The sequence below is a fragment of the Acidithiobacillus sp. TH-A67 genome, from assembly GCF_057473545.1.
This window is the reverse complement of the sequence record NZ_JBYCKU010000068.1, coordinates 1-56,279: the sequence shown is the minus strand read 5'-3', so window position 1 is coordinate 56,279 and position 56,279 is coordinate 1. Positions and strand designations below refer to the sequence as shown.

The following is a 56,279-nucleotide window of genomic DNA, read 5'->3' as shown; positions in this document are numbered from 1 at the left end:
GGCCAGTTCCACCCCCATCCGGTTGAGATAGGCGTAGCGCTGGGCGTTGTCCGGCCAGTCCTGGCCAAAGGGATCCTGGTAGATTCCGCCACGCTCGTAGAAACCGGGTTCGCGCAGGAAGAGGGTGTGTGGCTCGGCGGGTAAGCACCAGAGCTCTCCCTGGCGGCCGGTATACGGCGGAGTGAAGCTGCCCAGATAATGGAGATATTGCAATTCCGGTTTGCCATAGTACGGTTGCAAGACCCAGGTCTCGATTCCTTCCGCTCGCAGTTGTCCGGGAAGGGCACCGATGACGTCGCCGAGCCCCCCGGTTTTTGCGTAGGGGGCCATTTCTGAGGCGAGAAAAAGAACGCGCACACTGCACTCCTCAACCGGCAAAATCTGTGATGAAAATACCACTACCCGATATCTGCGCCAATTTTGAAAGTTCTTCCGGCCTGCCGTAGTATGCCGAAGGCTGATACTCGAAAGCGGAGAAGAAGGAAATGGAAGTCTGTGAGCGCTTCAAGGAATTTCGCGACCGAAATCGTTGCGTGGTCTATTTCCCTAACACCCACAACGACGAGGAGCCAGAGGCGTACAGCAGCTTTCTGGCGATGATGCGGGTGCAGATGGGGATCATGATCCTTGCCCCAGATCGCGAAGAGCGCTTCGAACCCGTCTACCGCGATGCCCTCAAGTACCACTTGCAAACCATTCGCCATAGCCGTCTGTTCACCAGCTATGTGCCGATCAAGACGCGCGTCTACTTCGTGGAGACCATCGCCGTGCGTGATGCCTTCTATGCCTGTGCCGATTTTTGTGTGCCGGGCGGTACGCTGAGTGGTGGGCCTGTAGACCTGGAAAGCCCGATCCGCGCCGGCTGCCCCATCCTCTTCGGACCGAAGATGGCGGATACCGCCGAGCGGCGGGGCCTGCTGGAGGCCGGCGGTGCACGCTATGCAGCCAGTAGCGAAGAGATTGCCGAGCAGGCACGGGACTGGCTCAAAGACCCGGCCAGCGCGAAAGAGGCTGCTGACAAGGCAAAGGCCTGGTGGCAGGCGCAGGGACGCAGCCTGTAGCTGTTAGCGAGTCGGGTTACCGTCTATGTGAAACGGGTAGAGTGATTCGTAAAAATTATCCATAGCTGCACCTTGGGTGTCGTAGCCCGTCACCTGAATGCGACCGTCGACAATGGCCATGTAGACATGACAGGCTCGCGCCTGCCGGTTTTCGGGTGCCTTACCCAGCACAAAGGCTGGTGCCTTTGCGCCGCAGGCGGGGGCCACTGCCGCCTGGTTCCACTCGCTAAGAAGGGCCAGAGCCCAGCGCTGCGCACTGCTCCCTACCCAGAGCGCGCGGTGCTTTGCCCATGCCGACTGGAGCTCGCTGCGGATGGCTGGATCGTTTTCCAGATCCATTTGATGCTGATGCAGAAAATCAATGGAATTCAGGGCGATGCTGAGGTTGTTGCGGACGCTGCCTTGCGCCTGGATGACCTGCCAGCTGAGGACTGCCGCAAAGAGCCCATACAGCCCAATGACGGAAAACAGGAGGATGGCAAAACGGCGCCGCGAAGCCGGGCTTGGTGTCATCAGGAAGAGCGCCGGGAATCAGCTTGCTTGGCCGTTTTCTGGGCGGCGCGCCGCTCGGCCAGAGTGCCGATCTCATAATGGATCATCAGGTGATTTTCCTTGGCGAAATGCAGTATTTCCTTGTACGCTTCGGGGCGTAATTGCTCCAACGCCTCATCCATGATGATCGCCGCATTGCCGTTGATGGTAGCCGGTTCGATCATCGGCAGGTAGTGGATCTTGTGGTCGCTACCAAAGTGGGCCAGTCCTACCCCCTCGATGAGCATCTCTGCCCAGGCCGAGGGGCGGAACTTGCCGCCTTTGTCAGTGACACCCTCAATGATGATCATGACGCCCCCTTTCTCTTCAGCGCGCCATAGCATAACCCAAGAGGCGCCAGAGCGGAAAAGGCGGTGAGCGTGACCGGTGCAGCGTGAGTCAATCCGCTGTGCTCATGCTTTGGCATTGTTCCTGCAGATAGCGATTGAAGGCAGAGCCGACCTCGGGATGGCGTAGCGCAAAATTGATGGTGGCCTGCAGATAACCCAATTTATCGCCACAGTCGAAGCGGTGTCCCTGAAAGCGATAAGCTAGAACCTGACGCTCGCGCAGCAGTTTGGCGATGGCATCGGTGAGTTGGATCTCGCCGCCAGCGCCGGTACTGACATTCTCCAGAAAATGGAAGATTCGCGCCGGGAGGATGTAGCGCCCCACTACCCCCAGATTGGATGGCGCTTCCTCGGGCTTGGGCTTTTCCACGATGCGGCTGACTTGGTAGATCTGCTCGTCCCAGGCGCGCGCCTCGACGACACCATAACGGACGCTGTGCTCGTAGGGAATCTCCTCGACGCCCAGAATCCCCGCCTGGTAGCGATGATATTGGTCCACCATTTGCGCCAGTACTGGCTCGTCGGCCAGCATCAGGTCATCGGCCAGAAGGACGGCAAAGGGCTCGTCGCCCACCACCGGGCGCGCCATGGAAACCGCATGACCCAGCCCCAGGGGGTAGGGTTGGCGCAGGTGAATGACGCTGACGTTGCTGGGAACAATGGCGCGAACCTGCTCCAGCAGGGCGTTCTTTCCCTTTTTTTCGAGTTCGGCCTCGAGTTCGTAGGATACGTCAAAGTGGTCGGCGATCGCCCGCTTGCCGCGTCCGGTGATGAAAATCATCTGATCACAACCGGCCGCGATCGCCTCCTCGACAGCGTATTGAATAAGGGGCTTGTCGACTATCGGCAGCATCTCTTTCGGGCTGGCCTTGGTCGCCGGCAAAAATCGGGTACCGAGGCCGGCTACGGGAAAGACTGCTTTGCGCACACGATCCATATTCACTCCATTGGGGCTATAAAATTATCGCTGTTCCGTATGATCCGCTCGCAGCGGTTTATCGCGCACTGCCCGGCCACTACCGAGGCCACCGGCCATGGCAAAGCGCAGCGCTTGCTGCGGGCTGAGATCGGGTAGCGGGATGATCTTGCTACGTGGCACCACACAGGTAAAGCCGCCCACACCGTAGCTCATGGGAATGAATACGGCGACACAGTCCTCGTCGGCGACAGTCGGTAACTCGGTGAGATGATCCCGGGTAATCAGTCCTACGACATAGCCCAGGTCGCCACCTTGGCGTAGCAAAACGGCGCTGCGAAAGCCTTTCTCTTTGCCGCCAAAGAGCAATTCCACGGTTTCCTGGATGGTGCTGTAGATGCTGTGCAAGACCGGGATTCGCTCGAGCACGGCGTTGAGACGCTCGAAAATCCAGGCGGTGAGGACGTGTGATGCCAGAAAGCCCACCGCAAAAATGCAGAGTAGCGTCAGAACAATACCCAGGCCCGGGATATCGGTACCAAAGATGGCATGGATCGGGGCGGCAAAGATACTGTCGACCCAGCTTCCAACCATCAGGACGACATAGATGGTCAGGCCAATTGGCAGGGAGATCAGTAGGCCTTGGATAAACCAGCGGCGTGGATGCCAGCGCCGCTGGATGGTTACCCTGGGGTTTGGCATTGGCAACATGACGTTTCGCAGATCCCGTAAGTCCGTAAGTCGATGTGGGTAAAGTATACGCGCTACTGCAGGGGAAGATCATCAGCGCAGCGTGGGGCAGAACTCCGTTTCCCCATCGTCTTTGAAGTCTTCTGTCCGCAACTGATGTTTGCGCATTAATTTGTACAGGTCCGTGCGATGCCGCCCGGCAATACGGGCGGCGCGCGAGATGTTGCCATCCGTGCTGCGCAGCAGCCGTTGCAGATAGTCGCGCTCGAACTCGGCCTTGGCTTCCTGCAATTGGGCAAATGCGGGGGTACTCGTCCCCCGGCCCGAGTTGGGTATGGCGCTGGCCGGAATCCAGTTCTCGTTGCTCAAGGCGACGGCTTGGGTCACGACGTTTTCCAGTTCACGCACATTGCCCGGCCAGGCCCGTTGCAGAAGTTTATCGACCGCTTCGGAAGCAAAACCCTGAATTTCCCGGTGTAGACGAGAGGCTTCGCGGTCGAGAAAGTGCTGCGCCAGCAGCAGGATATCCTCGGGGCGCTCGGCAAGGCTCGGAACCCGCAGGGGAATCACATGCAGTCGATAATAGAGGTCCTCACGAAAGCGACCAGCACTCAGAAGTGCGTGAATATCCTGGTGCGTGGCACTGATGACGCGGATATCTACCGGGAACTCCTCGCGTCCACCGACGGGCCGCACCCGACCCTCCTGCAATACCCGCAGCAGCTTGACCTGCAAAGGAAGAGGAAGATCGGCCACCTCATCGAGGAAGAGGGTGCCGCCATGCGCGCTGCGAATCAGTCCGGGGTGGTCGGCTGTGGCCCCGGTAAAGGATCCCTTTACATGGCCAAATAGCTCGCTCTCGGCGACATCGGCCGGAATGGCACCGCAGTTGATCGCCAAAAATGGCCCAGTACGCCGCGGGCTGGCGCTATGGATCGCGCGGGCAACCCGTTCCTTGCCGGCGCCGCTTTCGCCCGACAAAAACACGCTCGCCTGGGTGCCGGCGACCCGGGTTACATCGTCCATCAGCTCCTGCATGGCCCGGCTGCGGTACAGCAGGGACTGGTTGGCCTGCTGGCGGATGGCGGCACGCAAACGACGACTTTCCTGTTTGTCTTGCCATTGCTCCAGGGCCGCCTGCATCTGTTCTTGCAATTCTTCGTAGCGAAACGGTTTGGCTAGATAGGCAAAGGCATTGCCGCGCATGGCAGCGACGGCATTGGGAATGCTGCCATGGGCGGTGAGAAGGAGGACGGGCAGATCCGGCTCGCATTCCTGCACCCACTCGAGGAGTTCCATGCCGTCGATTTCCGGCATGCGCAGGTCGCTGATCAATAAATCCGGCAGCCTTTTATCCAGTTGCTTCTGCAGATCCGCTGGATGGTCAAAAGTGACGACCTGATGCCCCTCACTTTCCAGCCACAAACCCAGAACCCGCAGGAAATCGGGATCGTCATCGACTACGTAAATGGTTGCTGGTTCGGGCTCATTCCTCATTTTGCTCTCTTCTCCAGACTCTTCTGGGCCTCTGCCTGTAACAATGAATTGAGTTGCGCGAGTTTGGCCTTTTGCTCGGCGTTTTCGGCGCTCAGTCGCGCAATTTGGACGTTTAGCGCAGAGCTGTTCTCGGCCGCGCATTTGCCCGAGCTTTCCGGGCGCGCGGCAAGCTGCAACCAAGAGGCAGTCAATCTACGCCAACCGTCGACTTGTTGTTCCAACTCCGGATTTTGTGCGGCCATATGCAGCTCCGAATGGGCCGCCGCTACGCTCGTGCGGCTGAGTGGTTGCTGGCGCAGGTAATGCTGCGCCAACGCTAGGTGAATCTGGGCACAAGCGAGGGAATCGGCGGCACCACAATGAGCGAGTGCGCTGAGGAGACCGCGTTCGCTGTTGCTCGTCAGGGGAGGGCTCGGAAAGGTCGGTGGCGGCAGGCGCTGGGCGCAAGCGCTCAACAGGAGAGACAGACCCAGAGACAACAGGAGCAGTCGGGACTTAGGCATGAGCATCTCCATAAGGTAACCAGAATTCCGCGAGGAGTCCGGGGCGTGCGTTGCGTAAGGATATCTTGCCACCCTGCGCTTCCACCAGCTCTCGGGTGATGGCCAGCCCCAGACCCGTCCCTTTGCTCAATACCCCTTTCTCCTGTACCTGAAAAAATTCCTCGAATACCTTCTCCAGCAATGCTTCGGGGATTCCCTTGCCGTAATCGCGCACGCAAAAGTCTACGCCCTGCGCGCCTTCCGCAACCGCAATCTCGATGCGGCTCTCTGCTGGGGCATATTTGTGGGCGTTGGTCACCAGATTGCTCAGAATCTGTAGCAGACGCTGTGGGTCAGCGCGAACCCTTCTGGATGTCTGGACGCTGCATTGTAGCTTTTGCCCCTTTTGTTCGAGCAGGCTACGAAAACGCAGTTCCAGTTCCCGCAGCAACGAGGCCGGTTCGACAGGCTCCAGATGGTAATCGAGACTGCGGGCGCGCAGGGCATGTAAATCCAGCATTTCCTGAATGGCGAGGAAGAGTTCGTGCACCTGCCGGTTGATGATCTCGAGAATTTCCCGTTGCCGCGCATCCAGTGCACCAAAACGTTCGCTCAGGAGCAGCTCTGCTCCCGAGCGAGCCGATGCCAGAGGGGTCTTCAGCTCGTGAGAAATCTGGCTGAGAAAGAGATGGCGCAATTTTTCTTCTTCTGCCAGACGCTCCTGCATCAGGGAAATGCTCTTCGCGACGGCGCGTAACTCAGGTGGGCCAGCCTCGGCAACCAACGCACTTCTGCCCGCCGCCATGTCTTCCAGGGCGGCGAGAATCCCGTGTAATGGACGGGAGAGGCTGACCTGTACCCGCCAGCTCACCAAAATGGCCAGCAATGCACTCAGAAGGACCAAAGCCAAAATGAGCCAGGTGGCATGCTGACGAGCTCTGGCCGCCCGATCCGCTTCCTGCTGAAAAAGTTGTTGCAGGTCGCTACTCAGTTTTTTCAGACGCGCATCGAGCAGTACCTGCGCGGCATGTAGCTGATTGGCATCAGCCTGGCTGAATGCCTGCAATTGCGTTTGCAAGCCATGTAAATCTGCTGCGATTTGCGGGTATGCTGCCAATTTTGGCAACAGCTCTGCCAGCTGATCTTGCTCCTGTTGTAGCAGTTGGGCGCTGGTCTCGCGGTAGCCCTGCTGCGGTAAAACTGCTGCCAAGCGTTCGTAGAATTCCGCCTGTTGCTGCAGGGCGCTGATACGCAACGCGTCACGCTGTAGCGGAATGGCAACCCGAAGCAGGGTGTCGCTGCTATCCTGGAGGGTCTGCACGGCGCGCAGGGCGAGGGCGCTGATGGCAGTCACAGTGATGACGGTAGCCAGGGCAAAGCCCAGTACCCGTCGCAGCAGGGACGCGCGCGGCGGAGCAGACCCTGTGTCGGTGGACGACAAATGAGGTTGAGACGGACCGGCAACCCTGGATGCTCGTAACTTCTGCATGTTTGACAGTCTACCCATTCGCGGGCTTTCCGCCACTGTAGTCTTTTGACTACGGCAGACGCCGTCAGCACATCGCCAATCTGTTGATTTTCCCTCTCCATGATATTGGCATGGGCATTGCATTAGTATAACTGCATATTCTAATTCGTCTCAGGAGATCTTCTATGCGCCTTTTCTGTTTGGAGAAAACCGGTTTTGCCAACCGCTACGCCGTCGTTAGCGAAGAAGACCTATTGCTGCTCGACTTTCAGAGCGACACCCTGGAAGAGGATCTCGACCGGGTCCTGGAATATCTGCCTGAGCCGCGCCGTGTGTGGCTGTTGCAAACGCGGCCGGACGCCGCCCTGAGTGCGGCGCGGGAGCGTCTGCAGTGCCTGCTGCCCGATGCAGAAAGTTTGGGTCCGGGGTATGACCTTACGGCGCTGACGCCGTGGCGCTTCTCCGGTCATCTGCTCAATATTTTGCCCATGGGTAATGAGCATTGGGCCTTTGCGCTGGCTGACTGGCTGTTTTTGGGAGCCGTACGCGATGAGCGCGGACGCTGGTGCGGAGATGATCTGGGACGCAAGATCCTCACGCGACAAGGCGCACTGCGGCGTCGCCTGTGGGCGTTTCCAGCAACGGCAGAGAAGGTGGTTGATCTAGCCGCGCTGCGTGCCTTGCGGGCTGCCTGAGCTGCGTGCGGCATCCTGCAGGAGCTTCTGCGCCGCGGTCTGCAGGCTGGCATCGATCTCGCTACCACCCAACATGCGGGCGATTTCATCGCCTCGCTCGGCGCTTTGCAGTCGGCGCAAACGACTTTCGGTCTGCCCGTCGGCAACGGACTTTTCCACATGGAGGTGCTGGTGCCCGTGCGCCGCTACCTGGGGCAGGTGGGTGACGCAGAGGACCTGATGGCTTGCACCCAATTGGCGCAATAACCTGCCGATGCGCTCGGCGACTGCCCCACCAACGCCCACGTCGACTTCATCAAAGATCAGGGTCTCCACCTCTTCGAGCTTGAGTAGCACCTGCAGAGCAAGACTGATGCGGGCCAGCTCGCCTCCAGAGGCGACCTGGGCGAGCGGTTGAGCCGGGTGGCCAGGGTTTACGGATATCCAGAATTCCACCCGATCCATGCCGGCGTTTGTCCAGGACTTTTCCGCTGTTTGGGCGTCCAGGCGAAGTTCCACCACGGCATGCTGCATACCCAGAGAGCGGACTTGCTCTTGCAAGGCCAAGGCAAGCCGGGGCGCTGCCTCCTGCCGGTTGGCACTGAGGGCTTCCGCCTGCTGCAGGTAGCTTCGGCGACATTTCTCCAGGGTCTCTGCCGCATGGGCAAGCGGATCTCTGCCGCTGTCCTCGGCGGCAAATTCCGCCGCCAATTGTTCCCGCAGGGCAAAAAGACCCGCCATATCGCAGTGATGCTTGCGCTGCAGGTCCTGCAGCTCCTGCAGGCGGCGCGCAATCTCATCCAGTCGCTCGGGTTCCGCCTCCAGGTGATGCAGATAGCCTCGCAGCCCTTCAACGACTTCGTTCGCCTGAATCATCGCCGCGTCGAGCAGCTGTAGCGAGTCTTCCAGGCGTGGATCCTTGTGTGCAGCCTGATTCAGCCCTCGCTGCGCATCTGCCAGACGCAACAGGGCACCACCTTCTTCGTCCAGAGCATGCAGCGCGAGATCGATGCCGGCACGAATCTGCTCGACCGCCGTGAGGCGTTGCTCTTCCTCCTGCAGCTCTTCCCATTCGCTAGGCCGGAGCCGCGCCTGCTGCAGCTCCTGGTACAAGAACTGTCGCCACTCGCGCTGGGCGGCATCCTGCGCCTGATTCTGGGCGAGCCGGTCCCATTCCTGTCGCGCCGCGCGCCACTGCTGCCAGGACACGGCAACCGCGGCACGCAGCGCGTCACTATTGGCAAAACGATCGAGCAAGGCCAGTTGACGCTCGGGTTTGAGCAGCTGGAGATGTGCATGCTGCCCCAGGATATCAAGCAGAAACGACCCGAGATCGCGGGCTTGTTGGCTGCTGATCGCGCGGCCATTGAGAAACAGACGGCTGCGCCCCTGAACGGGCAGGACACGCCGTAGGATGATGGTATCATCTTCCGCCGCAAGTTCTTGCTCCTCCAGCCAGGCCGCGCTGGCGCGATTGGCGGAAAAACTGCCGATGATTTCTGCTTGCTCGGCACCGTGCCGTACCATTTGCGGGCTGCCCTTGTCGCCCAGTAGCAAGGCAATGGCGTCGATCAGGATCGATTTTCCGGCACCCGTCTCGCCGGTCAGCACCGTCAGGCCCCGCTCAAATTCGATGTCGAGACTGCGAATCAGGGCAAAATTGCGGATCTGCAGATCAAGTAGCATCAGTCCTCGCCAGGGGGTTCGGCCCAATGAAGTTTGCGGCGCAGGATAGCAAAAAAGTCCTGCTCCTGTGGATGAATGAACAGGGCCTCGCAGTCGGCGCGACGCACATGGACTTCGTCACCGATGACCATGGGAAAAGAACTGTGGCTGTCGAGGCTGAGGGCGGCCGGGAAGCGCGCTGCCGTCAGTTTGAAGCGCAGGGGCAAATGATCGGGCAAAACGATGGGGCGGGTGCTCAACGTGTGTGGGCAGATCGGCACGAGTAGTAGGGCGCGCAGCTCGGGGGTGAAAATGGGGCCACCAGCCGAAAGGGCGTAGGCAGTGGAGCCGGTGGGGGTGGAGAGAATCAGGCCATCGGCGCGTTCGGTATAGAGCTGCCGGCTGTCCAATTGCACACCAAGCTCGATCATGCTTTCGCCGCAGCCTTTGTGGACAAAGACCTCGTTCAGGGCGAGCCCGGAAGAGATCGGGATCCCTTCGCGCCAGAGCTCGGCGTGCAGGACGCTGCGCCGATCCTCGACATAGTTACCGGCGAGGATCGGCGGTAGAGTCTCGTCGATGTCGGCAAGGGAAATGTCGGCAAGAAAACCCAGGCGCCCGGTATTGATGCCCAAGACAGGAACATTGCGACCGGCCAGCTCGCGGGCGCTGCCGAGGAGGGTGCCATCGCCCCCCAGCGCGACGACCAGATCGCCGGGCTCCGCCTCGTGCAGGGAGGAAAAAGGCAGCAGGCCGGGAAACTGGTCCCGATAGCGGGCATCGATGCGCAGATCGCAGCCCCAGGCCTGTAAAGCCGAAGTGAGCTGGATGAGAGCAGGGAGGGCCCCACTGTCGCGGTATTTACCCAGCACAAAGATCCGCGAGAAGACTGACATAAGCGCTCTATTTCTCTGGTGGCTGACGCAGGGCATGACCGCAGTGGGCACAGAAGAGATCTTCCGGTCCGACGGCATGACCACAATGCGGACAAAAGACAGCAGTGCTGCTTGGCGTTGGCGGCGCCGTCATGATAGCTCTTGGCTGCGGGCTGAGCGAGGAGTTGTTGGGTGCGGCAACCGGAACCTGCATATATGCGTAGCCTTTCTTTTCGTCGAGCAGGGCCCAGATCAAGGAACCCACCCAACCCAGGAGACTCCAGCCAAGGAACAAGTTGAGCAGGAAGATGGCCAGAAAATTCTGGGTGCGCCGCGCGTAGGCGACAATACTCGGGATGAAATAGACGACGATGGCGAGGGCGAACGCGAAAATCATGACTGCGACCATCACCGGACCAAAAGAGGAGTAACCCATCAGCATTGCCGTATTGTCCAAGGCCTCGACCCCCCGTCCTGCAAGAAGCAGACTGGATTATTTCACAAGCAGCGAGATCCAGCGACTTGGCCCATCGCGCGGCTGGCGCTATCCTCTCGACTTGCCTTGAAGAAAAGGAATGCGGTCAATGCGAGTGGAATTTCCCATCATTAATCGTCTGGGCTTGCATGCCCGGGCCTCGGCCAAATTCGTCAGTATCGCGGCGCGCTTTCCTTGTCAGGTTTGGCTCGAGCGCGACGGGCAGCGGGTGAACGGTAAAAGCATCATGGGGCTGATGACCCTGGCCGCCTCGCAGGGCACGGTGCTCACCCTGGAGACCGAAGGCGAGCAGGAGGAAGAGTGCAGCGCCGCGCTGCGCGCCCTGGCCGCAGATTATTTTGGAGAAGGTGAGTGACCTTTGAACTGGCAGGAATTGGCGCGGCCGCCGGTATTGCCATTGGCACGGCCGTCGTCTTGGAACCTGCCAGTATGGAGATTCCGGATTATAGCGTTGCGCGGGACGAGCTCGAAACCGAAGTACAGCGTTTGTGCGCCGCCCTGGCTCTGGCTCGCGATGAGCTCTTGCGCGTGCGTGAGGCCATTCCCAAGGACGCCCCCCAAGATACCCGCCTGTTCATTGATGCCCATTTGCTCATGCTCGACGATCCCGCGCTACGGGATCGCCCCATTGCCCTGATCCGCGAACAGCATCGCAATGCCGCCTGGGCCCTGCACCACGAACGCGAGCGCCTGGTCGAAGTCTTCGAGCGTATGCAGGATCCCTATCTGCGCGCCAAACGGGAGGACATCCTGCAGGTGACCGACCGCGTGCTACGGCACTTGCTCGGTGCCCAAGTGCCCAGCCTGAAGACAGCTGCAGAGCGCATCATCGTCGCCTCGGAACTGAGCCCTGCCGACACCGTCCTGCTCAAAAATGGCTCGGTGCTGGGTTGGGTGACCGACTTTGGCGCGGCAACTTCCCATTCGGCCATCCTGGCGCGTAGCCTGGGGCTGCCGGCGGTAGTGGGTACCCACCACGCCACGCGGCTGCTGCGCAGTGGCGATCAGCTGGTCGTGGATGGCGAACAGGGCACGGTACTGGTCAATCCCGGTCCAGAGCTTCTTGCCGAGTATCGCGAGATGCAGGCGCGGCGCGAGCGGCGGCGCCAACTCTTGGAAGAAGAACGGCATCTGCCCGCGCTTACCATCGATGGTACTGCCATTCGCCTCTTCGCCAACATCGAATTGCCCGAGGATATCGAGTGGGTGCAGCGCAGCAATGCCGAAGGAATCGGTCTGTTTCGCAGCGAGTTTCTCTTCATGAACCGGGCGGACAGCCCCAGCGAGGAAGAGCAGTATGCGGCCTTCGCGCAGGTGCTGCGCGCTCTTCCGGGTGCTGAGATTACGATTCGTTCGGTGGACGTAGGGGCCGATAAGCTCCTTGCCGACAGTGACTTGCAATTGTATCCCAGCGGTCTGAATCCCGCGTTAGGATTGCGTGGCTTGCGCCTCTGTCTGCGGCGGCCGGAATGGTTTCGCCGTCATTTGCGGGCGATCTTACGCGCCTCCGCCCTGGCGCCCATTCGTCTGATGTTACCGATGGTGAGTACGGTCTATGAAGTACAGCAGACCCGGCAATTGATCGAACAACTGCGCAGCGAGCTGCGTGCCGAGGGGCAAAAGGTGGCGGAGCATCTGCCCGTTGGCATCATGGTCGAGGTTCCGGCGGTGGCGATGGCCGCCCACGCTTTCGCTGGCGTGGCCGATTTTTTCTCTATCGGCACCAACGACCTCACTCAGTACGCCCTGGCGGTAGACCGTAGCGATGATGATGTCAACGCACTCTTCGACCCCCTGCATGTGGGTGTGTTGTCGATGATTCAGCACACCATTGCCGCGGGTGAGGCTGCTGGGATTCCCGTGGCCATGTGCGGAGAAATGGCGTCCAATCCGCAGTGGACAGCACTACTGGTTGGCTTGGGTCTGCGCCACTTCAGCATGTTCCCCGGTGCCATTCCCGAGGTAAAGGCGGCAATCCGTGCGACCTCTGTGGAAGATGCAAAGGTTATGGCCCTCGCCGCCTTGGCCGGCAGCTCCGAACTCTTCGCCCACGTCGACGACATTGAAACGTAGATACCTGCGCTGGCTGGCTCTCAGCCTGCTCGGTGTGGCTCTGCTGCTCTATTTGTGCATTCTTGCTGGACTGCCAGCTTGGCTCTTCGCGCGTGTGTTGAGCCTGGAGCTGCAGCAGCCAGTGACCTTGGCAAAAAATCCGCAGATTACCTTCAACACCCAGCATGTTGGCATTGTACTTCAGGGTCTGCAGGTTGGCAGGCACCTGCTCGTGCTACGGCAGATGCGAGCAAGTTGGACCTGGACTGCTCTGCGCGCTGGCCGCTGGCTGGACATGGACTTGCATATGAATGGGCTGAATTTGCACGGGCCCTGGCCAAGTAGTGGCTCCCACAGCAGTCAGGGAATGGCTCTGCCGCGGGTAATCACCGTGCAGGATAGTTGCGTGGACTGGCCGCTGGGCGAACACAGCTTGCGGGTATCAAAACTGCAAGCCAACTACCGCGCCGGTCAAGGAGCCACGATGAGCGGGAAGCTTTCCTATGCTGGACGTTTGCTGGCCGTGCAAGCGAGATATCTAGCCCCGCAGCCCCAGCAAGCTGGGGCAATCTCTCTGCTGGCGCAAGGGCAGGGAAACTTGCTGCGACTGCAGGCGAAGGCTGTTTCTTTGCCGGCCTCCGGTGTATTGGTAATCGACCAGGGCACGCTACGCTTGGTCTGGAAGCAGTTGAATGGCGAGCTCAATTGGCGAGGCCTACGCTATGCTTTGACTGCACATGGCCTAGCGATTCGGACTTGGCGGATCGCGGCACAGCCACAGCTGAGCGGGAAGGGAAATCTGCTGCTACACTGGCAGCGGGCCCTCACCCTGAGCAGCCAGTTCCAACTGCAATCGGAGAATCTGCCGGACTGGCTGCGTCTGCTGGGATTATCAGTGTCCAAGGTTCAGGAGGGGCGGGCGATGCGGCCAGCGGCTTTGTCGGGGGATCTCTCCTGGACGCAGGATGGCCCAATCCGGCTGGATCCACTGCGTGGGATTTTGGGCAAGACCCAGTTCCATGGCTCCCTGCAACGAGACAGCACGCAAGCCCCGTGGCAGATTACTGCTGTCATTCCCCAGCTGGATCTCGATCCTTGGCTACCCACGACACCATCGTCCAGTGCGCTATCCCCAAGTGTTCTCCCGACCTTGCCAAAGTCCTGGCCTCCCGTACGGGGCGAGCTGCAGGTCGGGCAGCTACGCTGGGGACAATGGCAGGCACGGGATCTCCAGATTCGCCTCCGGGCAAAATCAAAATGACGCCGCCGCGCATCGCCAATCGTCTCTTGCCCTGGTATCAGCAGTCTGGTCGCCATGATCTGCCCTGGCGGCAGAGTCGCGATCCCTATCTTTTGTATCTCGCCGAGATCATGCTGCAGCAGACCCGGGTGGAGACGGTGAAGCCCTATTTTCGTCGTTTTCTGGCGCACTTCCCCAGTTGGCAAGCCCTGGCCGACGCATCCCTCGATGAGGTGCTGGCGCTCTGGAGCGGCCTGGGCTACTACGCCCGGGCGCGCAACGCCCACGCCGCAGCGCGGATGGTAGTCGACAGATTTCAGGGAGAGTTCCCGACGGATCTCGCCCAGGCGGTCGAGCTCCCCGGCGTTGGCCGCAGTACTGCTGCCGCCGTGCTTGCCAGCGCTTATGGGCAAAGGCAGGCCATCCTTGATGCCAATGCGCGACGGGTGCTCTTTCGTTACTACGGGTTTACGGGTAGCGCGCGCAGTCCCCAGAACGAGCGTCGGCTCTGGCAGCTTGCGGAGCAGGAAACACCGGCTGCGGCGCACGATTATAACCAAGCAATCCAGGATCTTGGCGCCTTGCTTTGTCTGTCACGCAAAGCCCGATGTGACGACTGCCCTTTGTTTGGTCCCTGTGCGGGCCCGAGTGAACCTACCCAGATACCGCAGCCAGAGAAGCCCGTCCGTTACGCCTGTTTCTTACTGCTGCGCGCGGAGGATGGCTGTGTCCTGCTGGAGAAGCGGCCAAACCGGGGAATCTGGGGAGGGTTGTGGGCGTTGCCCTGGTATGCCCTGGTGGGCGCGAACGAAGCGCCGGAACTCGCGGAAACTCTATGCGATTGGGCACGAGAGGAATATGGCCTGCGGCCGCAACTAGGGGAATGGCATCCGTGGCAACGTCATACGTTTACCCATTTTCATCTAGAGTATCGGGTCATAGAGGCTGGCGTATCGGTCTATGGCGTGGGCGAAGGGCGACGGGCATTGTCCCCATTTGCTCCGGAGCAGCTCGCGCAGCTTGCCTTGCCCAGCCCTTTGCGTCGCTTGTTCTCCTGAGCTCAGGATTCTGGACATCCCCTATGGCTCTCGCTACCCTGCGGGCTGTTCTGACTATGGCTATGGGTTGGCAAATTTTTCGGAGGTGTGAATATGGCGAGAACGGTGCAATGCGTGAAGTTGGGGAAGGAAGCCGAGGGTCTGGATCGTCCGCCCTATCCTGGTCCCCTGGGTGCCCGGATCTACCGAGAGGTCTCCAAGGAGGCATGGCAGGATTGGCTCAAGCATCAGACGATGCTGATCAACGAATATCGTCTGTCGCCGATCGACCCCAAGTCGCGCTCCTTTCTGGAAAAGCAGATGGAGGCCTTTTTCTTCGGCGAAGGGGCGCAGACCCCAGAAGGATTCGTGCCGCAGCAGCACGCATAACCTGTCGTTTCTCCACGACGGTGAGAGGGGGGCAGCTCCTGCCCCCCCCTTCTCCGACTACAGGTTGCCAATTGATTGAATAATCAGCTATAAAAATATGAAAAATTTCATCATTGGGTAATGTCTGCGCGCCTTCCTCTACCTTGTTCCTGATCGTGTTTTGTCTTTCCCCGACACTTTCCTGCTGAGGATTGACCATGCTGATCCTGATCCATATTGTTTTTCCAATGAATAATGTATCGGGCACATAATGTGCATATGTCTGGCTGCTGTAAATACGTCAGCCCGCGCAAGCGGATTTTATTCTAATGGAAGGAGTGAGTTATGAAGAAGATTGTTGCCATTACGGCCGTCGTTGGTGTTCTGATGGCGGGTACCAGCTTTGCGGCGGAAACCCCTGCGGCCGCCGCATCGACTGGAACGACTACCTACGGAAGCCAGCTCATGACGCAGCAGGAGCGTGCAGAGCATCGCAACAAGATGCAGTCTGCCAAAACGGAGCAGGAGCGCCAGCAGATCCGCGCGGAGAACCATGAAACCATGCGCAAGCGGGCCGAGGAGAGAGGAATGAGTATCCCGGATAATGCCCCATCTACTGGCATGCATCAGGGCAGAGGCATGCAGGGTGGCGCCGGCGGCGGTATGATGGGTGGTGCAGGTATGGGGCGTGGTGGCTCCAATCGTTAAGTGACCACATTTGGGGTGATCGATTACCCTAGGGACAATCGTTGTTTTCTTCCGGCCGGGAGCTGATGCTCCTGGCCCTTCTATAGGACGCGGCCGAACCTGAAGACTACTGCCGCCTACTACTGCTTGCTCAGGCCTGCTTCCAGGCCTTGAGGAAAATGCTGGCGAAGCGCACCGCAAATTTGAGCACAAACTGGGTGTCTTTCGCGAAGAAAATTTTCATCAGACCGAAGATGCCGCCGCCCTTATTGGCTTCGTCCTTCATCTCTACCTGCGTCTGCTCCAGCGCCTTGACCGCCTTGTCGACGCCGCTGGCAAATGCTGCATCCGAGGGAAGCAGAGGCAAGGCCTTGTCGAGAACCAGGTTGACCTTGTGCAGCAATCCTGCCTTCTGCAGTTTGCCGACCAAGGCGAGTGCCTCGGGCACCATGTCCATCAGCTTGGCGTCGTGCAGTTCTTTTACCAGACCCTTCACCCGGGTGGTGATATCTGGGGCATCGCCTTTGAGCATGGCACCGCCGATCTGGGCGATTTCCATCCAGGCCAGGGCGCCCTGACTGATGTCGGCGCCGATGTTCTTGATGGTGCCGTCGCGCCACATTTCGCCGAGGAAATCGGTAGCCGTGCACGCTGCGATGCTCAGATCACCGCGCGGCGACAGGATGTCACCCAGGTGGATCCCTTGCCGCTCGAGGTTGCAGGCGAGATTGCGCATCGTTTCGGCAATGGTTTCGGCATGATCCAGCAAGTTATTGATAGAATCCGCCACATCTCCCGACTTGGCGTCACCTATGGCGATCCGCTTGGCGCGCAGGGCGATCTTGCCCCATTTTTCCGCCTCTTCCGCAAGAATGTCGAGCTTTTCCGGGAGATCGAGATCCGTAACGATTCCCTGCACTGCTGCCAGGCCATCCTTACCGGCCTGCAGGAAGAAACCGGCGTTGCCAGCAAAGCCAGCAACCTTCTCGACCTGATCGAGGAGCATTTCTACTCGACTGACCAGATCGCCATTATCGCCCGCAGCAAGATTCTTGACGCGGATGGCCACTTGCAGCCAACGCTTGCCGGCAATTCCGACGGTGCCAATGGTGCTGTTCAGATCGGCGTTATGGAGTAACTCTGGGGCGGTATCCTTGATGGTTCCCAGGGCCACGCTCATCTGGCCGCCAAGGATTTCCGCCATGTCGAGAAGTCCCTCCAGGCGCGCCTGCACGCTCGGCGCATCGCCCTGCACCAGCTTCTGCGCCCGCTTGGCCATCTGCAGCCACTGGTCGGCCATTTCCTGCAGTTCATCGAGACGTTCAGGAAGTTGCAGCTCGCCAACAACGTTGCCGATCACGCCGATGCCTTGTTTGGCGCTGGTCCAGTAGTACTGCAGGTTTTCCATGGCGCTGCGCAGCTTGTTGACCATGTCTTCGGGGTTTTCGCCGATGAGAGGGCATTTCAGTTCGCCGCTCAGCGTCGCCAGGGAGGCAAAAAATCCGGATTTCTGCAGGTTGTTGAGGATGGTCAGCAATTCGCCGATGGTCTTGTCGAGTTGCGCGTCCTTGACTTCGCTCAGAAGCTGCTTCAAACGGTCGACACCGCCGTCGACGGTGAGCATCCCCTGCAGGGATTCTGTGGCCTCGCGCAGGGCATCGAGTTGCGGTTGGTATTTTGCAAGGAGCTTGTCCGTGTCGATGGCATTCGGGAGTTCGTTAAGGACATCGCGGAACATCTGCAGGAGATTCTGCAATTGCAGGGCGGCGTCGCCGACCTTGCCCAGTCCTTCCCACTGTTTGGGGGTGAGAGCTACTACTGTTTCCGCTGCTGCATTTCCGTTGGCCATGACGTATTCATCTCCCGCTGAATGATGCTGATCCAAGCCCCAATTGGCCGAGCCACGCTTATTTAACACAAAGAACTGCGATTTTTCCAGTTACCAGATTGGTAATCCGGAATTTGCAGACTCCTTGCCCCAGTTTTACGGGGACGTATGATGGAAGAATCTGATGCAGTTGGGTAATGAATATGCTTTATGGAAGCAGGAGAGAAACCTATCGTCAGCTGTTCATTGACTACTGGCAGCGCTTTCGCGCCGGTCAACCCCTGGATGCCATGGCGCAGCGGGTGGTGGAGGTGATTCGCGCGCACCCTGAGTATCATGCCCTGTTGGAAAATCCGGAAATGGCTCTGGAGGCAGATTTCCCGCCGGAGCTTGGCCAGAGCAACCCCTTTGCCCATATGTCGCTGCACGTGGCATTGCTGGAGCTCTTGGCGACCGGCCAACCGCCGGGTATCGTGCAGGCGTATGGGCGTCTGCGGACGCGTTATGGGGAGGCAGTCGCCGAGCATCGGGTGGTGGACTGCCTGGGAGAATTGCTCTGGCAGGCGCAGCGTGCCGGCCGGGAGCCGGATCTGGGCGCCTTGTTGCCTTGCCTGCAGGCAGGCGAGGAGCGCGAGAAATTGGAAGGAGAGAAATAGATGGCGGAAGCGAAGACAGGAGCGGAATCGATCCATTGGCGTTTACAGGATCTCTATTCCGGGCGGGAAGATCCGCAGCTGCGGCAAGATATGGGCTGGGCAGCCGCTGCGGCCAGTGAATTCGCGCGCCGCTATCGGGTCGATTTTGCGACCCTGACCGCGGCCGAGCTGGCCCAGGCCATGCAAGACCTGGAGGTGCTGCGCAGCCGCTTGGCGCGGGTTGGCGCATACCGCTATCTCAGTTACGTCACCCATGCCGATGATCCCCTCTACGGTGCGGCGCTGCAGCAGTATCAAGAGCAAGCGACGCAGATCGGCAATCAGCTGGTTTTTTTTGATATCGCCTGGAATGGTCTGGCCGCGGAGCAGGCCGAGGCGCTGCTGCGCGCTCCAGAACTGGCACATTGGGCCCATCTCCTGCGTAATTGGCGCAACTATGCTGCCCATCTGCGCAACGAGGCAGAAGAGCAGATCCTGGCGGAAAAGGCGGTAACCGGCCGCAGCCTGTGGGAGCGGCTCTTTGACGAAACTCTCACCGAAATGCGTTTTTCTCTGCGCGGTAAGGAGCTGAGTGAGCAGGAGGTGCTCAGCAAGCTCTCTCACCCGGATCGCAGTTTGCGCAAGGATGCGGCTGAGGCCTTGAGTCAGGGGCTGGGCACGCGTCTGCATACGCTTACCTTCTGCTTCAACGCCGTCCTGGCGGATAAGGCCCTCGATGATCGCCTGCGCCGTTATCCGCACTGGCTGGCCGACCGCAATCTCGCCAACGAGATCGATGACAGGATGGTCGAGGCTCTGGAACGCGCAGTCGTTGCCCGTTATCCCCTGGTGGGCCGCTACTACCGCTTGAAGGCGCGGCTGCTGGGCATCAGTCCCCTCTACGATTACGACCGTTACGCGCCCTTGCCTGGCTCTTCACGGTCCTATTCCTGGGCGGAATGCCAGTCTATCGTCCTTGGCGCTTTTCAGGACTTTTCCCCGGAGCTCGCCGCCATCGGCCAGCGTTTCTTTGCTGAGGGATGGATCGACGCCGCCCTGGCTGCCGGCAAGCGCGGTGGTGCCTTCGCCCACCCCGTAACCCCCGACGTGCATCCGTATCTCCTGGTCAACTACACCGGGACGGTGCGCGACGTCATGACCGTTGCGCACGAACTGGGGCATGGCATTCACCAATACCTGGCGCGCGAACAGGGCTTTCTCAATGCCGACACGCCGCTGACCACCGCCGAAACCGCGTCGGTCTTCAGCGAGATGCTGACCTTTGAACGCTTGATGCGCAACGAGCCCGATGCGGACAAACGGTTGGCCCTGCTCTGTGGCAAGATCGAGGATACCTTCGCGACGGTGTTTCGGCAGATGGCCATGCACCGTTTCGAGGTTCTCATGCACGAGGCCCGGCGCAGCGAGGGAGAACTCAGCAAGGAGCGTCTGGCAGAATTCTGGATGCAGACGCAGGAAGAGCAGTTTGCCGGAGCCATCCAGTTCAGCGAAGGGTATCGCTGGTGGTGGAGTTACATCCCCCACTTCATCGGTTCGCCAGGCTATGTCTATGCCTACGCCTTCGGCGAACTGCTGACCCTGGCGCTGATCCAGCGCTACCGCGCCGAGGGGAAAGACTTTGTGCCGTGCTACCGGAAAATGTTGGCCCTGGGTGGTAGTCTGCCGCCGGTGGAAGTGGTCGCTGCTGCCGGGGTGCGTCTGGATGACCCGCAGATTTGGAACAGCGCCCTGGACTATCTGGAAGGAATGGTGAACGAGGCCGAACGCCTGGCGGAGAAACGCTGATGCGGCGCGAGCGCGATAGTCTGGGCGAGGTGGAAGTTGCGGACGATGCCTTTTGGGGGGCGCAGACCCAGCGCTCGTTGCACTTTTTTGCGATTGGCGAGGAGCGCATGCCGCTGCCCATTATCTATGCCCTGGCGCAGATCAAAGCGGCGGCGGCGCGGGTAAACGGCAAACTCGGCGTGCTTGGGGCCGATCTTGTCGAGCCTATCGCCCAAGCTGCCGACGAGGTTGCTGCTGGCCAATGGGATACCCAGTTTCCTCTGCGGGTCTGGCAAACGGGCAGTGGCACCCAGAGTAACATGAACGTCAATGAAGTGATCGCCAATCTTGCCAACGAACGCCTCGGTGGTGGCCGTGGCAGCAAAAATCCCGTACATCCCAACGACCACGTGAATCTCGGGCAATCCTCCAACGATGTCTTCCCCAGCGCCCTGCACCTCAGCGTTGCCAGCGCCGTTCATGCGCAACTGCTTCCGGCCCTGCAATGCCTGCGTGATCTGTTGCAGCAGCGCAGCCAGGACTTCGCCGATATACTGAAAATCGGCCGGACTCATCTGATGGATGCGGTGCCGATGCGATTGGGCCAGGAATTCTCCGGTTATGTCGATCAGCTTCGTCAGGGTGAGGCGGGAATCCGTACCGTGCTACCTGGGCTCTATGCCTTGGCCTTGGGAGGGACGGCGGTGGGCACCGGGCTCAACACCCATCCAGACTTTGCGCTACAGGTATGCAGGGTGCTCACAGAGCGATTGTCCTTGCCGTTGCGCCCGGCGGAGAACGCCTTTGCGGCTCTGGCCGGCCAGGAGGCGCTCTGCCAGCTCAGTGGCCAGTTGCGCAGTCTGGCGATGTCGCTGCTCAAGATCGCCAATGACATCCGCTGGATGGGTTCCGGGCCGCGGGCGGGGCTGGGAGAATTGGCGCTGCCCGAGAATGAGCCGGGCTCCTCGATCATGCCGGGCAAGGTCAATCCTACCCAGGCAGAGGCGTTGAGCATGGTCTGTGCCCAGGTTTTTGGCAACGATGCGACAGTTGCTTTTGTTGCGTCGCAAGGAAATTTTGAACTCAATGTCTATAAACCCGTCATAGGCTACAATGTGTTACAGAGCATCACGCTGCTGGCAGATGCGATGCGTTCTTTTGCGTTGTATTGTGTGCAGGGTCTGCAGGCGCGTGCAGACCGGCTGCAGGTCCATCTCGACAGCTCCCTGATGCTGGTCACGGCCTTGGTACCCAGTCTGGGTTACGAGCGCGCGGCCAAGATCGCCCAGCGTGCACACCAGGAGGGCAGCACACTGCGCGCTGCGGCGCTGGCGAGTGGCTGGATCGATGCGGCACAATTAGATGAAATTTTACGACCGGAGCGGATGCTGGCACCGGACAGAAACTAGTGTGGGCGACGAAAAGGATAGACGATGATTTTGATTCTTCGAGAGGATCTGCAGGAGAGTGCACCAGAATATCAGGCCCTGCTGCGCTATCTGGATGGGTTGGACGGTATCGAATACCGCGTGCATCGGGTGCAGGGTGCCGAACAGCTGCTCAGTGAAGTCTATCTGATTGGCAACACCAAAGCCTTGGATTTGGAGCAGATGGAATCCCTGCCCGGCGTGACTAAGGCCATTCGCGTGTCGCGTGAATACCGGGTGCTGGGGCGGCATCAGGATGACGCCCGTGCCAACGGCTTTACCTACAACGGGGTGGAATTCAGTCAGGATACCCTGCACGTTTTTGCCGGCCTCTGTGCCGTCGATACCCGCGAGCACGTCGAGCAGATGCTGCGTGCCCTGCAGGAAAATGGTCAGGTCTGCACGCGCATGGGTGCCTACAAGCCGCGCACCAGTCCCTATGCGTTTCAAGGGCATGGCAAGGCCTGTTTGCCTTATGTTTTTGAGCTGGCAGGCAAATATGGCATCAAGGTGATCGCCATGGAGATCCTGCACGAGCAGCACATGGATGAGATCCGCGAGGCGCTGCGGCAAACGGGCAATCCGACCGGCGTCATGCTGCAGATTGGCACCCGCAACACCCAAAATTTCGAGCTGCTGAAGGCGGTGGGCAGGCAGCAGGAATTTCCCGTTCTGCTCAAACGGGGCTTCGGAATTACCTTGGAAGAGTCCTTGAATGCAGCAGAGTACTTGGCCTCGGAAGGAAACAGCCAGGTAGTCTTTGGTTTGCGTGGCATGAAGACCAACCTGGGAGATCCGCACCGCAACTTTGTCGATTTTGCACAAGTACCGGTGGTCAAGCGTCTCACGCGGATGCCCGTCTGTATCGATCCCTCGCACTCGGTAGGCAGCCGCGATGCCGGCCCCGATGGCATACCGGAGGTGTTCCATGTCACCGCGCAGGGCGTGATTGCTGGTGCCAACATGGTGCTGGTCGACTTCCATCCCGATCCTGCCACGGCCCTGGTCGACGGGCCGCAGGCGTTGCTGCTGAAGGAACTTCCTTGGTTTTTGGAGGACGTCCGCCTGGCGCGGGAGGCCTACGAAGAGCGTCGTTTGCTGGCCGGGGCGCAGCGGGATAGCAATGGGTAAAGAACGGGCAGATGGCGAAGTTCTGTGCAAGCGGGCGGAACGGTAACTTCGTTTGCTGTTCCGCTAGCGAAAGATTTAGACTGTTTACAGATTTGGACATGATATGCTATCGTTCATCTGTGCTGGAAATGCACGGAACGGTTTTTCCTAGGTACAATTTGAGGAGAGTGTTTTATGTCCATTCGTATCAATGATGTAGCTCCAGATTTTACGGTCGACTCCACTGCCGGTGAGTTGAATTTGCATAAGTGGATTGGCGATAGTTATGCCATCCTGTTTTCTCACCCGCGTGACTTCACGCCGGTCTGCACTACCGAATTCGGTGCCGTCGCTCAGCTGGCGCCCGAATTTGCCAAGCGCAATACCAAGGTGATGGGGGTGTCGGTGGATACCGTCGAGGAGCACAAGAAATGGGTGCGCGACATCGCTGCGGTTGGCGGTGCGCCGGTGGATTTCCCGATCATTGATGATACGTCCCTACACGTATCCAAGCTCTACGACATGCTCCCCGCCGAGGCGTATCTCCCCGAAAATCGTGACGCCAAGAATACCGCCACGGTGCGTACGGTGTTCATCATCGGCCCGGACAAGAAGGTGCGCCTGACCATGTCCTACCCCATGTCGTGGGCCGGAACTTTGCGGAAATCCTCCGTGCCCTCGATGCTATCCAAGCCACTGACGGCGTTCCGCTGGCCACTCCGGCCAACTGGGTGCCCGGCCAGGACGTTATCGTCGCCCTGTCTTTGAATAACGAGCAGGCCAAGGAGAAGTTTGGCGAAATCGATATCAAGCTGCCCTATCTGCGTTTTGCCAAGGCGCCGAAGAAGTAACGCGCGGCCAAGGCCTCTGAGCAGCTCCCCGGTCGTTCGGCCGGGGACCTTTTTTGTGGATACTGTTTGTGCTGGAAGCCCGCGCCGTTGGCTCTATAGGGCTATTTAACCCGCATGCCCGGCTGGGCGCCGCTGTCAGGGCTGAGGAGGAAGGGGCCGCTGGCGTCGCCGCTGGCTGCCAGTACCATCCCCTCCGACAGGCCAAAGCGCATCTTGCGCGGGGTGAGGTTGGCGACCATGACGGTCAGGCGCCCGACCAGTGTGGCCGGATCGTAGGCGCTCTTGATGCCGGCAAAGACCGAACGGGTCTGCGCTTCGCCGATATCCAGGGTGAGATGCAGGAGCTTGTCTGCCCCCTCGACGGCTTCCGCCGCGACGATGCGCGCAATCCGCAGATCGACCTTGCCGAAATCCTCGATGCCGATGGTTTCGCTCTTGGGCGCCTGCTCTGCTTTGCTGGTGGTAGGCGCTGGCGGGATAGGCTGGCTGGGTTCTTGAATCAAAGAGTCCACGTGGGTTTTTTCCATGCGTTGCAACAAGTGGGAATAGGGTTCGATGCTGTGTGCTAAGAGCGGATGCTGGACGCCGTCCCAAGACAGCTCGCAGCGGAGGAAGGCGGAGGAGCGCTGCGCCAGCCGGGGCAGCACCGGACTGAGCAGGGTGATCAATAGCCGGAAGCCATTGAGGATGACAGTGCAGACGCGCTGCAAGGTGTCGCGCTGGGTATCATCCTTGGCGAGCAGCCAGGGAGCGTGCTGATCGACGTAGGCATTGAGCTGGTCAGCGATGGTCATGATCTCGCGCATGGCGCGGGCGTATTCGCGTGCCTCATAGCTGGCGGCAATCTCTTCTTGTTTGGCAGCCAATTGCGCATAAAAGGGCTGATCTTCTCCGAGACTGTCTGCCAGGTGGCCGGCAAAGTGCTTATGGATGAAGCCTGCGGCGCGGGAGGCGAGGTTGACGACCTTCCCTACCAGATCGCCATTCCCCTTGAGTAGGAAATCTTCGAGATTCAGATCGATGTCTTCGACATGGCTGTTGAGCTTGCAGGCGAAGTAATAGCGCAGGAACTCCGGATCGAGCTGCTCGAGGTACTGACGTGCGGTGATGGAAGTGCCGCGCGATTTGCTCATCTTGGCGCCATTGATGGTGAGGTGTCCGTGGGCGAAGACGCCGGTCGGCAGGCGGTGTCCGGAACCCTGCAACATGGCCGGCCAGAAGAGGGCGTGGAAGTAGATGATATCCTTGCCGATGAAGTGATAGAGCTCGGCATCCGCGCCTTGGCCCCAGAATTCGTCGAAGTTGCGGCCATGCTTGTAGCACCAATGCTGCGTGGCGGCCATGTAACCGGGCAGGGCGTCGAGCCAGACGTAAAAAAACTTGCCCGGTGCATCGGGGATGGGGATGCCGAAGTAGGGCGCGTCGCGGCTGATGTCCCAGTCGCTCAGGCCGGCGGTAAACCATTCGTCGAGCTTGTTGGCCATTTCCTCCTGCAGCGTACCGCTGTGAATCCACTGCTGTAGAAACTCCGTAAAGTCCCCCAACTCGAAGAAGTAATGTTCGGAACTGCGCCGTACCGGGGTGGCGCCAGAGACCGCCGAGCGCGCATCCAGTAGATCCGTGGGGCTGTAGGTGGCACCGCAGACTTCGCAATTATCGCCATACTGATCTGGCGCCTTGCAGCGCGGGCAGGTGCCGCGAATGAAACGGTCGGGTAGAAACATCTCGGCAACCGGATCATAGGCCTGCTCGATCTCCCGCACGATGATATGCTCGTTGGCGCGCAGGGCACGGTAAAGATCCTGGGAAATCTGAAAATTTTCCGGGGAGTGGGTGCTGTGATAGAGATCGAAGCCAATGCCGAAATCGGTAAAGTCGCGCAGGTGCTCAGCATGCATACGCTCGATCAGCGCTTCCGGGGTAATACCCTCAGACTGGGCACGCAGCATGATGGGCGTGCCATGGGCATCATCGGCACAGAAATAGAGGCATTCATGGCCGCGCAGGCGCTGGTAGCGCGCCCAGATGTCGGTTTGGGTGTATTCCACCAGATGGCCCAGATGCAGAGGACCGTTGGCGTAGGGCAGGGCGCTGGTGACCAGGATCTTTCGTTTCATGGGAAGCTAAATTACCTGCCTTTCCTTGCCTCGGCAATGCCACGGCAGATTCAGTGTTGTTCTGCGAGGAAGCGGATCCCTTCCAGTACTTGGTACAGATCGCGCGCGTCGTAGTCGGCGCGGACGTCGCGGTAGTCCTTGCGGCCCTGATCGGACCAGACCAGGATAGTTTTCAGCCCTGCCTCGCGTGCGCCAAAAACGTCCCGGTACATGTCATTGCCGACATAGACGGCCTCGGCAGGATGTACCTGCAGGGCATGGCAGGTTTCTTTGAACAGGCGTGGATCAGGCTTACGGTAGCCATAGGCGGAAGAGATGGTCTTTACTGGGAAATATTTACGGATTTTGGTGATGCGCATTTCCGGTTTGGCAAATTCCACCTGGGCGTCGGAGACAATACCCAATTGAAATTCACCAACAATGGCTTGTAACAGCTCCTTCGCTCCGGGATAGCGTTCGATCATGCGCCGCGACAGAGCCCGATGTAGCCGTACCAGTTCCTTGGCGAGACGTTCGCGGCGTTTTTCGATTTCCTTTACCCGATGGTCCCCTTCGCTGGCCACGGATTCTGGGCGAAAATGCTTGGAGCCAGAACGCAGAATTTCCCGCCAGACGGCGCGCGCATCCATCTCGGGATAGGTCTCGGCGGAATTGCGTTTCTGTTGCTTGGCGAGATCGAAATAGCGTTCGCGTAGGCTGTCGGGGCGGGTATGTATGCGGTGGTAGCTCAGATAGCGGGACAGTGCCCAGTAGATTTCTCCCTGGGTTTCATCAGTTTCGATATGAATGAGGGTGCCATACAGATCGAAAAGAACGGCGCGTATACTCATGATTTATCTCCCCAGGCAAGCAATAGCCTCATGGACGATGGTGTGGGCGTAGTGATCGCCGAGATAGCTGTTGCGCGCAATGCGCAACAAGGTAAGACTCATATAAAAAGGCAGCCGTTGGCTAATGGCACGAAAGGCTGCGGGCTGATCCGGGAAATGACGGCTGTATTCCCAGAGAAAATGACCGATGTAATTTTCCGCTACGCCGCCATCGTTATGCTGTCGCAGTGCCCAGTGTTTCAGTTCGCCAGCAATCATACCCAGATCATAGGCGCGATCCCCGAAGTGGGAGCGCTCGAAATCGATGGCCGTTAGCTGGTGATGACCCGTCACCAGGAAGTTCGCCGGGGTAGCATCACCATGCAGGCGCACGCAGTGGTCCGCATACATGGCCGGATCGTCCGCCCACAGTTGACGCAGGGAATAGAGTCGATCGATATCCGACTGTTTGGCGCGGCCGCGGCGCCAGAGGCGGCCGACGATCTTGTCGAAGTAGGGAAACACGTCGCGAAAGCGTACCGCATCGCCGCGTACGTTATGGTTGTGCAGCCGCGCGAGGAAATACGCGAGATCGGAGAGGCTATGGTACATCTCCTGGTCGTCGTGGCCGGGACGAGTGCGCGCCCAGATGCGATGCAGGGGTTCGCCCAGCACGTAACACTCAAAGAGGACATCGGCAAAAGCGGGATTGACGCCGAGCGGCTGGACCACGCGATGTTGACCGTGACCAAGGCCATTACCATGCAACAGGGATAAGACCTGGAATTCGTGCTGTGCCGCGGCGGCATTGTCATGACCTTGATGACGCTCAAAAAATTTCCCGAGCACGCGCCGCCGATAGCGCCGATCTTCGTATAGATATACCGCGTTGGAGCCGTTGAGGGCAAAGACGCGAAAGCCCTTGCTTGGCTCGATGCCGAGCGAGGCCACGAAAATCTGGTGATATAGATAATCGTAGAGTGGATCGTTCCGCTGCAGGTGTCCCAAATAGTGCACGGCCCGCCTCCCCGTTACGATCATCGGCTTCGAGCTTAGCATGCTCGGGAGCGGGAAGCCCGCCTCGGCAATTTTGTGGCATACTCTTGGTTTCCGCAACTCCAGGCAGGTACTTATGTTTGCTCTTGATCTTCCGCGCCCCGATACCCTCGCCCGCCGGGCACGCTTGCTCGCACAGATCGGTGAGAGGGGTGTCCTGGTTCTTCCCACGGCGCGGGAGCAGTTGCGCAATGGGGACGTCGCTTATCCTTTTCGTCCGGATTCGGATTTTTATTATTTGACCGGTTTTGCCGAGCCGGAGGCAGTGCTGGTGCTGATACCGGGCCATGCGGATGGCGAGCAGATCCTTTTCTGTCGCAGCCGAGACCCCGAGCGGGAAACCTGGGATGGACGCCGCGCCGGCATCGAGGGCGCAAAGGAGCTTTGTCAGGTCGATCAGTGCCATCCCATTCAAGAGTTGGACGAAATCCTGCCCAAGCTGCTGGAGAATCGTGATGTGCTGCTCTATCCCATGGGACGGGAGAGCGACTTTGACGCCCGGGTGCTGCGTTGGCGGAATCAGGCGCGCTCACGCAGTCGGCAGGGGATCGGCTATCCCCTGGAACTGGTCGATGCGGCTCACTTTCTTGAGGAGATGCGCCTGCATAAGGATGCCGTTGAGCGCGAGCTGATGCGGGCAGCGGCGGGGGTGAGTGCGGCGGGGCACCGGCATGGCATGCGACAGACGCGGCCGGGGATGATGGAGTATCAGTTGCAGGCCGAGATCGAATATGTGTTTCAACGTCAGGGAGCCGCGCGCCTGGCTTACTCCAGCATTGTTGGTGGTGGAGCCAATGGCTGCATTCTGCATTATGTAGAAAATCGCGATGAACTGCGCGATGGGGATCTGGTACTGGTCGATGCGGGCGCGGAAATTGCGGGCTACGCCGGCGATATCACGCGCACCTGGCCGGTGAATGGGCGTTTTTCCGGTCCGCAACGGGACATTTACACCCTGGTGCTGGCGAGTCAGAAGGCCGCCATTGCTGCGGTGCAGATTGGTCGGCCGGTCAACGATTACCATGATGCCGCGCTCGAGGTATTGGCGGATGGTCTGCACGACTTGAAAATTTTGCGGGAGAGTCGCGAGGAAATCCTCGAAAAACAGCTATACCGACCGTTTTACATGCACCGCACCGGCCATTGGCTGGGTATGGACGTGCACGATGTGGGGGCGTACCGTCAGGGTGCGGAGCAGAGCTGGCGCCCACTCGCTGCGGGGATGGTCTTGACGGTCGAGCCAGGACTGTATTTTGCCCCTGGTCAGGAGGGGGTGCCCGTGGCCTATCAAGGTATCGGTATCCGCATCGAGGACGATCTCTTCCTGGATGCGGAAGGCCCGGAGATATTGAGCGCCGGCGTGCCCAAGGAGATCGACGAGATCGAGGACCTGATGGCCGGGGGGCTCGGCTAAACCCAGCCCACACCGGATCACGAATCGACTGTCTGGGGTTGCTGCTTGGGCAGAATGCGCAGCTCGGCGCGCTGGACACCAAAATTCAGAGCTTGTTGCACAGTGCTCATGAGAATGTCGGCAGCCATGTGGTAGCGCGGATTCATCACATCCCATACCACACCGCGAACGACCTGCCCGGAACCGAGCAGGATCTCGACGTGCTCGCCGCAGCGGTTACTGCCATTGCTGCGGAAGAACAGGTCCGGCGAAAGCGCTACCTGATTGGGGCGGGTCGGACCACAGGCCGACATGGCCGGGTCACTGTTGGTTTGCCAGGATACGGCGTTGTAAGCCGATACCCGATGCAGGTAGATCAGCTTGTGGCCGAGCATCATGGTACCATTGAGGGCAATCTTGGCGGCGTCTTGCGCCTGTAACTGTGCCTGCGTGGCTGTCAACTCTGCGCTTTGCTTGTCCATGGCCTGATGCAGCAAAGAAACCGGCAAACCTGGCTGAGCCAAGGAAAGCGCATTCGGGATCACCGCTGCCAACAGGGCTACGGCAATGCCTGCACTAACTTTTTCCAACAAAACGTTCGTCTCCTTTTACCTCGAGGCCCTTTGCATGGCTTGGGTACCTGTTGGCACCTTCTCTCAAGATAATTGTTTTCGGGGCGGAGACTATCGCAAAATTGTCAATAAAAATCAATGAAATATAAAATATTAGAAAAAACAGTTAGTTATCGTATCTTCTTGCTGTTATTGCGATTTTCTTGCACGAGACGGACAAATCCTTGCAACAACAGCAGGGGATCGTGCTGTGACTGCGAAAGTCGTGGCTGCAGGAAAGCCGCGTCGCCACCGGTCAGAAAGATCCTGCCGTCCGGCCATTCCTGCTGAAAGCCGGCGATGGCTTGGCGAATGGCCGCGAGCGTGCCATGCCAGACCCCTGACTGCATGCCGCCAATAGTATCGTTTGCTAGGAGTTCCGGGCTTGCCAGCGGACTGGTCGGTGGCAGCAGGGCGGTGCTCTGCTGTAGGCAATCCAGTTGACTTTGCAGACCGGGGAGGATCTGCCCACCGAGAAAGCGACCGTGCGCCAAGATATCCATGGTGATGGCGGTACCGGCATCGATGACCAATGCTGCACCATTCGCCACCTGCTGCCAGGCGCCGATGAGGCAACAGCGGCGATCAAAGCCGAGAGACTCGGGCGGCTGGTAGGCGTTGGGCAGGAGCTGGTGAAAGATTTCCGGGTTCCAGACCGGCAGATGACAATCCTGGAGTTCCCTCTGCCACGACTCCTGCACGGCAGGCACGACGCCGCCCAAGAAAATTTCTTCTGTCGCCCACCAGTCTGCCCATGACGGGGGCAGTTCGGCGAGAATCTGTGCAGGACTGTGCGTGCTGGCAAAGCGCCCTGTGGTAAAGCTCCTGCCGCCATCATCGGTATGGGCGAGGAGGGTGCGAGTGTTGCCGATACTGATGAGGATCATGGATGGAGCCGGATTTCGCCAGCATGGACAATGCGTTGCTGGATGCCATCGTCGATACACAGACGACCGTCGTCCTGGATGTCGAGCACCTGGCAGGTTTTTCGCTCGCCGCCCAGAGCAAACTCTACCTGCTTGCCGCGCAGGCGGTCCGCCTCCCGCCAGCGCTGGCGAAAGGCCGCGAAACCGCTGCGTTCCAGTTGCGCGAAATCGACGCGCCACTGCTGGATGATTGCCAACAGCAATTCCAGTCGGGTCATTCTGCAGCCAGCCTCGCACAGACTGATTGCCATAGGGAGCAAGTCAGGATCAGCGAGGACGTTGAGGCCGAGCCCGAGCACCCAGCGCTGGCCTTCCGCGCCGTGGCGCCCTTCAAGGAGCAGACCGGCGACCTTGCGCTGTCCAATCCACAGATCGTTGGGCCATTTGAGCCATAGTGCGGGTATCTGCTCCCGCAAAACCTGATAGACTCCGAGGCCGGCAACCACAGGCAATACCTGCGCATAGGCGGCAGAAATTTCCACAACCAGGCTGCAATAGAGATGTTTGCCGAAGCTGGAATGCCAGTGGCGCCCGCGCTGGCCATGACCGGACCACTGCGCTTCGGCGAGTCCGAGGCGCAGATGGCTTTCTGCCAGCAGGCGGGTATTGCTGGAATCGCAAAGAGGCCAGATGCCAATTTCCTCTTCCCCCAGCTGCAGGGCACTGGCCAAGGTCGGGAGATCCCAGGCCCGCTCCGGATGCTCTAGTTGCCAGGAGCCATTGCCGGCGATAAGGGGAATGCCCCAGCGTCGCGCTTCCTGCTCGCGCTGCCCGTCGCTAGGCTGACGGGCGACGCGGTGTCCCATGTAACTCTGTCGCAGGAGCGCGAGGAATTCTCCGCTCGGGGCTTCAGGAGCGGATATGACCGTCCCCCAGGACAATCCATTTCTGCAGGGTCAGTCCCTCCAGACCCACCGGGCCGCGCACATGCAGGCGATTGGTGGAGATGCCGATCTCTGCTCCCAGGCCATATTCAAAGCCATCGGCGAAGCGAGTGGAGGCATTCACCATTACCGAACTGGAATCGACTTCGCGCAAAAAACGCCGCGCATTGCTGTAATTTTCGGTGATGATGCTTTCGGTATGCTGCGAGCTGTAGGTGTTGATATGCTCGATGGCGGCATCCAGACCATCGACAATTTTCAGGGAAAGGATGGCCGCCAGATACTCGGTACCGTAGTCCTCATCCGTAGCGGCAACGGCCCCGGGAATGAGGGGCAAAGCCTCCTGGCAGGCACGGATTTCGACACCTTTTTCCTGTAGTGCGCTGGCAATGGGTAGCAGGAGATCGCCAACCCGATCCCGGTGAATGAGCAGGCTTTCTGCGGTATTACAGGTGCCCAGACGCTGGGTCTTGGCATTGACGACCACCTGCAGGGCCTTCTGGCTGTCGGCGTCCTGGTCGACGTAGACATGACAATTGCCATCGAGGTGCATGATTACCGGCACCGTCGCTTCGTCGCGGATACGGGCGAGCAGCCCCTTGCCGCCGCGGGGAATCACGACGTCCACGAAGGCATCCATGCGAATCAGGGCGCCGACAGCCTCCCGATCGGCCGTGTGCACGTATTGAACGAGGTCCAGGGGCAGGCCGGACTTGCCGAGGGCCGCGCGCAGTCGCTCGGCAATGGCCATGTTGCTGTTCAGGGACTCAGAGCCTCCCCGCAGAATGACGGCGTTACCCGATTTGACACAGAGTCCGGCGGCATCGGCGGTGACGTTGGGACGGGATTCGTAGATCATGGCGATGACCCCGAGCGGCATGCGCATGTGCCCCACCTGAATGCCGCTGGGCCGCATCTTCAGATCGGTGATTTCGCCCACTGGATCGGGCAGGGCGGCGATCTCCTCCAAACCCTGAGCCATGGCTTCGATCCGCTTCTCATCGAGACGCAGGCGATCAATGAAGGCCTCGTCGCGGCCGGCCTGTTCGGCGTTACGTAGATCCTTGCGGTTGGCGCGCTGCAGGTCATCGGCATCACGGCGCAAAAACTCTGCCATTTGCCGCAGGGCGTCATTCTTACGACCAGGCTCCAGGGCCAGTGCGCGCCGTTGCGCCTGGCGCGCACGCTGGCCGGTGTTCTGCATCAAGCTTTGTAGGTCTTCGGACATTTTCGCTCCTGGTCTGGGGCGAGATCATGGCGGTGCCCACCGGATGGGCGCGGCGATGATTTCGCGGGTCAACGGGTACTTTATTGTGCCGGGACTTTGCTGTTCTGGCAAAACTGCAGTGCGAGATCCGACAGGGCGGGCCAGAGCGGGCGCGCGTCTTGCCCCTTGATGCGGGCATCGATTTCCTGACACTGAAAGAGAGCCTGACGCAGGCGTTGCCGTGGTAGACGGCGGGCGGCTCCCAGCAAGCGCTCGCTGCGCGGCGGAAAGAGTCGTTCGCGGCGCAGAATCTCGGCAGTATTGCCTTCCTGTAGTTGCAGGAGCAGGACGAGGTCGCGATGTAGGGTCCACAGGATCAGGACCGGCTCGGCTTCTGCATCCCGCAGACGCCCGAGACTATGCAACACCGCATGCGGATTGCCCTGCAGGACGGCATCACTGAGATCGAAGACGGAAAACTGGCTGTTGTCGCCCAGCAGATCGGGCAGATCCACCGCCTCCAGGCGCTGGCCTGGGTATAGCTCCGCCCAGCGACGAATGGCCTGATCGGCAGCACTCACGTTCCCCAGGCTGTGCTCGGCAAGCAGGGCTATGGCCTCTCGGCTGGCATCGACCTTTGCCCGCCGCAACCGTTCTTCGACCCAAAGCGGCCAGTCGCTTGCTTCCGGCGGGTAGAGGATCACCAGGCCCAGGGTTTCACACTGGTCGAGGGTTTGAAACCATTTGAGTTTCTGGATGGCAGCGTCAGGCCGGGCACCGGTGAGGAGCAAACGGGCATCCTGCGGCGGGCGCCCCAACCAGAATTCGAGGGCGGCCAGGGCGTCTTTGCTCAGGCGTAGATCAGAGAGTCGCAGCAAAAGAATGCGCGGCTCGGGAAAGAGGGATAGGGCATCGCGTTCTTCGCGCAGGATTGGCCACGGATTATCCTGTGGCAAGCGCTGCAGGCGCAGAAACCCTTCCTGCTGCCAACGCTTGCGTACCTGCGTTTCGGCTTCGGCCAATAGGAAAGGTTCGTCGGAAAACAAGGCGTAGGCGAGGGCCTTGCCGCGTGCCAGCGCCGTGGGCCAGTCGCGCGCCTTGATGCGCATCAGCGTAGCGCTGGCGCGAGCAACACGCGGCGCAGCACGACTCTTGCAGCCTCGTCGAAGAGCTGCCGCTGACTCTCGATCTGTTGCTCGTTGGTGGCGAGGGGAGTGCCGCTGTTGTAGGTAAAGCTCTGCTCGACCAAGAGCGGTTCCGCCGGCAACAGGATCTTTTTGCCGCGTTGCACCCAGACGCTGCCGCGCAGGGTATTGAGGAACTCCAAGGCGGCACCCGTGCTGGGGCTGATGCTGATGGCCCGTTGGTTGAGGGAGATATTGTCGAGCCGCAGCACGGGACCATCTGCACTCGCAACATTGCCATCGCGTTCCAGGGCCCTCTCGACTGCCTGGGCGAGCTGCCCGCCAGCCGGGCCGCTGGCTTCGATGCGCAGGCCCTGGAGGCTGGTGGGGATCGTGCTGCCGCCGGGCAGATGGAATCCACAGCCGCCAAGCAGGGAAAGGCTGCCGAGAGCGATCAGAAATTGTCGGCGCTGCATCAGGCCACCACGATGTTGATCAGGCGACCCGGTACGACAATGACCTTGCGCACGGTCTTTCCTTCCAGATGCCGCGCCATCTCCGGATGGATGAGGACGGCGGACTCCAGCTCTTGGGGGGTACTGTCGGCAGGAAAATCGAGACGCTCCCGCAGCTTGCCATTGACCTGGATGACTAGGGTGACGGTATCGCTGTGCAAGGCTTCGGGATCTGCCTCGGGCCACGGATGGTCGAGAATAGCCTTGCCGTCGCCGATCTTGTCCCAGAGTGCCTCGGTGAGATGCGGTGCAAAGGGACTGAGCAGGAGCAACAGGGCACGTAGCCCTTCTCCCAGCACGGTGTGCTCGTCGCTGCCCGGCGTTGCCTCGGCCTTGGCGAGCTGGTTGCTGAGCTCCATGCAGGCAGCGATCGCTACATTGAAATGCTGGCGCTCTTCCATGTTGAGGGTGACGCGCTCGATGCACTGGTGCACGGCGCGGCGCAGGTTACGGGCAGTATCACTCAGTACTTGCGGCAGAGGTGGCACGGGTCCGTGATAGTCCTGCACCAGACGCCAGATTCGTTGCAGAAAGCGATAGGCCCCTTCGACGGCACTGTCCGACCACTCCAGCGACTGCTCGGGCGGGGCGGCAAAGAGGATGAAGAGACGCGCGGTATCGGCACCATAGCGATCCAGGATTGCCTGGGGATCGACGGTATTGCCCTTGGACTTGCTCATCTTGCTGCCGTCTTTCAAGACCATGCCTTGGGTGAGAAGGCGACGGAAGGGCTCGTCGTGTTTGCCATCGTTAGGCAGGAGTCCGACATCCCGCAGCAGGCGATTGAAGAAACGGGCATAGAGCAGATGGAGTACCGCATGCTCTACGCCGCCCACGTACTGGTCCACCGGGAGCCAATCGGCGGCGCGGCTATCGAGCATCTGCGTGGCATCGGGACAGGTAAAGCGGGCGTAGTACCAGGAACTCTCGACGAAGGTATCCATGGTATCCGTTTCGCGCTGTGCCGCCGCCCCACACTGCGGGCAATCGACCTGCAGAAATTCCGGATCGTCCAGTAACGGTGAACGCGGATCGTGCAGTTGATAATGGGTGGGCAGCACGACGGGCAGATCGGCTTCCGGCACCGGCACGACGCCACAGTGTGGGCAATGAATCATGGGAATGGGATTGCCCCAGTAGCGCTGCCGCGAGATGCCCCAATCGCGCAGGCGATAGTTGATGGTCTTCTTGCCCAGATCTTTGGCCGCCAGGGCCTCGGTGATGGCCGTCTTGGCTGTCTTGCTGTCGAGGCCATCAAAGTTTGCGGAATGGACAAGGCAGCCGGGCGTGGTGAGCGCGGCTTGCGGATCAGCAGCGCTCTCGAGTTCATCCTGCTCTGCGCGAATGACGATACGGATCGGCAGCCCATACTTGCGGGCAAACTCAAAGTCGCGCTGGTCGTGGGCGGGGACGCTCATCACCGCACCCTCACCGTAGCCCAAGAGGACGAAATTGGCGGCCCAAACCGGCAGCAGCTCGTCGGTGAGGGGGTGACGCACCTGGATTCCCAGGGGCACGCCTTCCTTCTCCTGCGATTCAATGGTCGCTTCCGATACCGCCACATGCTTGCAGCGCTCGATGAAGTGGGCGACCTCGTTGTTGCTTTCCGCGGCCTGTAGTGCCAGCGCATGTTCGGGCGCCACCGCCAGATAGGTGGCGCCAAACAAGGTATCGGGACGGGTGCTGAAAACCTTGATCACCCCGCTACCGTCGGCGAGGGGGAAGTGGATTTCCGCTCCCTCCGAGCGACCGATCCAATTGCGCTGCATAGTGAGTACTTGGTCGGGCCACTGCCCCTGTAGGGTATCCAGCCCGTCCAGCAACTCGTCGGCGTACGCACTGATGCGCAGGAACCACTGGCGAATCTCGCGGCGCTCCACTAACGCGCCAGAACGCCAGCCGCGGCCATCAACCACCTGCTCGTTGGCGAGCACGGTCTGATCCACTGGGTCCCAATTTACGGTGCTCAGCTTTTGGTAGACCAGACCTTTTTTCCACAACTGCAAAAATAACCATTGCTCCCAGCGATAGTAATCCGGAGTGCAGGTGGCAATCTCCCGCGACCAGTCATAGGAAAGCCCTAGGCGCTTGAGTTGCCCGCGCATGTGCTCGATGTTGGAAAAGGTCCAGTCTGCTGGTGCGGAGCCGTTCTTGAGTGCCGCATTCTCCGCGGGTAGCCCGAAGGCATCCCAACCCATGGGGTGCAAGACCGTTTTGCCGCGCATGCGCTGGTAGCGAGCGATGGCATCGACGATGCTGTAATTGCGCACATGCCCCATGTGCAACTGCCCGGAGGGGTAGGGGAACATGGCGAGGGCGTAGTATTTCTCGCCCTCAGGATGGTTCGGGGCGCGAAAGCTGTTCTCGCGCTCCCAGCGCCACTGAATGGCGCTTTCCAGATTTTGCGGGTGATAGGAATTTTCGCTCATGAGTTGACTTGCAAGGGAATGAAAATTTCGTTTTTGGGGCGCGGGCGATAGAGCATCAGGATCCGCCCGACTCGACCAATAGCCTCAGCACGGGATCCATCGACCAGTTTTGCGATACAGTCGTCACGCTCGTCCTTGTCGAGAGCGGGCAGGCGCACTTTGAGCAATTCGTGATCAAAGAGCGCACGGTCCAGTTCTGCTAGCAGGGCGGGGGTGACGCCCTGGGCGCCGACCATGATAATGGGCTTGAGGTGGTGCGCTCGGGCGCGCAGTTCTTGTCGGGCTTTGCTGTCCAGCATGCTATGCTCTGGTGTCCGGTCGGAAAGATCAGAAGTGTACGGTTCGCCGCTGGTGGGGTCAAAAGGAGAGAGGCGTGGCGCGCAGTAAATCGAGTGGACGCTGGCTCAAGGAACATTTTCAGGACGCGTACGTGCAACGGGCAGCGAAGGAGGGTTATCGCTCCCGAGCTAGCTACAAGTTGCTGGAAATACAAGAAAAAGACCGCATCTTGCGACGGGGCATGCGGGTTTTGGATCTTGGTGCGGCGCCCGGCGGCTGGACGCAGGTAGCGGCGCCAATCATCGGCCCGCAAGGGCGCATTGTTGCGGTAGACCGGCTGGCGATGGACCCCATTGCCGATGCCTTGGTGATCGAGGGCGACATCTTCGATGAGGACGTGATTGCGCAATGTCGCGAAGCCTTTCCCGAGGGGGTGGATCTGGTCATGAGCGACATGGCGCCCAATATGTCTGGAATCGCCAGTAGTGATCAGGCCCGCGCCATAGGCTTGTGCGAGTTGGCCCTCGATCTGGCCCGGGAGTGGCTGGTACCCGGCGGCACTCTGTTGATGAAGGTTTTTATGGGTGCTGGAGCCGAGGAGTTACGGCGGGAACTGCGCGCCAATTTTGCTAAAATCGTCGTGCGTAAACCCGACGCCTCCCGTGCCCGCTCGGCAGAGCAATACTGGCTCGCGCTGGACTTCCGCGGTTCGACAAAATAAACTGCAGTCCTCATGCGCGGTTAGCTCAGCTGGATAGAGCGTTGGCCTCCGAAGCCAAAGGTCACAGGTTCGAATCCTGTATCGCGCGCCATATAAATCAATAAGTTGTAGAGATTTCGGGCCAGCTGTTGGAAGTTTGTGTCCGAAATGTGTCCATTCTGTGTCCCCGTTGTGCCCATTGAATTCCCTCCTCTCATCAATCCTGCCCAGAATGACCATTAGCGTCAGTGTCCACTGGCTTGGTTTCAAGTGGGAATGAATTTGCCATACGCGGGTTCATCTCTGAGTTTCATCCGGGATGTGCTCAAGCAACTCTCCCACGCTACACCTGAGGAAGGCGCATATTTTATCTATGTTGTCTGTAGTAGTGTTGTATCCGCGTTGATTTGCAATTTTTGAAAGGGTGGTACGGTGGATTCCTGTCGCCGAGGCCATCTCCTCCAGAGTGATCCTTCTTCCTGACTGGAACTCTCGGTCGGCAAGTAGGGACTTGAGATGAATACGAATCATGCGAGAACCCTTCGGAGCCAGAGCGTCAATTGACGCACAGAAGCTACCATAGTCGAGAGGCTTCATCAAAATCGCTTGACATCGTGCCTGTGAAGAATAGAATGTCATATACACGCTACGTTAGATGTATGGAGGCATCATCATGAGCAACCTTACCTATGTGACGACTGAGGAACTCTCTCAAAAGATCAAATACGATTGTAGGACAATCAGGAATCGGTTAAAGGACTCCGTCCTTTTGGAAGGAATCCATTATATCAGGCCATTTGGTGGTCGGAAAATACTTTATATCTGGGAAAGGATTGAAGAAGATATGGTAAAGGTGTCATCTCAATCAAACTTTGATATTCCTTTGGCAAGAGGAGGTGTTTGCCATGGGAAGTATTAAAAATAGGCCTGAGACTGGAAACCTATTTTTTGATTTCCGGTACTGTGGAAAAAGATATAGAGAGCAAACTCTTCTCAAAGACACCCCAGCGAATCGCAAGAAGATGCAGAAGGTTCTTGATCGCATCGAGGAGGAAATTTCCCTGGGAACCTTTGAGTATGCGAGGTATTTTCCAAACAGCAAGTCCCTTGCGAGGCTGGATAAGCCTCGCCAGGAGCCCAAACGGGCTATTGATGCGTCGGCAGCAGAGAACGAGACTCCCTTCTTTGTGGAGTTTGGTCTTCAATGGCTGGAGGAGATGCGCATTCAGTGGCGCAACACGCAGATCAAAACGGTGACGGGCACGCTGGAGAAATACCTGAACCCAGCTTTCGGGAAGAAAAGGGTTGGCCTCATCACCAAGAGAGAAATCATGGAGTTTCGGTCGGACCTCGCCAAAGTCCCCGGCCGAAAGGGAAAGAAGCTGTCTGCCTCTCGTATCAACCATATTCTCACACCCCTGCGGATGATCCTCAATGAGGCGGCCAACCGGTATGAGTTTACCTCGCCCTACCATGGAATTAAAAGCCTCAAGGTTCCTCGTACGATCGTCGAGCCGTTTTCCCTGGAGGAAGTCGAGCTGATCCTGAGTACGGTGCGAAAGGATTTTCGCAACTACTTTCTGATCCGTTTTTTCACCGGACTACGAACGAGCGAGATCGATGGCTTGCGCTGGGAGAAGGTGGATCTCGAGCGACGACAGATTCTCGTGCATGAGGCCCTGGTCAACGGAGAGGTGGTGGAAACCAAGAACGATGGTTCCTTCCGCACGGTGGAAATGTCCCTTCCGGTTTACCAAGCATTTCTGGACCAATACGAGCATACAGGGAAGGGGAACTACGTGTTTTGTACTCGGGAGGGCACTCCCTTGCGACATGACAATGTAACGAACCGAGTCTGGTACCCGCTCTTGCGGTACTTGGGTCTCAAACGAAGGCGGCCCTATCAAACCCGCCACACTGCCGCCACGTTGTGGCTTGCTTCGGGAGAGAGCCCGGAGTGGATTGCTCGTCAAATGGGGCATACCACGACGGAGATGCTCTTCCGAACGTACTCACGCTATGTACCCAATCTGACTCGCAAAGATGGATCCGCCATGGAACGGCTGCTGTTGTCGCGCCTGGCCAATGGGGCGGTGGGGGAGGGGGACAATGAATAATCTCTCACCGGCCTACGAACAACGCAGGGACGAGCAAAAGCCAGCTGCCCGAGGAAAGCAGTCATCTGTTCTGGGGCGGCTCGCGGCAGCATTGGCGGCGACGTTTTCACTACCAGAACCAGAAACGCTCGCAGATCTTCTTGAGGTCCCGGCAGAAGAGGATATCTCCTCTCTGCTAGAGGCGTGGATCGCCAAGTGCCTGCTGGACCTTGATGAGGCGCAAGCTACGCAGTTTCTGCCCATGTTGGTGGCGCGCCTGGACCGACTGTTGACAAATGGGAGGGCCCATGAAGAATGATCTGCGGCGGGTATTGTATGTTCTGCGCCACCTTCGGGCAGGCGTCAGCCGGATTGGACAACCCTATTGTGCTTGCGAGCTCCTTGAGCCCGGAGGAATGATTTGGTCGGCCTATTGGTGGCAGAGATTTCCGCACCCTGGCTTGTGGCCTGATGGGATTGAGGTCTTGGCGACGGTTCGCCCTCGTCGATTAGGAGAGCGCTGGCTGCTGGATATTGAGTCGCTTGGTGTGGCCGCGCTAGGAGTTTCTTCGTGCGGCGTAGATCTCCCTTTTCCTGGGTGGTTGTTACCGTTGACTACGCAGCCACGGTTACTACGCGAGCTGTGGGCGCAGATCCTTTTTCTGCGTGATCCCTGGCTGCGAAGATTCAATCAGCGCATTCTGCATGATCCCGACATCAGTGTTCGCTGGGTAGAGATTCCCGCAAGCCAGCGGCATCACCATGCGGAACCCGCTGGTTTGCTTCGTCACAGCGTAGAGGCAGTGCGGTTACTCAGCAAAAGTCCGCAGATGTCGCAGCAAGAATGGGAAATCGCGCGTACTGCTTTACTGTGGCACGACGTGGGAAAGATCCTGGCTTATCAAGGGCAGCCGAGGCGACATGCGGAGGGATTTCTGGTGCAGCATGAGTTGGCCACGGTAGAGGTTTTGGCTCCACATCTGGCCTGGTTACGGCAACATGCCCCAGACTTGGTGACTGCGCTGAAGCTGCACTGGCATACCCCATACCGAGGTCGCCCGCTCATGCCCGGCCGGATCTTGGTAGAAGCATGCGACCGGACAAGTGCCGCTCTGGATAGTCGGGAGCAGGTGTTTCGCGGGGAACCCGAATGGCGGCAACTGGGACAAATGGAAGGGCCTGGTCCCATGACGCGGTATTGGCGATTGCGCACACCCGTACCACTGCTGGAGATCGATTCACCGTAATGTGTACACTGCATCGACATGATGCCAGAGGTTCTAGGAATATTGCCCCATAGGAAAGTCCATTGACTACCTCGGATGAGTTGACAGGACGCAGCCGTAAGATCCGCGGACTTTTGCCTCCTGCGGAATGCCAGGAATTCGTTCTTTTTTGGGATGGGCTCAGGGCAGACGCCACCGTATCCGATACAGCCATGCTCACAATGTTTCGTGATCTTGGGGTATATGGGCACTTAACAGAACTCGGAACTATTGCCCTTAATCTCCGGCAGATACTGGATCTGGTGATGGATCGCGCCGGTTGGGAGTACTCAGATCTAATGATGGATTGGCCTCCGTTAGTTGACTGGATTCTTCGTCATCCATCCCTTCTGCCGCAACCGAAGTATACGCGCGGGACTGCAGATAAGAATCCATTGGTATATCTCTGTGCGACCAGTCACCCGCTCTATACCCTGCTCTGGACTGATACGGATCCCAATCAACTTGAGGAGTTGCGTCTTCTGCAAGCGCATGCGCTGATTGCTCATCTGATTCAGGTAAGGATGCACGATGATCACCACTATGATTACCTGGCAGCAAAAAAGGCTCCTTACGCAGAAGTTATTGCAAATACGTATCGGATGAGTGTTGCTATTCGCGAGATATCTCAGATTTCTTCGCCAATACGGCCTGAAGACTTGCGGCCCGATCGCCCACCGGAGCAGTTTGCGGAGCAGATGTATTTGGTAAGCCAAGAGCTTCAGAAAAAAACTGCAAAAAAGAAGCAATCTTCGGACTCTGCCACTGGGGAGGGAGACGTGGAGTCTCTTGATGATTCTGACGGTCTCCCTGACCTTTTCCGTCAAGCGAGCATGCCCACGCGCACGCATTTGCAAGGATTGTCCTATGCTTTGGCAGAAACCTATGCGTTGCGCTCGCGTGGGCATCGTAGCCGCACGAAGGGAAGAGCAAGAGATCGGCGAACCATCCATGGTTATCTGCCACTATTAGAGCTTGCTAACGCTGATCAAAGCAAAGCTAACGATGATGACCCTGCGAGGCGGTCCGAAGCTGTACGCCGGGTGGTCGAAGCGGCCGTAAGTTTTCGCCACGATGGACGCGGAGCCAGAAAATATCAAGAAGAGTTCGACATTGATGAGGCGGAAAATTATGGCCAGGAAATGCTCGAGGTGGAGATTGGCTGTGCTTTGACGCAAGGAGGATACCCTGCCCTGCATACCCTTGCATTGCGCGGAAAAGTTCAGGCAGAGGCAGTGCAGAATCAGCTTTTCCCCTGGGATTACGATCTTCTCACCGACACGGCGGTGAAAAATCTCCTCAATACTATGCAGGAGACCTTTGAGCAGGAATTGCAGCGCACTACTCTGTCCATGACTGCCCGTCTTGTAGCATTGCTCGGTGTGATCCTGTGGACAGGCTGTAGTTTGGATGTTGCAAGAAAGCTGCGGATTATCCCTGCCGGAGAAGAAAGATGGGGTGGCGGCATGCTTGTGCTGGAGCATTGCTCCGCTACGGGTGGAGCATTCTGGAATCTTCAGGTTAGTCCTCCCAGCTATGCGCAGAGCGTGGCCAGTAGCCACGAGGCATCTGTTGATATCCAAGAGTCGGTTCTGAGGTTCCCAGATGTTGCAGGGGGGAGTCGGTATTTTCTGCAACTGCGGGAAAGGTACCCAGAGTGGGATTGCACGTTTCCCCGCCCGGAAAAGTTGCAGAAGCCTTTGCGGCGGTACCTAAAAATGGTGGATCCCAGCGGTTATCTGACCATCAGCAAGATCGAGGATTATTTATGGCGACACCTGGTGCTCCACGGAGACCTCGCTGAAGCGGATCTTCTCGTAGGTAAGCGCCACTACCTTTCTCAAGTGCGAAGATACTACACGGCGCTGCCCGTTGCTGTGTTGGAACGGCGCTATGTCGCCGTAGTGGAGCAACTGCAACGGGATATAGGGCTGCAGAAGGTGGCAGAGACGGACTTAGTTTCCCCGGCTAGCAAATATGTCGGCGCCGCCTATCGACCTACTTTGGTTGCGGTGCAACGTGCAGTTCATACTTTGCAGGATCGGTTGCAGGAGTCGGAAGGAGAGTGGGAATCAAAGGGCTTGGCTTCTGATCGTGTAAAACTGCAGCTTTGGCAAAAGTATTACAATCTCTACACGGTGTATACTTGGTTTTATTTTGCCTATGCCACTGCGGCGCGGGCAACCTGCAACACCTTGCCCCATGATCCAAGCTTCCCGCTCCATGAGGGATTTATCGCGTACTCGGATAAAACAACGGCTGATCAGTCGCACGTTCGCTTGGTTTGGCTGCCGGAAGCGTTGGCACGTCAATTGGCAATGCAACGCCTTCTTGCTGAAGAGTCGTGGGACATTAGGGCCCGGAACACTCGCGTAGAGAGGACAAACGGAAATTTCCTTTTGATCGCCAAGAGCGCCCAACCCCTATGCCCCAAAATTCTCCAGGCGCAGTTCGCTGATCTGTTTGGAGCGTTCCTGCCCGCCAATAGCCACCGACGATTTTGTCGTTCTCACCTCCTGGAAGAGGGGTGTCCGGCCGAAGTTGTCGATGCCTTTATGGGCCACTGGTTTGCCGGGGAGTCCTCTTGGAGTCGCTACTCCAGCCAGTCGGCATTGACCTATTTGCAGGAGCTGCAGCCCTATCTTCTGCGCATGTTGGATGCCCTGCAGTTTCGGTATATTCCGCTGGGGCTTCGTAAATTGTCGCATGGCCAGGAACGATGATGAAATCGTCTTTCAGGAGACGGCGCGTGGCCTCTGGGACGAACTATTAGCCACGCCTGGAGTCCGGCGCGGCAGCAGATTGTTTTCCGAGCAAGAGAGGCAGGCCTACAGAGCCTGGTTGGTAGGAGAAATTGTCGAGGCCAAGAAAGGAAGATCCCAAGAGGCTGCTGCCCAGGCTTACCCCGGTTTTTTGGAATCCCTCTGTGGTGACCGAAGCCACAATGTACAAGACGAAATCACCCGAGAGGCGCTTAGTCGTCTTTTGCATGATCGGGTGCTGGCTGCCTTTGACGTGGAAGAGTGGAGTGATTCCCGAAGGCCGATGCCGGCCAAGAAGGACTTGAAGTCTCGGTTGCCAGATGCAGCGAAGTTTTTACAGTTTTTGAGTCTTCTCATTCGTCGGGGTAACGCCGAAGGCCTGTGGCAATGGTGTCCTCCGTCCGTACCAATGCTCTTGGCGCGGGAACCAACGCCATTCACGCCGGAGGGAATGCGGGGATACCGCTACGTCCAGATTGCCCGGAAAACCTTTTGGATAGACCTGCAACGGTCCACTAAACTCGAGGGAATTACCGCGGAAGGCCGTATTCTGGTGAGCGCGTTGCTCTATGGTGGATTGGCGGATATCGGTGCGTTGCGAGAGCTGTTGAGGTCGCTGCGGCGGTCCACAACTGTCACGTATCTCTCTCGCGCGGGGATCTCCTATCTGGAGTTGGAGCTTCCACTGGGACGAAGTGGTCGGCGTCTGCGCCGTTGGTTCCCAGATCCTCTGTCGGAGATTCTGATATTGCGTTATCGGTTTTCAGGGGATGCCTCCGAAACGGTCACTCAAAAAAACGTGCTGGAAGCCATGGATGCCTATCTGCATAGCCTTCCCAAATGGGAGGGAAAATACCTGCGAGCTAGGTCTTTGTTGCGGTGGATCCCACAAACTCTGCGAATCGAACTTCCCCAGTTTCTTGGCGCCTATGCCACGGGCACTCTTCTCGCACACGCGGTTCGCCCTGACAGGTGGCTGCAACTTCACGGTCACCGAGCCACAACGACTAGCGACTTGTGCTTGGCAGAAGATGCTATCTTGCGAGAGACGCCTCCAACTGCTGCGGTCACCGAGGTTCGGGAGGCTTTGCAATCCGTGCCGTGGCTCATCAATTTGCGTAAGATATTGCGGGAGACGGACCGTCGTGTCGTGATCAAAGCATTAGCGGATGCACGGGTGGTGGGGTTCTCTGAACCATTAAGCCAAATGTTCTACGAATGGGCGGAACATCTTTTCAAGCATGGCTCTGCTTACCGGCATCGTCTGAGCCTGCGTACCATCCGGCGATATGTGAGTCGTCTGGCAGCGCTGATGCTACAAATGTTGGAGCCCCCCTCCTCGATTGAGACGTTTGGGGATGCCTCGTGGCGACAATTATATGAGGATCTGCTCGACTCAGTAGAGACGGAACACCAGCGCGCCTTGGTGGCGAGAGCGATTCGTGAGTGGCACCAGTACCTGGTGGAAAAGAAAGATGCTAGCCCTATCCCCGATCAGCAGCTGAGCAGTTTGACCGTAGACGTTGTACCCGATGCCCGTATTCTCGGCATGAACGAGTTTGAGCAGGTAAAAACGGAGATTGCCAGAGGTGCCCACGTTGAAAGGCATGTGCAGTTGCCAACGGTCTTGACGCTGGTTGCGATTTTGGGATTCCGTTGTGGGCTGCGGCGAATGGAAGCCCTTCGGCTGCGGCTCACGGATTGTCACCTGGAGGGTGTCAGAGCAACCCTCCTGATCCGCCCGTTTGCAGAGCGCTCGCTCAAAAGCCGCAATGCAACTAGGGCCATTCCCGTCCACGCGCTGTTGGAGCCGCAAGAGTTACAACTCTTGCGCGAATGGGTGCAACTCCGCAGAAAATCAGGTTCTCCGCCGGAGGGCTACGTATTTGTGCTGGAGGAGATTGGCCACAATCCGATTTCCCAGGAGATGGCGATGTCTCGCATTCACGAGGCCTTGCGAACAGTCACTGGCGACCCATTGATGCATTTCCATCATTTGCGTCACAGCTTTGCATCTCATTTGCTGTGGCGATTGAGTTTGGCGCAAGTACCCGTGGACGCAACGCCAGCCGTATTTTTTGAGGAACGAGAGGCTGCGGGTCAGCTCTATCAACATCTCTTTGGCCACAGCAGAAGCAGCCGCAAGCTCCTCTATGCCCTGACGAGTCTCTTGGGGCACTCAGGACCGGAGGTCAGCGCACAACATTACGTCCACAACCTGGACCTCATCCTCTTCGTGCATCTCCAGGATCGGATTCCCAAAGACGTGCACTCTTGGTGCGCCTTTGCTCACGAGATCCCGCAGTCGTCACTGTATCGGATTTGGAAAAATAACGGGATGGGAGGGATCGTTGATCGAATTCGACAAGCCTACGTGCAGCGGGTGAAGATTCCAGAAATTTGGATGCCGGATCCGGAGGGAAAAGTTCAGAAGCGACGTCGCCTGTTTGTTGATCCACTTCCGCTTGAGGATCTGTGGCGAATTTTACGGCTTGGATTACTTGCCGACGCTACATCCCTGGGATTAGAAGAAAGTGCTCTGTGGGATCAGCTGTCGGAGGAATACGGTTTGAGTGCAGCACAATTGCAAGCGATGGCGTCCAAGGCGAAGTGGATATACGCGCTGCGAGGAAATATGGGACTTCGCCATCACGCGATGAAGCTGACTGGAGCAGGGGGTGAAGTATCGCTGGCGTTGCCAGCCAAGATGCGAACCAAGCCGGATCTGGCGGTTTACGAACAGTTGGTACCGTTTTTTTGGAAGAGTATCGAGAAGGATCCGCGGCTGGTTGCGGAAGTTTTGGATAAATACCTTGTGCAAGCATGGGCCAGCCACCCAGGATATTTTTTAGGAAAATCTCCAGATAAACCGGAAGACGTGATGGCATTCCGAGAGCTACTTTTCGACTGGGGTGTCAAGCCAGGACAAGTTGCTTATGTAAGTTATGATCCCGCAGAGAGGTCGGTTTGGCGTTCCCGCTGGAGGCTGGCACTCCATTTGCATAAAGGTATCACTGTGGAAATCAGATCTCTTCCAGAACACCAGAGAGCTGGTGAATGGCTCCATGTGTACCCAAGATTTTTGAAGGAAGGGAAGACGCAGGCTGCAGCTGCTTCACCAGGATTCACTTATTTGCTAGTCATGGCTGCAATTTTTCTTGCGGGAAAGATATAGCGGCATTGTGGCCGAACATCGCAGGTAAATGCTTTGTAAGCTAATACTTCAGGAGATCTCTCGATATTACGAAGAGCGATCTTGAGCTAGACGGAACGCTGCGTCTTGAGCTGAAGAACTATTGCACGGTGTAAAACGCTTTGTCCGTGGGCAACATCACTGACACGTAGGGCCACCAGATCGCGGCCACGCAGTTTGCTGTCTATGGCGAGATCAAACAAGGCAAGGCCGCGGATTCTGGACGCCAACTGTAGACGGATCCGGATAGCCCAGACCTCCTGCAACTTGAAAGGGCGTTTTTGGCCGACGATCTTGCCCTTGTTCCAGGGTATGGAGGATGATGAGGTTGAACGGTTTCTGGCTTGCATGACACAATCTCCTCTGCGAGGTGAGGTTAAGGGTCATTGTCTCACCGTTGCCCAAAAGAAAAAGGGCGGTATCAGACTGGAAGCGGACATTTAGGCTCAACCGCAGTTTGGTATAAGCGGCATCAGAAAACGATGTGGGGCAACACGATTCTGGCTGATACGATCAGCCGTCGATGCATTTATACAGGGTCACTATTTAAGAAACAGAATTCTGATCTGCTCGATTTTCCTCAAAAAGAAAAGCACTTTCCACCGCGCCCAACACCACATCTTCGAAGATCTTTAGGCAGACAGCATTACCTGCCGAGCCAGCGATAACAAATAATGGGGCCAAGTGCTCTTCCCTTGGTTGGGCATATTGTGCGCCCGGTGCATCAGCCCATCGAAATAGTGCGTTCTATGGTGGACCCATTGGTCAAGACCAAAAGTGTTTCAGTTTAAGCTAGTACTGACGTCTTCATTCGCAGCGGATTGGCGCTGCCCCACGTCTTCCTTGGCGACCTTTTGGTCCGCTTTGGGATACTTGTCCACGATACAGGCACCACCGCCCTGCCCAGTCCGATAAACGAGATCAGGAGTGGCGTAGCCCAGCGATTGATGGGGGCGAAGGGTATTGTAGCGCTCGAAATAATCGGTAAGCCCGATCAGTAATTCCGGCACTCCCGCATAGGCCTTCAGATAGATGTCCTCATACTTCAAGGATCGCCACAAGCGCTCCACAAAGACATTGTCCAAGGCTCGGCCACGACCGTCCATGCTGATTTGCACATCATGGGATTTGAGTACGCCGACGAAGGCCTCGCTGGTAAACTGGCTGCCCTGATCAGAATTGAAGATCTCCGGGACTCCGTAACGCTGTAACGCTTCTTCCAGGCAATCGACACAAAAGGGCGTATCCATTGTGTTGCTGATTCTCCAGCTCAAGACCTCACGGCTGTACCAGTCCATGATGGCGACCAGGTAGACAAACCCCTGCTTCAGCCGAACATACGTGATGTCCGTGCTCCACACCTGCCCAGGCCGCTCAATCACCAAGCCCCGCAGTAGATAGGGATAGACCTTGTGCTCGGGGTGCGGCTTGCTAGTATGTGGCCCTGGCGGCATGCCCGCGAGACCCATCTGGCGCATCAACCGTTGCACCCGTTTTCGATTGACCAAGAAGCCCTTTTTCCGCAAGCACACCGTCATCCTGCGGCTCCCCAAATAGGGGGTATTCGTATACAAGGCGTCGGTGGCGTTCATGATCTCTACATCCTCCCCGTTGGGCTCCGTCGCTTTCCGTTGAGCATACACCGTGGCTCTGGCCACACCCGCCAGCTCACATTGCCGACGCAGGGGAATTTGACAGTGCGGCACAATCCAGCCCCTGCGCACTTCTAATGGGAAAGTCCGGACTTTTTTTGAGCCAATCCAGCTCGACTTTGAGACGCCCAATCTCGCTGTACAGGCGATCCGGATCACTCCGGGCATCCAGCGGCTGCGGTCCTCTTTTCCCTTCAAACAACGTCCCTGCGAGATCCTGAATGGCCTTCTTCCACTGCGCCACCTGAGAAGGATGCACACCTTGCTCCTGCGCGATCTCGTTTACCGTCTTCAGCCCACGGATGGCCTCCAGACCGACCTTCGCCTTGAAGGCTGGACTATACACATTCCTCTTTACCACACTCATCGTCTTCTCCGTGCCAGACGATAGCTTAAACCTCTGTCTCAAATCCGGGGTCCACTATATTCTTCCGTTCTTCTGGAGCCTGCGTTGTAAGAGTTTCTGTTAACCACATATCAAAATTTTTGCCAGAGACAGAACCAGTTTGATTCTTCATTCCTCGGAGTAAAACCGGGATATTATGAAACGTATTTCCAGAACCAATTAGCAAGATGTTATGCTCGCGCAGTACGCGCAAAGCAGTTCCAGCCCGATAATGTAATTCCGGGTCCAGACTGTTATGTAACGATAACTGTATGAACGGAATATCGGAAAAGGGAAAAGCAACCTTCATCGGGACGAAGACTCCATGGTCATAGCCCCGCGTTGTATCCAGCGCGGTGGGTAGCCCAGCGGATTTCAGAAGCTGTGATACTTCTGTTGCCAACTCCCGACTTCCTCTGGCCGACCACTGCAGTTGGTAGGTTTCCTCAGGGAATCCATAATAATCGAAAATTAAACCGGGCGATGGATTTGCCTGCACGATAAATTGACTGGCTTCCCAATGGGCGGATACGACGATGACCGCATCAGGACGCTTGGGCAGCAACGTTTGGATACTCTCCAGAAACTGTCGATGCCTGTGCCAGGTGTCGGCTGGATCCCAGTCCATGAAAAAGCATGGCCCTGCGCCATGAGGAATGTATAAGCTCGGTTGTTGCATGCGGCCACCAGCACTTGTCGAAAAAGATTTGTCAGGGGTGGCGATTGCTCACCCCTGACTATGCTTATTGTTTGATGCCTTCTACCTCGACCTTAATGGCGATGGAATTAGACAATCCCTCCGGGAGATAGGCGTCCATACCAAAATCCGAGCGGTGGATGGTGGTCGTCGCGACAAAGCCCGAGAGATAGCCGCCCCAGGGTTTGGGCAGGTAGGAGACGTTGCCAGCACCCAACTCGCGGACCTGAAAGACTACAGGCTTGGTGACGCCATGCAGGGAGAGGTTACCGTAGAGATCCCCAGTCTTCTTACCGGCAGGAACATACTTGCTGCTGACGAAAGTGATGTCGGGGTATTTCTTGACATCAAAGAACTCTTTGCTGCGCAAGTGCTGATCACGTAGAGCGAAGTCGGTATTGATACTGCCAGCAGGAATCGTAATTCTCACGCGATCCTTGGCGGGGTCTTGCGCGTCGAAGGTATAGGTGCCGGAGATCTGGTCAAAACGGCCAGTAAATTCCGTAATGCCCACATGACCGATGGTAAAGAGCACATTGGTGTGCTGGGGATCGATGCGGTAGCTACCGTCGGGATTGCCATTGAGGAAGCTATAGTGCTTCGCTGGTGCGGCAAGGGCCGGTCCTGCGACCAACACTGCAGCTGCTACCAAGGCGGTGGTTAGTTGTTTTGCAGACATGGAATTCCTCCGTATTTACCCAAACAATTTCGTGCTGATTTCTGCCACATGCCGCCCTTGGAAGCGGGCAATGGCAAGCTCGTTGGCCGAGGGCATGCGGCTGCCGTCGCCCTTGGCCAGGGTGCTGGCGCCGTAGGGAGTGCCACCGCTTATTTCGTCCATAGTGAGGAGCTCGGGGCAACTGTAGGGTACGCCAACGACGATCATCCCCTGGTGCAGCAGAAAGGTATGGAAGGAAGTGATGGTCGTCTCTTGGCCACCGTGCTGTGAAGCGGTACTGACAAAGACGCCGCCGACCTTGCCCACCAAAGCCCCCCGTTGCCAAAGATTGCCCGTGCGGTCCAGAAAATTACGCATCTGCCCACTCATGTTGCCGAAGCGCGTAGGTGTGCCAAAGAGAATGGCATCGTAGTTCGCCAAGTCGTCAGGATGCGCTTCGATCGCCACCTGGGTCGTTTTGGCGTGCAGGCTGGCCAGGGTCTCCGTCGGCATGGTCTCGGGGACGCGTTTGATGTCCACCTGGGTACCGGCTACGGAACGGGCACCCTCGGCTTCCGCCTGTGCCATGGCTTCTACATGACCCCACAGGCTGTGATATAACACCAGAATCTTACTCATGATGTTCCTCCTTGCTGGACTCCACCTAGAGTCTGAGGTTCAATAGACCACTCTAGATTCTTTTTGTAAAGTAGGTACTTCAAAGTAACCAATATGCGCCAATCTCGACAGGAACAGGCTTGCCCCATGGATCAACTCCTGCGGCTGCTGATGGGACCATGGACCACCTACATCCTCTGGGTACTGGAAAATCAAGGCACGCTGCGCTTTGGCGCCCTCAAGAAAGCCATCCCCGGGATCTCGTCGCGCATGCTGACGGAGCGCTTGCGCGTCCTGGAAAGCGCGCAGATCGTCTTTCGAGACTACCGCCCAACCATTCCCCCCGAGGTCTCTTACGGTCTGACTGATCGTGGCCGGGAGCTTGGTACCGTGCTTGCCAAACTGAATACCTTAGCACAGCGCTGGTTCAGAGAAGAGGAAGCATCCAATAGCGAATAACCTATCCCTGATCGCCCAAGAGAGTCGGCGTGCTCAAGCCTTTTCGCACGTCCTTGCGCGATCGGCCTTGCGCTCCCGACCAGATTTCAGGCGCGTCGGCGCCCTGGTCACCGGCGTGTCAACATGCGCCATCGTTGGGGCGCAGGTGCAAATGGCTACTGGGGACGCGCTCCCGCTTCGCTCTCTAGGCTCTTAGCGGATTAACATGTCGACTGGAAGGTTGCCAGGACACCAAAGATGCCTGGGCGGCTCCAGTTCGATGCTTGCCGAGCGCCAAAGAAAAGCGGTAAGTTCGCCCTGATGCCCAGGGTCGCAAAAAGACTGAGAGCGGTCGTTCGACAAAACAGACAATGCACCTTGGCACCAGCGTCCAGCCGGCCGTAACGTGGAACCTTCGGTCAGGACTGTCGGCGACGACCCACTTCACAACCAAGACTGCAAGACATACTCTACATGTATCGAAAGTTGTTCATGCAGATCAGCGTCATGCGACCAACTACCACTATACCGCGAGGCCAAAGAACCGGCATTGGCCCGGATGTCGCACGAGTTAGGACTTACGCGATTGGACCGCATGATTTTGTTCGATAAAAAGGGTATCCTGTTGCAACAACGTTAGGAGGGTCTATGCAGCCACAAGCAATCCCACAGTTCCCACACCCTGAACTGATCGGGAGCTTCCGGCAGTTCGGCCCCTTCGGGATCGCCTATCAAGTGGTAAGAGAAGGACGCTCAACGGACCGTGGATGGACTGTTGAGATAGAGGTTCCATCTACTGGAGAGCATCTGGAGTACCCTCTAGGCTCTGCCTTGGACGATCCAGAAGCCGGATAATGTTTGCGATCGCCTTCGATCTGATAGTCAAGGAGACTGCCGCACGCCACCCCAAAGGGGTCTCGGCGGCCTATGCAGAAATAGGGGCAGCGCTTGCCACCTATGGATTCCGCTGGGTCCAGGGAAGCATTTATGTCTGTGAGAACGAAGATATGGCGAACCTCATGGATGCCATCGACGCACTGACCGAGATGACCTGGTTTCCTTCATCCGTTCGTGACATCCGGGCTTTCCGTGTAGAGCAGTGGTCGGATTTCACGGCGCGGGTGAAGCGCCGAGGAAGGAAAGAATGACCCCGTTCATCGTAATGTCCGATGTTGGCCGGTCATCAGCGGCACCAGGCGCTTGTGGAATCAGGCAGTTACGATCGCAGGCCTTCGGCGTCACCGGACCAAACGATGCATTTTGTCTGACTACCTTGCGGACGCTTCTATTCAAAATTGAGACTGGAATATGCATGTTATATTGCGCGTCAAGATGTTACTCTGCATCGTATATCGTTCTAATTAACGTTAGCCAGAAAAGATATGCCATACGTATTCATCAGTTATAATACCACAGAAAGACATGTCGCTGCTCGGGTTCATAATGCTTTAGCCTCAGTTAATATCCAATCATTCATGGCACATGAACATATTCAGGTGTCAGAAGAGTGGAGGCAAAGAATTCTTCATGAGATAGTTTCATGCGATATATTCTTATGCATTCTTAGTCAGGCCTACTTGACTTCACACTGGTGTTTACAGGAATCTGGAATTTCAGCGGTTCGTGGTGGCATGACAGTCATTCCACTTTCCATTGATGGAACAATTCCGCCTGGATTTATCGGGAATATCCAGTCGACGAGAGTGGACCCAAATACTCTTTCTCTAAACGATCTGATTCCCGGCCTAGCAAATCATGACTTTAATTTTACGTTTGACATAATGCTCAATAAGCTAGCAAGATCTCAATCCTTCCGTGGCGCGGAGGAAAACTTTAGATATATTCTTCCTTACCTCCATCGATTGTCTCCTGAACAGGTCGTGCAACTCCTTAGGGTATCTATTAGAAACAACCAAGTCTTATACGCCCATTTGTGTGCCAAGCAATACCTACCTCCGCTGGCACGAGATTATGGAAACCTCCTTACCCGAGAAGAGCAAGAGGAACTCGATGGTGTTCTGTCGGTTTACGCCAACTAACCCAGAGGTCAACACGAACGCTCCACTAAAAAACAGCTGAGCGCTGATTACCTCGGGCGTTGCGTCGATCTTGGCTACTGCTTTGCCAGAGACAGCATTCTTCTTGCAATCCATGGTTTGCAAGAGTAGCGGCCATGCCAACGAACTTAAAGAGTTTTATATTCCGAATTCTGATGGGCCACCTATGTCACCAGATGATTATGAACGCCCGCGCCAAAGGTTGTTGACATTTATAGTTTTCTATGTAAACTATTAACTATCGCATCCCTCCTGGAGACACTTAATGACCACCATACCCACCACCAAAGCCCCAGCTGCCCCGATCCCCGCACTGTTCGACAGCCTTGGCATTAAGCAAGTTTCGAGGAAAGACCAATTCTCAATCGAGTACGCTTCCGGATTTCTGACTGCCACTGTAAAGCATCACGATGGATCGGTTCATGTTGTGAGGCGCAGTATAGGAAATAACGGCTTCTCTGAGGTCACAACCTTTGATCCAAACAAGATGAGTAGAGACGACCGCGATAAATTAATCAGTCGGTTGAGCAAAGATGGTTTTTCACAGTCTGAGATAGCTCGTCGCATCGGCTTCAGCCAAGCAACAGTAAGCAATGCCCTTCGCAAACAAAAATCAACTTGATGATTGTTGCGGGAAGACCAATGCATACTTGGGTCAAATGTCAATATCTCATGCCTTATTCAAACGGGAATTAATATTATAAAAACCAGGGTTTTCTGAACGTCCCCTTTCTGGACGGATTTGGCCCCCTTTCGGGGCCTTTTCCTGCCCAGAAACTTATCCACCATTCAGAGTTCAATAATGGCCTATGATATGATCAGAATATTCCAACCTGACGAAATCTGAACGTCCGCTTACGCTGCATCACCGCCCATTCCCTGGCTACAGACTTACCGCAGACTGAGGATTTCGTCCAGCAAGTTCATCTGGTGTGCTTCTTGGCTCGCTGCCTGAACAGGGGCAAGGCTGCTCTCGGTGATCCCCAGCAGGCGCACGGACGCGCTCTTGGGAACTGCTCGGTCAAGTAACTCTGGTAGCAATTCCGCGATAGCATCCGTGTTCCCGATGCCTTCGGTCGCCGTATGCGCTCTGGTGACCGTGGTAAAGTCGGGAAAACGTGCTTTGATGTTCACCGTGTAGCCCGCCAAGGCGAGCACCTGGAGACGGGCCACAACCTGCGCGGCCATTTCCTGCAGAGTGGCCAGCATGACGCTTCGATCCTCCAAGTTTTTGGAGAAGGTGCGTTCGGTCCCCACCGACTTCCGTTGGCGGGACGGTTGGACTGGTCGTTCGTCGATCGCCCGCGCCACATCGTAAAACCAGCCTCCCGACTTGCCGAAATGGGTCACAAGAAACTCCAGCGAGAGGTTCCGTAGATCCAAGACCGTTTCCACGTCCATTGCCGAGAGTTTTTTGACGGTGGCCGGACCCACTCCATGCAGCTTGCCAACGGGCAGCGGCGACAAAAAAGCAAGGCCGCGCTCAGGTGGGATGACAAAAAGCCCGTGGGGCTTTCGCCAGTCGGAGGCCAGTTTGGCCAGCAGCTTGTTGTAGGAGACCCCTGCTGAAGCCGAGAGTCCGGTTTCTCGATGGATGCGATCCAAGATCTCCCGAGCGATTTCGACTGCCAGGGCTCCGTCGGCAGTGGTGGCAGTCACGTCCAGAAATGCCTCATCCAGAGAAAGGGGTTCCACCAACGAAGTGTAACTGCGCAGGATGGTCATCACTTGGCGGGAGGCTTCCCGATAGGCATCCATGCGGGGGCGGACAAAGATTGCCTTGGGGCAAAGCGAGCGGGCCCTGGCTGATGACATGGCCGAGTGGATACCAAATCGTCGCGCCTCATAGCTGCAAGTCGCAACGACACCCCGGCCATTGGTGTCGCCACCGACAATCACCGGCAGACCACGGAGCTCTGGCCGATCGCGTTGCTCCACAGCCGCAAAGAACGCGTCCATGTCCACGTGGATGATCTTGCGGAGCTCCGGGCTGCGCTCTTCTGGTGTTTGGCTGGGCAATCGATAACCTCCTCGCCTAATCTGGAGAGTCTATCAGATGACGTGTGACAAGGGCGGCCATAGACCAAGGATCTGCGGCGGACGGGCATAGGACTGTTAATCAGCGTGCAAAAGTGAACAGGTGCAGGTAGGAATCAGCGTCGAAAACTGAACACCTGCTACCCTCTCGGGATTTGGCCTGGGAGGTACCTGGAGTGCTTTGCATGGAAACGATTGCCAAGATTCGTCTGCTGTATCACGTCAAGAAGAAAACTGTCAGTGAGGTTGCCCGGGAAGTGCGCATGTCGCGCAACACGGTCTACAAATACCTGCATCACGATGGAGACATCCCCAAGTACATGCGCCGGTCCTCGGCGAAGCCCCAACTCGGGCCTCACGAAGCCATTCTGCAGAAGTGGGTGGAGACGGAGTCGCATCTGCCCCGTAAGCAGCGTCGCACGGCGCGCCGACTCTTTGAGGATCTGCGCAAGGAGGGCTATACCGGGGCCTACGATAGCGTCCAGCGCTGGGTGAAGCACTGGAAGGTCGCTGCACATCCGGGCGTGCAGAAGGCCTATATCCCTCTCGTCTTTCGCCCTGGCGAGGCCTATCAGTTCGACTGGAGCACCGAGACGGTCGTTTTGGGCGGCGTGACGCACACCGTGAAGGTGGCGCAATTTCGGC

The 56,279-nt window shown here is 57.8% G+C and carries 57 protein-coding genes and 1 tRNA gene (1 of these 58 running past the window's edge); 28 read left to right on the top strand and 30 right to left on the bottom strand.

From position 1 onward, the window contains the following. Positions 1-357 carry the beginning of a glycogen synthase GlgA gene (gene glgA, locus AC2VNM_RS11085; RefSeq protein ID WP_483166889.1) on the bottom strand. Its footprint begins 1,083 nt before the window's first position, so only the first 357 of its 1,440 coding nucleotides appear in the window; the start codon lies at positions 355-357; the stop codon falls past the left edge of the window. 128 nt (positions 358-485) lie between these two features. Between glgA and AC2VNM_RS11080 the strand changes: the two genes are divergently transcribed. Next, a complete protein-coding gene (locus tag AC2VNM_RS11080; RefSeq protein ID WP_486913318.1) occupies positions 486-1,061 on the top strand; it encodes a 3-deoxy-D-manno-octulosonic acid transferase in 576 nt (191 codons plus the stop codon). Positions 1,062-1,064: 3 nt separating this feature from the next. Here the strand turns inward: AC2VNM_RS11080 and AC2VNM_RS11075 are convergent, their stop codons facing one another. The 7 genes from AC2VNM_RS11075 to AC2VNM_RS11045 all read right to left on the bottom strand — a co-directional run bounded on the left by AC2VNM_RS11075 (position 1,065) and on the right by AC2VNM_RS11045 (position 7,016). Continuing rightward, positions 1,065-1,574: a hypothetical protein gene (locus AC2VNM_RS11075; RefSeq protein WP_483166891.1), complete on the bottom strand. Its 510-nt coding sequence runs from the start codon at positions 1,572-1,574 to the stop codon at positions 1,065-1,067. Beyond that, positions 1,574-1,903, bottom strand: a complete 330-nt coding sequence (locus tag AC2VNM_RS11070; RefSeq protein ID WP_483166892.1) for a DUF3579 domain-containing protein — start codon at positions 1,901-1,903, stop codon at positions 1,574-1,576. Before AC2VNM_RS11070 ends, AC2VNM_RS11075 begins: the two co-directional genes overlap by 1 nt. A gap of 88 nt (positions 1,904-1,991) precedes the next feature. Continuing rightward, a complete protein-coding gene (gene galU, locus AC2VNM_RS11065) occupies positions 1,992-2,879 on the bottom strand; it encodes a UTP--glucose-1-phosphate uridylyltransferase GalU (protein WP_483166893.1) in 888 nt (295 codons plus the stop codon). 24 nt (positions 2,880-2,903) lie between these two features. Next, on the bottom strand, positions 2,904-3,569 hold the full coding sequence (locus tag AC2VNM_RS11060) for a DUF502 domain-containing protein (protein ID WP_483166894.1): 666 nt from the start codon (positions 3,567-3,569) through the stop codon (positions 2,904-2,906). Between the two features lie 72 nt (positions 3,570-3,641). After that, on the bottom strand, positions 3,642-5,045 hold the full coding sequence (locus AC2VNM_RS11055; RefSeq protein ID WP_486913316.1) for a sigma-54-dependent transcriptional regulator: 1,404 nt from the start codon (positions 5,043-5,045) through the stop codon (positions 3,642-3,644). Continuing rightward, positions 5,042-5,548 (bottom strand): hypothetical protein, encoded by a 507-nt coding sequence (locus AC2VNM_RS11050; RefSeq protein ID WP_483166896.1) that lies wholly within the window; start codon positions 5,546-5,548, stop codon positions 5,042-5,044. The genes AC2VNM_RS11055 and AC2VNM_RS11050 overlap by 4 nt, the downstream gene beginning before the upstream one ends. Further along, entirely contained in the window at positions 5,541-7,016 is a 1,476-nt protein-coding gene (locus AC2VNM_RS11045; RefSeq protein WP_483166897.1) for a sensor histidine kinase, read from the bottom strand. The genes AC2VNM_RS11050 and AC2VNM_RS11045 overlap by 8 nt, the downstream gene beginning before the upstream one ends. 164 nt (positions 7,017-7,180) lie before the next feature. Here AC2VNM_RS11045 and AC2VNM_RS11040 point away from each other — a divergent pair, with 164 nt between their 5' ends. Beyond that, positions 7,181-7,690, top strand: a complete 510-nt coding sequence (locus tag AC2VNM_RS11040; protein WP_483166898.1) for a hypothetical protein — start codon at positions 7,181-7,183, stop codon at positions 7,688-7,690. On the opposite strand, the gene recN is transcribed toward AC2VNM_RS11040, so the two are convergent. Genes recN through AC2VNM_RS11025 form a run of 3 tightly spaced genes read right to left on the bottom strand, consistent with a single transcriptional unit; the run spans position 7,658 to position 10,666 of the window. Continuing rightward, the gene (gene recN, locus AC2VNM_RS11035; protein WP_486913315.1) at positions 7,658-9,355 is read right to left on the bottom strand and encodes a DNA repair protein RecN; all 1,698 of its coding nucleotides are present in this window, start codon (positions 9,353-9,355) and stop codon (positions 7,658-7,660) included. The two genes, AC2VNM_RS11040 and recN, sit on opposite strands and share 33 nt — an antisense overlap. After that, positions 9,355-10,230, bottom strand: coding sequence for an NAD(+)/NADH kinase (locus AC2VNM_RS11030; protein WP_483167263.1), 876 nt, complete (start codon positions 10,228-10,230; stop codon positions 9,355-9,357). Before AC2VNM_RS11030 ends, recN begins: the two co-directional genes overlap by 1 nt. 7 nt (positions 10,231-10,237) lie before the next feature. Then, positions 10,238-10,666, bottom strand: a complete 429-nt coding sequence (locus AC2VNM_RS11025; protein ID WP_483166997.1) for a superinfection immunity protein — start codon at positions 10,664-10,666, stop codon at positions 10,238-10,240. A 127-nt stretch (positions 10,667-10,793) separates the two neighbouring features. Between AC2VNM_RS11025 and AC2VNM_RS11020 the strand changes: the two genes are divergently transcribed. From AC2VNM_RS11020 to AC2VNM_RS10995, 6 genes are all read left to right on the top strand, one after another. Beyond that, the gene (locus AC2VNM_RS11020) at positions 10,794-11,060 is read left to right on the top strand and encodes an HPr family phosphocarrier protein (protein WP_319643740.1); all 267 of its coding nucleotides are present in this window, start codon (positions 10,794-10,796) and stop codon (positions 11,058-11,060) included. Next, complete coding sequence (gene ptsP, locus AC2VNM_RS11015) at positions 11,057-12,778, top strand: phosphoenolpyruvate--protein phosphotransferase (RefSeq protein WP_486913314.1); 1,722 nt, start codon at positions 11,057-11,059, stop codon at positions 12,776-12,778. Before AC2VNM_RS11020 ends, ptsP begins: the two co-directional genes overlap by 4 nt. Beyond that, the gene (locus AC2VNM_RS11010) at positions 12,768-14,018 is read left to right on the top strand and encodes an AsmA family protein (protein ID WP_486913313.1); all 1,251 of its coding nucleotides are present in this window, start codon (positions 12,768-12,770) and stop codon (positions 14,016-14,018) included. The genes ptsP and AC2VNM_RS11010 overlap by 11 nt, the downstream gene beginning before the upstream one ends. Then, complete coding sequence (gene mutY / locus AC2VNM_RS11005; RefSeq protein WP_486913312.1) at positions 14,015-15,055, top strand: A/G-specific adenine glycosylase; 1,041 nt, start codon at positions 14,015-14,017, stop codon at positions 15,053-15,055. Before AC2VNM_RS11010 ends, mutY begins: the two co-directional genes overlap by 4 nt. Before the next feature lie 93 nt (positions 15,056-15,148). Next, positions 15,149-15,424, top strand: coding sequence for an oxidative damage protection protein (locus AC2VNM_RS11000; RefSeq protein ID WP_486913311.1), 276 nt, complete (start codon positions 15,149-15,151; stop codon positions 15,422-15,424). A 324-nt stretch (positions 15,425-15,748) separates the two neighbouring features. Next, positions 15,749-16,111, top strand: coding sequence for a hypothetical protein (locus AC2VNM_RS10995; RefSeq protein ID WP_486913310.1), 363 nt, complete (start codon positions 15,749-15,751; stop codon positions 16,109-16,111). Between the two features lie 130 nt (positions 16,112-16,241). On the opposite strand, the gene AC2VNM_RS10990 is transcribed toward AC2VNM_RS10995, so the two are convergent. Beyond that, a complete protein-coding gene (locus tag AC2VNM_RS10990) occupies positions 16,242-17,939 on the bottom strand; it encodes a hypothetical protein (protein WP_486913309.1) in 1,698 nt (565 codons plus the stop codon). A gap of 176 nt (positions 17,940-18,115) precedes the next feature. On the opposite strand from AC2VNM_RS10990, the gene AC2VNM_RS10985 reads away from it, so the two are divergent. The 6 genes from AC2VNM_RS10985 (at position 18,116) to AC2VNM_RS10960 (ending at position 23,726) form a co-directional block, all read left to right on the top strand. Continuing rightward, positions 18,116-18,574: a DUF1841 family protein gene (locus AC2VNM_RS10985; RefSeq protein ID WP_486913308.1), complete on the top strand. Its 459-nt coding sequence runs from the start codon at positions 18,116-18,118 to the stop codon at positions 18,572-18,574. After that, a complete protein-coding gene (locus AC2VNM_RS10980; protein WP_486913307.1) occupies positions 18,575-20,359 on the top strand; it encodes a M3 family oligoendopeptidase in 1,785 nt (594 codons plus the stop codon). Beyond that, positions 20,359-21,747: a class II fumarate hydratase gene (gene fumC, locus AC2VNM_RS10975; RefSeq protein WP_483167006.1), complete on the top strand. Its 1,389-nt coding sequence runs from the start codon at positions 20,359-20,361 to the stop codon at positions 21,745-21,747. Before AC2VNM_RS10980 ends, fumC begins: the two co-directional genes overlap by 1 nt. 24 nt (positions 21,748-21,771) lie before the next feature. Beyond that, positions 21,772-22,896 (top strand): 3-deoxy-7-phosphoheptulonate synthase, encoded by a 1,125-nt coding sequence (locus AC2VNM_RS10970; protein WP_483167007.1) that lies wholly within the window; start codon positions 21,772-21,774, stop codon positions 22,894-22,896. Between the two features lie 174 nt (positions 22,897-23,070). Continuing rightward, positions 23,071-23,643: a redoxin domain-containing protein gene (locus AC2VNM_RS10965; protein ID WP_486913306.1), complete on the top strand. Its 573-nt coding sequence runs from the start codon at positions 23,071-23,073 to the stop codon at positions 23,641-23,643. Further along, positions 23,607-23,726, top strand: a complete 120-nt coding sequence (locus AC2VNM_RS10960) for a hypothetical protein (protein ID WP_486913304.1) — start codon at positions 23,607-23,609, stop codon at positions 23,724-23,726. The genes AC2VNM_RS10965 and AC2VNM_RS10960 overlap by 37 nt, the downstream gene beginning before the upstream one ends. A gap of 101 nt (positions 23,727-23,827) precedes the next feature. Here AC2VNM_RS10960 and metG read toward each other — a convergent pair whose 3' ends face one another. From metG to AC2VNM_RS10945, 3 genes are read right to left on the bottom strand one after another with little or no spacing between them, the layout of a single operon-like run. Then, a complete protein-coding gene (gene metG, locus AC2VNM_RS10955; RefSeq protein WP_483167262.1) occupies positions 23,828-25,843 on the bottom strand; it encodes a methionine--tRNA ligase in 2,016 nt (671 codons plus the stop codon). A 50-nt stretch (positions 25,844-25,893) separates the two neighbouring features. Then, positions 25,894-26,673 carry an HAD family hydrolase gene (locus AC2VNM_RS10950; protein WP_483166164.1) on the bottom strand — a complete coding sequence of 260 codons (780 nt, stop codon included), beginning with the start codon at positions 26,671-26,673 and terminating at the stop codon, positions 25,894-25,896. Positions 26,674-26,676: 3 nt separating this feature from the next. Then, the gene (locus AC2VNM_RS10945) at positions 26,677-27,669 is read right to left on the bottom strand and encodes an aminoglycoside phosphotransferase family protein (RefSeq protein WP_483166163.1); all 993 of its coding nucleotides are present in this window, start codon (positions 27,667-27,669) and stop codon (positions 26,677-26,679) included. A gap of 115 nt (positions 27,670-27,784) precedes the next feature. Here AC2VNM_RS10945 and AC2VNM_RS10940 point away from each other — a divergent pair, with 115 nt between their 5' ends. Then, positions 27,785-29,122 carry an aminopeptidase P N-terminal domain-containing protein gene (locus tag AC2VNM_RS10940; protein WP_483189744.1) on the top strand — a complete coding sequence of 446 codons (1,338 nt, stop codon included), beginning with the start codon at positions 27,785-27,787 and terminating at the stop codon, positions 29,120-29,122. 17 nt (positions 29,123-29,139) lie between these two features. Here AC2VNM_RS10940 and AC2VNM_RS10935 read toward each other — a convergent pair whose 3' ends face one another. The 8 genes from AC2VNM_RS10935 to AC2VNM_RS10900 form a co-directional block, all read right to left on the bottom strand. After that, the gene (locus tag AC2VNM_RS10935) at positions 29,140-29,691 is read right to left on the bottom strand and encodes an RlpA-like double-psi beta-barrel domain-containing protein (RefSeq protein ID WP_483166161.1); all 552 of its coding nucleotides are present in this window, start codon (positions 29,689-29,691) and stop codon (positions 29,140-29,142) included. A 152-nt stretch (positions 29,692-29,843) separates the two neighbouring features. Further along, positions 29,844-30,599, bottom strand: coding sequence for a type III pantothenate kinase (locus AC2VNM_RS10930; protein ID WP_483189745.1), 756 nt, complete (start codon positions 30,597-30,599; stop codon positions 29,844-29,846). Continuing rightward, positions 30,596-31,519, bottom strand: coding sequence for a biotin--[acetyl-CoA-carboxylase] ligase (locus AC2VNM_RS10925; RefSeq protein WP_483166159.1), 924 nt, complete (start codon positions 31,517-31,519; stop codon positions 30,596-30,598). Before AC2VNM_RS10925 ends, AC2VNM_RS10930 begins: the two co-directional genes overlap by 4 nt. After that, complete coding sequence (locus AC2VNM_RS10920) at positions 31,488-32,750, bottom strand: glutamate-5-semialdehyde dehydrogenase (RefSeq protein WP_483166158.1); 1,263 nt, start codon at positions 32,748-32,750, stop codon at positions 31,488-31,490. Before AC2VNM_RS10920 ends, AC2VNM_RS10925 begins: the two co-directional genes overlap by 32 nt. 80 nt (positions 32,751-32,830) lie before the next feature. Further along, positions 32,831-33,838, bottom strand: coding sequence for a DNA polymerase III subunit delta (gene holA, locus AC2VNM_RS10915; RefSeq protein WP_486913303.1), 1,008 nt, complete (start codon positions 33,836-33,838; stop codon positions 32,831-32,833). Next, the gene (locus AC2VNM_RS10910; RefSeq protein WP_483166156.1) at positions 33,838-34,329 is read right to left on the bottom strand and encodes an LPS-assembly lipoprotein LptE; all 492 of its coding nucleotides are present in this window, start codon (positions 34,327-34,329) and stop codon (positions 33,838-33,840) included. Before AC2VNM_RS10910 ends, holA begins: the two co-directional genes overlap by 1 nt. Beyond that, on the bottom strand, positions 34,329-36,797 hold the full coding sequence (gene leuS, locus AC2VNM_RS10905; RefSeq protein WP_486913302.1) for a leucine--tRNA ligase: 2,469 nt from the start codon (positions 36,795-36,797) through the stop codon (positions 34,329-34,331). Before leuS ends, AC2VNM_RS10910 begins: the two co-directional genes overlap by 1 nt. After that, positions 36,794-37,096: a YhbY family RNA-binding protein gene (locus AC2VNM_RS10900; protein ID WP_483166154.1), complete on the bottom strand. Its 303-nt coding sequence runs from the start codon at positions 37,094-37,096 to the stop codon at positions 36,794-36,796. The genes leuS and AC2VNM_RS10900 overlap by 4 nt, the downstream gene beginning before the upstream one ends. A 74-nt stretch (positions 37,097-37,170) precedes the next feature. On the opposite strand from AC2VNM_RS10900, the gene AC2VNM_RS10895 reads away from it, so the two are divergent. Both AC2VNM_RS10895 and AC2VNM_RS10890 read left to right on the top strand, forming a co-directional pair. Further along, positions 37,171-37,797 (top strand): RlmE family RNA methyltransferase, encoded by a 627-nt coding sequence (locus AC2VNM_RS10895; protein ID WP_483166153.1) that lies wholly within the window; start codon positions 37,171-37,173, stop codon positions 37,795-37,797. 14 nt (positions 37,798-37,811) lie between these two features. After that, positions 37,812-37,888 (top strand) — tRNA-Arg (locus AC2VNM_RS10890). Between the two features lie 185 nt (positions 37,889-38,073). Here the strand turns inward: AC2VNM_RS10890 and AC2VNM_RS10885 are convergent. After that, positions 38,074-38,307 (bottom strand): helix-turn-helix domain-containing protein, encoded by a 234-nt coding sequence (locus tag AC2VNM_RS10885; RefSeq protein WP_486913301.1) that lies wholly within the window; start codon positions 38,305-38,307, stop codon positions 38,074-38,076. A gap of 374 nt (positions 38,308-38,681) precedes the next feature. Between AC2VNM_RS10885 and AC2VNM_RS10880 the strand changes: the two genes are divergently transcribed. The 5 genes from AC2VNM_RS10880 (at position 38,682) to AC2VNM_RS10860 (ending at position 47,074) form a co-directional block, all read left to right on the top strand. Beyond that, the gene (locus AC2VNM_RS10880) at positions 38,682-39,893 is read left to right on the top strand and encodes an Arm DNA-binding domain-containing protein (protein WP_483189752.1); all 1,212 of its coding nucleotides are present in this window, start codon (positions 38,682-38,684) and stop codon (positions 39,891-39,893) included. Continuing rightward, entirely contained in the window at positions 39,886-40,191 is a 306-nt protein-coding gene (locus AC2VNM_RS10875; RefSeq protein ID WP_483189753.1) for a hypothetical protein, read from the top strand. The genes AC2VNM_RS10880 and AC2VNM_RS10875 overlap by 8 nt, the downstream gene beginning before the upstream one ends. After that, positions 40,181-41,119 carry a TraI domain-containing protein gene (locus AC2VNM_RS10870; RefSeq protein ID WP_483189754.1) on the top strand — a complete coding sequence of 313 codons (939 nt, stop codon included), beginning with the start codon at positions 40,181-40,183 and terminating at the stop codon, positions 41,117-41,119. Before AC2VNM_RS10875 ends, AC2VNM_RS10870 begins: the two co-directional genes overlap by 11 nt. A gap of 62 nt (positions 41,120-41,181) precedes the next feature. After that, positions 41,182-43,860: a hypothetical protein gene (locus AC2VNM_RS10865; protein WP_483189755.1), complete on the top strand. Its 2,679-nt coding sequence runs from the start codon at positions 41,182-41,184 to the stop codon at positions 43,858-43,860. Next, complete coding sequence (locus AC2VNM_RS10860) at positions 43,844-47,074, top strand: tyrosine-type recombinase/integrase (protein ID WP_486913300.1); 3,231 nt, start codon at positions 43,844-43,846, stop codon at positions 47,072-47,074. Before AC2VNM_RS10865 ends, AC2VNM_RS10860 begins: the two co-directional genes overlap by 17 nt. 86 nt (positions 47,075-47,160) lie before the next feature. Here AC2VNM_RS10860 and AC2VNM_RS10855 read toward each other — a convergent pair whose 3' ends face one another. The 5 genes from AC2VNM_RS10855 to wrbA form a co-directional block, all read right to left on the bottom strand. Continuing rightward, positions 47,161-47,442 carry a site-specific integrase gene (locus AC2VNM_RS10855; RefSeq protein ID WP_483189757.1) on the bottom strand — a complete coding sequence of 94 codons (282 nt, stop codon included), beginning with the start codon at positions 47,440-47,442 and terminating at the stop codon, positions 47,161-47,163. A gap of 432 nt (positions 47,443-47,874) precedes the next feature. Further along, a protein-coding gene (locus tag AC2VNM_RS10850) for an IS3 family transposase (RefSeq protein ID WP_483189758.1) occupies positions 47,875-49,111 on the bottom strand; the annotation gives its coding sequence in 2 pieces (ribosomal slippage) (positions 47,875-48,844 and positions 48,843-49,111; 1,239 coding nt in all). A gap of 25 nt (positions 49,112-49,136) precedes the next feature. Further along, positions 49,137-49,808: a DODA-type extradiol aromatic ring-opening family dioxygenase gene (locus AC2VNM_RS10845; RefSeq protein WP_483189759.1), complete on the bottom strand. Its 672-nt coding sequence runs from the start codon at positions 49,806-49,808 to the stop codon at positions 49,137-49,139. Between the two features lie 64 nt (positions 49,809-49,872). Next, the gene (locus tag AC2VNM_RS10840) at positions 49,873-50,505 is read right to left on the bottom strand and encodes a YceI family protein (RefSeq protein ID WP_483189760.1); all 633 of its coding nucleotides are present in this window, start codon (positions 50,503-50,505) and stop codon (positions 49,873-49,875) included. Between the two features lie 15 nt (positions 50,506-50,520). Next, positions 50,521-51,123: an NAD(P)H:quinone oxidoreductase gene (gene wrbA, locus AC2VNM_RS10835; protein WP_483189761.1), complete on the bottom strand. Its 603-nt coding sequence runs from the start codon at positions 51,121-51,123 to the stop codon at positions 50,521-50,523. 126 nt (positions 51,124-51,249) lie between these two features. Here wrbA and AC2VNM_RS10830 point away from each other — a divergent pair, with 126 nt between their 5' ends. From AC2VNM_RS10830 to AC2VNM_RS10810, 5 genes are all read left to right on the top strand, one after another. Then, a complete protein-coding gene (locus AC2VNM_RS10830; protein WP_483189762.1) occupies positions 51,250-51,561 on the top strand; it encodes a winged helix-turn-helix transcriptional regulator in 312 nt (103 codons plus the stop codon). A gap of 627 nt (positions 51,562-52,188) precedes the next feature. After that, the gene (locus AC2VNM_RS10825; RefSeq protein WP_483189763.1) at positions 52,189-52,395 is read left to right on the top strand and encodes a DUF5397 family protein; all 207 of its coding nucleotides are present in this window, start codon (positions 52,189-52,191) and stop codon (positions 52,393-52,395) included. Beyond that, entirely contained in the window at positions 52,395-52,688 is a 294-nt protein-coding gene (locus AC2VNM_RS10820; RefSeq protein ID WP_483189764.1) for a virulence factor, read from the top strand. Before AC2VNM_RS10825 ends, AC2VNM_RS10820 begins: the two co-directional genes overlap by 1 nt. A gap of 234 nt (positions 52,689-52,922) precedes the next feature. Further along, positions 52,923-53,579: a toll/interleukin-1 receptor domain-containing protein gene (locus AC2VNM_RS10815; RefSeq protein WP_483189765.1), complete on the top strand. Its 657-nt coding sequence runs from the start codon at positions 52,923-52,925 to the stop codon at positions 53,577-53,579. A gap of 283 nt (positions 53,580-53,862) precedes the next feature. After that, positions 53,863-54,219 carry a hypothetical protein gene (locus AC2VNM_RS10810; RefSeq protein WP_483189766.1) on the top strand — a complete coding sequence of 119 codons (357 nt, stop codon included), beginning with the start codon at positions 53,863-53,865 and terminating at the stop codon, positions 54,217-54,219. Between the two features lie 269 nt (positions 54,220-54,488). Here AC2VNM_RS10810 and dinB read toward each other — a convergent pair whose 3' ends face one another. Next, positions 54,489-55,616, bottom strand: coding sequence for a DNA polymerase IV (gene dinB / locus AC2VNM_RS10805; RefSeq protein WP_486913297.1), 1,128 nt, complete (start codon positions 55,614-55,616; stop codon positions 54,489-54,491). A gap of 203 nt (positions 55,617-55,819) precedes the next feature. Between dinB and AC2VNM_RS10800 the strand changes: the two genes are divergently transcribed. Beyond that, positions 55,820-56,279 (top strand): helix-turn-helix domain-containing protein (locus AC2VNM_RS10800; protein ID WP_486913296.1); only part of this gene is annotated, 460 nt, incomplete at its 3' end.

Coding starts and splice junctions, on each gene's coding strand:
- AC2VNM_RS11080 (WP_486913318.1), top strand. CDS start 486: ATGGAAGTCTGTGAGCGCTTCAAGGAATTTCGCGACCGAAATCGTTGC.
- AC2VNM_RS11075 (WP_483166891.1), bottom strand. CDS start 1,574: ATGACACCAAGCCCGGCTTCGCGGCGCCGTTTTGCCATCCTCCTGTTT.
- AC2VNM_RS11070 (WP_483166892.1), bottom strand. CDS start 1,903: ATGATCATCATTGAGGGTGTCACTGACAAAGGCGGCAAGTTCCGCCCC.
- galU (WP_483166893.1), bottom strand. CDS start 2,879: ATGGATCGTGTGCGCAAAGCAGTCTTTCCCGTAGCCGGCCTCGGTACC.
- AC2VNM_RS11060 (WP_483166894.1), bottom strand. CDS start 3,569: ATGTTGCCAATGCCAAACCCCAGGGTAACCATCCAGCGGCGCTGGCAT.
- AC2VNM_RS11055 (WP_486913316.1), bottom strand. CDS start 5,045: ATGAGGAATGAGCCCGAACCAGCAACCATTTACGTAGTCGATGACGAT.
- AC2VNM_RS11050 (WP_483166896.1), bottom strand. CDS start 5,548: ATGCCTAAGTCCCGACTGCTCCTGTTGTCTCTGGGTCTGTCTCTCCTG.
- AC2VNM_RS11045 (WP_483166897.1), bottom strand. CDS start 7,016: ATGCAGAAGTTACGAGCATCCAGGGTTGCCGGTCCGTCTCAACCTCAT.
- AC2VNM_RS11040 (WP_483166898.1), top strand. CDS start 7,181: ATGCGCCTTTTCTGTTTGGAGAAAACCGGTTTTGCCAACCGCTACGCC.
- recN (WP_486913315.1), bottom strand. CDS start 9,355: ATGCTACTTGATCTGCAGATCCGCAATTTTGCCCTGATTCGCAGTCTC.
- AC2VNM_RS11030 (WP_483167263.1), bottom strand. CDS start 10,230: ATGTCAGTCTTCTCGCGGATCTTTGTGCTGGGTAAATACCGCGACAGT.
- AC2VNM_RS11020 (WP_319643740.1), top strand. CDS start 10,794: ATGCGAGTGGAATTTCCCATCATTAATCGTCTGGGCTTGCATGCCCGG.
- mutY (WP_486913312.1), top strand. CDS start 14,015: ATGACGCCGCCGCGCATCGCCAATCGTCTCTTGCCCTGGTATCAGCAG.
- AC2VNM_RS11000 (WP_486913311.1), top strand. CDS start 15,149: ATGGCGAGAACGGTGCAATGCGTGAAGTTGGGGAAGGAAGCCGAGGGT.
- AC2VNM_RS10995 (WP_486913310.1), top strand. CDS start 15,749: ATGAAGAAGATTGTTGCCATTACGGCCGTCGTTGGTGTTCTGATGGCG.
- AC2VNM_RS10990 (WP_486913309.1), bottom strand. CDS start 17,939: ATGGCCAACGGAAATGCAGCAGCGGAAACAGTAGTAGCTCTCACCCCC.
- AC2VNM_RS10985 (WP_486913308.1), top strand. CDS start 18,116: ATGAATATGCTTTATGGAAGCAGGAGAGAAACCTATCGTCAGCTGTTC.
- AC2VNM_RS10980 (WP_486913307.1), top strand. CDS start 18,575: ATGGCGGAAGCGAAGACAGGAGCGGAATCGATCCATTGGCGTTTACAG.
- fumC (WP_483167006.1), top strand. CDS start 20,359: ATGCGGCGCGAGCGCGATAGTCTGGGCGAGGTGGAAGTTGCGGACGAT.
- AC2VNM_RS10970 (WP_483167007.1), top strand. CDS start 21,772: ATGATTTTGATTCTTCGAGAGGATCTGCAGGAGAGTGCACCAGAATAT.
- AC2VNM_RS10965 (WP_486913306.1), top strand. CDS start 23,071: ATGTCCATTCGTATCAATGATGTAGCTCCAGATTTTACGGTCGACTCC.
- metG (WP_483167262.1), bottom strand. CDS start 25,843: ATGAAACGAAAGATCCTGGTCACCAGCGCCCTGCCCTACGCCAACGGT.
- AC2VNM_RS10950 (WP_483166164.1), bottom strand. CDS start 26,673: ATGAGTATACGCGCCGTTCTTTTCGATCTGTATGGCACCCTCATTCAT.
- AC2VNM_RS10940 (WP_483189744.1), top strand. CDS start 27,785: ATGTTTGCTCTTGATCTTCCGCGCCCCGATACCCTCGCCCGCCGGGCA.
- AC2VNM_RS10930 (WP_483189745.1), bottom strand. CDS start 30,599: ATGATCCTCATCAGTATCGGCAACACTCGCACCCTCCTCGCCCATACC.
- AC2VNM_RS10920 (WP_483166158.1), bottom strand. CDS start 32,750: ATGTCCGAAGACCTACAAAGCTTGATGCAGAACACCGGCCAGCGTGCG.
- holA (WP_486913303.1), bottom strand. CDS start 33,838: ATGCGCATCAAGGCGCGCGACTGGCCCACGGCGCTGGCACGCGGCAAG.
- AC2VNM_RS10910 (WP_483166156.1), bottom strand. CDS start 34,329: ATGCAGCGCCGACAATTTCTGATCGCTCTCGGCAGCCTTTCCCTGCTT.
- leuS (WP_486913302.1), bottom strand. CDS start 36,797: ATGAGCGAAAATTCCTATCACCCGCAAAATCTGGAAAGCGCCATTCAG.
- AC2VNM_RS10900 (WP_483166154.1), bottom strand. CDS start 37,096: ATGCTGGACAGCAAAGCCCGACAAGAACTGCGCGCCCGAGCGCACCAC.
- AC2VNM_RS10885 (WP_486913301.1), bottom strand. CDS start 38,307: ATGATTCGTATTCATCTCAAGTCCCTACTTGCCGACCGAGAGTTCCAG.
- AC2VNM_RS10880 (WP_483189752.1), top strand. CDS start 38,682: ATGGGAAGTATTAAAAATAGGCCTGAGACTGGAAACCTATTTTTTGAT.
- AC2VNM_RS10875 (WP_483189753.1), top strand. CDS start 39,886: ATGAATAATCTCTCACCGGCCTACGAACAACGCAGGGACGAGCAAAAG.
- AC2VNM_RS10870 (WP_483189754.1), top strand. CDS start 40,181: ATGAAGAATGATCTGCGGCGGGTATTGTATGTTCTGCGCCACCTTCGG.
- AC2VNM_RS10860 (WP_486913300.1), top strand. CDS start 43,844: ATGGCCAGGAACGATGATGAAATCGTCTTTCAGGAGACGGCGCGTGGC.
- AC2VNM_RS10855 (WP_483189757.1), bottom strand. CDS start 47,442: ATGCAAGCCAGAAACCGTTCAACCTCATCATCCTCCATACCCTGGAAC.
- AC2VNM_RS10845 (WP_483189759.1), bottom strand. CDS start 49,808: ATGCAACAACCGAGCTTATACATTCCTCATGGCGCAGGGCCATGCTTT.
- AC2VNM_RS10840 (WP_483189760.1), bottom strand. CDS start 50,505: ATGTCTGCAAAACAACTAACCACCGCCTTGGTAGCAGCTGCAGTGTTG.
- wrbA (WP_483189761.1), bottom strand. CDS start 51,123: ATGAGTAAGATTCTGGTGTTATATCACAGCCTGTGGGGTCATGTAGAA.
- AC2VNM_RS10830 (WP_483189762.1), top strand. CDS start 51,250: ATGGATCAACTCCTGCGGCTGCTGATGGGACCATGGACCACCTACATC.
- AC2VNM_RS10825 (WP_483189763.1), top strand. CDS start 52,189: ATGCAGCCACAAGCAATCCCACAGTTCCCACACCCTGAACTGATCGGG.
- AC2VNM_RS10820 (WP_483189764.1), top strand. CDS start 52,395: ATGTTTGCGATCGCCTTCGATCTGATAGTCAAGGAGACTGCCGCACGC.
- AC2VNM_RS10815 (WP_483189765.1), top strand. CDS start 52,923: ATGCCATACGTATTCATCAGTTATAATACCACAGAAAGACATGTCGCT.
- AC2VNM_RS10810 (WP_483189766.1), top strand. CDS start 53,863: ATGACCACCATACCCACCACCAAAGCCCCAGCTGCCCCGATCCCCGCA.